We start from the raw sequence: 55,427 nt of genomic DNA on the forward strand, positions 1-55,427 counted from the left end.
CGCGCGGCTTCGAGGCGGTGGCGTCGCGGCTGAGCGTCGCCGACAGCTCGATCCTGCACATCTACTCGCAGCTCTATGACGAGGACGCGCTCGCGGACCTCCGGACGATGGTCGAGCAGGACATCGAGAGCGAGATCGAGAGCGCCTTCCAGTCGCTCGCGCCGGAGACCGACGAGGCGGCGCGCATCGCGCTCGCCGAGCAGATGGCGCCCGGCCTGGCGCAGCACCTCGTCGACTACCCCTGGCTCAACGACCCGACCTCGCGGCTCTCGAAGAGCGAGGGCGTCACGCAGGCGACGTTCGTGGAGGCCGTGGTCGAGCTGTACAACGAGGCGCAGCTCGAGGTGCTCGGCCGCGCGAGCGTCCTCGCCCGCGCGCTGCTCGCGGAGCGCGGCATCGTGCTGCCCGAGCCGCGGCTGCCGGGCGCCGTGCCTGACCCCTCCTGAGCCCGCCCGCAGTACCCCCTTGACCCTGTGGTGACCACACGGTGCCTACTGGATCGTGCGCACCGAGATGCGGTGCGCATCCGACCCGAGGAGCACATCCGTGAACCCCATCGCCGATCTCATCCGAGGCTTCCAGGAGCTCGTGGCCCAGGTGCCCGAGGTCGTGCAGCCGCTCATCGTCCTGCTCGCGGGCATGGTGCCGTTCATCGAGGGCGAGGGCGGCGCGCCCATCGGCGTCATCGGTGGCATCCACCCGATCGTCGCCGGCATGGCCGCCGCCGTCGGCAACTTCCTGGCGGTCCTCGTCGTCGTGCTCGTCACCTCCCGCACGCGTGAGGCGGTCGTGAGCCGCCGCGCGGTGGCCGCGGGCGGCGCCGCGATGGACGACGAGACCGCGCCGGCCGGCGCCGAGGCGCAGCCCGCGAAGCCGGAGTCGAAGGGCAAGCAGCGGTTCAAGCGCTGGCTCGTGCGCTTCGGCGTGCCCGGCGCGAGCCTGCTCGGCCCGCTCGCGATCCCGACCCACTTCACGGCCGCCACGCTCGTCGGCTCGGGCGTGCCGCGCGGCTGGGTGCTGCTGTGGCAGGGCATCGCGATCGTGCTGTGGACGACGCTGACGACCTCGATCCTGTGGTTCGCGGTGCAGGCGGTGCTCTCGTGACCGCCGAGCTCGGGCGCGCGCAGGCCGAGCCGACGCTCGCCGAGGACGTCATGCTGCTGCTGTTCCAGCCCCGCGCGGGGGCGCGCGGCACCGGCGTGATCGCGGCCGAGGGCGTGCTCTTCTACGTCATGGCAGGCGCCGTGCTCTCGGAGCTCGGCCTCGGCGGCCACGCGCGCGCCGCCGAGGGCCGCGGCGACCGCGTGGAGGCGACGGATGCGGTGCCCGCCGATCCGCTGCTGCGACAGATGTGGGACCACCTGGTCGAGAAGCCGCGCGGCGTGCAGGCGGTGCTGGCAGGGCTCGGGCCGCACCTGCGCGAGCCGGTGCTCGAGCGGCTCGTCGACCGCGGTGACATCGAGCGCGGCACCCGCAAGGCGCTGGGGCTGTTCGAGACGACGGTGCTCGAGGGCGACGGCGGACCGCGTCGGGCCGCCCTCATGGCGGAGGTGCGGGCGGTGCTCGTGGACGGCGCCGAGCCGTCGCCCCGCACGGCCGCGCTCGCGGCGCTGCTGTTCGCGAGCGGCGCCATGCCGCAGCTGCACGGCGAGATCCCGTGGACGTCGCCGGTGATCGCGCGCGCGACCGCGCTGCAGCAGGGCGACTGGGGCGCGGGCGCGGCGGCCTCGGCGGTGACCCGCGCGATGACCGCGATCGTCACGAACAACGTGGTGATCGCCGCGTCGGTGCTGCCGAACCGCTGACTTCCCTCCGTTCCGGCCGTCCGTTCCGGCTTTGCAGGCTCAGCGGCGAGCGGGCGCGACTATCCCGTCCCATCGCCGCTGAGCCTGCGATGCCGGACGACGGCAGGCGTGCTGGCGCCCTCGCCCCTCGCACCTGGTCTCGACCGGGCCATTGGTCGGGCATCGACCTCACGTCGATGCCCGACCAACGAGCCGGTTGAGACCAGGCGGGGCGCGCGGCGGCGGGGCGGGCGGCGGTACCGTGGCGCGGTGACCGAGACGCCCCGCACTCCCCCGGCCCCCGCATCCGGCCGCGACGTCGTGCTCGCACTCGTCGCCGACGTCGCCTCGGTGCTGCTGTTCGCCGCCGTCGGCCTCGCGAGCCACAACGAGGGCGTCGTGACGCCGTGGGGCGTCGGGCAGGTGGCGCTGCCGTTCCTCGTGGCGCTCGCGCTCGGCTGGGCGTTCACGCTCGCGTGGCGGGCGCCGCTCGCCGCGATCCGCACCGGCGTGCCGGTCTGGCTCGTGACGGTGCTCGGCGGGATGCTCGGCCGCTTCCTGCTGGGGCAGGGCACCGCGGTGCCGTTCGTCATCGTCGCGACGATCACGCTGCTGGTGCTGCTCGTCGGCTGGCGGCTGATCTCGGGCTTCGTGCGCGGGCGCCGGCGGCCGTCCACGAGCGCCACCGCCTGATCCCCGCCCGCCCCTGGCGCGCATCCGCTCCGAGGGGCAGGATGCGAGCGGGCGACGAGGAGGCACCATGGGCGAGCTGCACGCCAACATGCACGTCACGCTCGACGGCGTGATCACCGCGAACGGCGGCCCGACGGCGCAGGACGGGTGGTTCCGCTACGCCGGCTGGGAGAACCCGTACGGGGATGCGGACTCGGGCGAGGTGCTCATGGCCGACGTCGAGCGCGCCGACGCGCTGCTGCTCGGCCGGGTCACGTACGACATCTTCCGCGGCTACTGGCCGGGCAGGACCGACCGCATCGGCACCGCATTCGACGCCGCGCCGAAGTACGTCGTCTCGCGCGGCGACGCGGAGCTGTCGTGGGAGGGGACGACGCTGCTGCAGGACGCGGCGGCGGTCGCGGATGCGCGGGCCCGCCATCGCGAGATCCAGACGTGGGGCAGCGGCGCGCTGCTGCAGACGCTGCTGCGCGAGGGGCTCGTCGACCAGCTGAACCTGTGGGTGGCGCCGGTGGTGCTCGGCGAAGGGGCGCACCTGTTCCCGACCGGGACGCCCGCCGAGACGTTCGCGCTGGCGGAGGCGCCGCGGGCCTTCCCCGGCGGCTCGCTGCTGCTGCGGTACCGCGCGCTGCGCACCCCGCCGCCGACCGTGCCCGAGGACGCGCCGATCCCGCGCTGAGACCGCCGGGCCTCCGACCCCGCGCGACCGGCGGAGCGGCTCGGCTGGCAATCTGCCCGGGCCCGGGCGCGGCGCGACCCGGCAGGCGTACAGTCGCGACCGTGAGCGACCTCGGTGCGGACGGCGATGCGACGCTCGCCAGCGCGTCGCAGCGTCTGGCGGGGTCGCAGGCGCGTGCGATCATCGGCTCGCTGCAGGCCCACCTGCGTTCGGCGTACCTCGACGAGGGGCGGCTGCGGGAGCTGCTGGTGCGGCTGCACGAGGACGGCCTCCTGCCGGTCGACATCGCGACGCTCGTCGGCATGACGACGGCCGACGTGCAGACCGTGCTGCACGGCGGGTCGCTCACTCCGATGCAGGGCTGACGCCCTCGAACGGCGTCATCGGCGGCCGTGCCAGGCGCCGTCACCGCTGCCGCAGAGCCCCGACGAGGCCGACTGCCAGGCGGCGCGCGTAGCGTCGCGCCGTGGACGACGAACGGGAGCTGCGCGGGGCGCCGCGACGCGCGGCGGTCGTGCACCACCCGATCAAGGCGCCGCGGCGCAAGCTCGAGCCGATCGTGCGCGAGGCGGAGGAGCGGCACGGATGGGCGCCGACGCGCTGGTTCGAGACCGCCGCCGACGACTCGGGCGCCGCCGCCGCGGTCGCCGCGGCCGACGCCGAGCCGGAGGTCGTGCTCGTGGCGGGCGGCGACGGCACGCTGCGCGTGGTCGCGTCGACCATCCGCGAGCGCCGCATCCCGATCGCCCTCCTGCCCTCCGGCACGGGCAACCTGCTCGCCCGCAACCTCGGGCTGCCGCTCACGGACCTGCGCCGCAGCGTCGAGACCGCGCTCGCCGGCGTCGACCGGCCCATCGACCTCGCCATCGCGCGGCTCGAGCGCGGCGACGGCAGCCGCACGACGCATCCGTTCCTGGTCATGGCGGGCATCGGGCTCGACGCGAGCATGGCCGCGAACACCGACGCCGCGCTCAAGCGGATGGTGGGCTGGGCCGCGTACGTCGACCCGATCGCGCGCTCGATCATCGGCGACGAGCAGCTGTTCCTGCACTACCGCATCGACGACGGCCGGGCGCGGTCGGTGCGGGCGCACACCGTCATCGTCGGCAACTGCGGCATGCTCACGGCCAACCTGCTGCTGCTGCCCGACGCGGTCGTCGACGACGGCCTGCTCGACGTGGCGCTGTTCCGGCCGAGGTCGGCGGCGGCGTGGGCGCGGATCGGGTCGCGGCTCACGCTCGGCGGTCCGCTGCGGACGACCCGTGCGGGGCGGTGGCTGCTGCGCGCGGTGCCGGCGCCGGGCGGGCTGCACTTCGCGCAGGCGCGGCGGTTCGACGTGCGCTTCCGGCAGGGGCAGACCATCCAGCTCGACGGCGACGACTTCGGCCGCGTGGTCGCGGCGCGGATCACGGTGGAGCCCGGCGGCGTGCTGCTGCGGATGCCCGCGCCGGCCTGATCGCGGCCGGGTGATCCGGCCGCGCGCCTCGATAGGCTCGACGAACCCGTCGATCTGGAGGACGCCCCGTGCCCGCAGCCGCTCTCGCCCACGCCGACGACCTCGCAGGCTTCATCGCCGCATCCCCCTCGAGCTACCACGCGGCCGCCGAGGTGGCCCGCCGCCTGGAGGACGCCGGCTTCGAGCGCCGCGACGAGGCCGAGGCCTGGTCGACCGGCGCCGGCAAGCACCTCGTGGTGCGCGAGGGCGCCGTGATCGCGTGGGTCGTGCCCGCCGGCGCGACGGCCACCAGCCCCGTCCGCATCTTCGGGGCCCACACCGACTCCCCCGGCTTCAAGCTCAAGCCGCAGCCGAGCACCGGCGCGCACGGCTGGCTGCAGGCGGGCGTCGAGATCTACGGCGGGCCGCTGCTCAACTCGTGGCTCGACCGCGAGCTGCGCCTCGCGGGCCGGCTCGTGCTCGACGACGGCAGCGTCGTGCTCGCCGACTCGGGCCCGCTGCTGCGCCTGCCGCAGCTCGCCATCCACCTCGACCGCGAGGCCAACGACCACCTCGCGCTCGACAAGCAGCGCCAGACGCAGCCGGTGTGGGGGCTCGGCGCGGCAGACTCCGCCGACCTGCTCGCCGAGGTCGCCGGCACCGCCGGCGTCGACGCGGGCCGCATCCGCGGCTGGGACCTCGTCACGGCGGATGCGGCGCGCGGCGCCGTCTTCGGCAAGGACGACGCGTTCTTCGCCGCCGGTCGACTCGACGACCTCGCAAGCGTGCACGCGGGTGTCGTCGCGCTCATCGCAGCCGCCGCCGACGAGACCGCCGCCGACCACATCCCCGTGCTCGCCGCCTTCGACCACGAGGAGATCGGATCGGCGACGCGCTCGGGCGCGGCCGGCCCGTTCCTCGAGGAGGTGCTCGAGCGCATCGGTCTCGGCCTCGGCGCGAGCCGCGAGGAGCGGATGCGCGCGCTCGCCGCGTCGTGGTGCGTCTCGAGCGACGTGGGCCACTCGGTGCACCCGAACTACGCCGAGAAGCACGACCCGGTCGTGCAGCCGGTGCTCGGCTCCGGCCCGATCCTCAAGGTGAACGCGAACCAGCGGTACACGACCGACGGCGTCGGCTCGGCCGCGTGGCTCGGCTGGTGCGACGCGGCCGGCGTCACGAGCCAGTCGTTCGTGTCGAACAACACGGTGCCGTGCGGCTCGACGATCGGCCCGATCACGGCCACCCGCATCGGCATCCGCACGGTCGACGTGGGCATCCCGATCCTCTCGATGCACTCCGCGCGCGAGCTGGCCGGCACGAGCGACCTGCTCGACCTGGCGCACGTGGCGGAGGCCTTCTTCCGCGGGTGAGCGGGCCGGCTGCCGCGGTCGCGCTGCTGCGCTCGCTGCCGCTCGGCACGCGGGTGGTGGTGCGGTTCCGGCTGCACGGCGACGCGCACAAGGCGTCGGATGCGCTGGGCGACCTCGTGGGCGTGGATGCGGATGCGTGCGTCGTGCGCACCCGCGCCGGCGACGTGACCGTCGCGCTCGCCGACGTGCTGCTCGCGAAGCGGGTGCCGCCGCCTCCGGCGCCGCGGCCGCGCTGAGCGGGGCCGGGCTGGTCGGGCCGCGGTCGCAGGATGCGGTGCCCGGCTCGCGCTCGGCTTGCGTGGCTAGCGTGGGGCTCCCAGCACCTTCGAGGAGGAGCGCACCATGACGAACGAGACCTTCGACGCCGACGGCCGACGCCGCGACCCCGCGGCCGACCCCGCGCTGCACGACGACGCGCGCATCGCCGACCGCACGGGCGACGCCCACCGAGCCGACGGCACCGCACCCACCGCGCGCCTCGACGGCGACCGCACGCCGACCGAGCGCGTCGACCGCACGGAGACGGCCGCCACCGACCGCCGCGGGACGACCGCCGACGGCGTCGAGCCCACGCGCATCCACCTCGACCCGACGCTCGACCAGCACCAGCGGCAGGGCCTCTCGGGCGGCACGTGGATCGCGCTCATCCTCGGCACGATCATCCTGATCCTGCTGCTGATCTTCATCCTGCAGAACAACGTGTCGGCCGACTTCGCCTACCTCGGCTTCGAGTTCAGTCTGCCGCTGGGTGTCGCGATGCTGTTCGCGGCGATCGCGGGCGTGCTCATCACGGCGCTGCTCGGCTCGGTGCGGCTGTTCAAGCTGAGCCGCCGCGTGCGCCGGCTGGAGAAGGAGCGGGTGGCCATCCGCCAGGCGATCCGCTAACGCCCCGGCGGCGGCGCCGACCGGCGTCGCCGCACGGGAGCACGCCCGCTCGGTAGAATCCATCGTGCTCCCCCACCCGCAGGACCCCTCTTCCGTCGCGCCCGCGCACCCCGACGCGGCCGCCGTGGACGCATCCGAGGCCACCGCAACAGCGCCCGCGACGCTCTCCGAGGACGACGTCGCCACGACGCTCCGCGTGCTCGCGACCCTCGACCGGATGGACAAGCAGGACCCGCGCTACGTCGCCGTCCGCCGCGCGACCGCGAACATGTTCCGCGAGGTGAAGCAAGCCGGCCGCCGCGAGAAGCGCGCACGCATCGCCGCCGCCGACCGCGCCGTCGTCGCCGCGACCGCCACCGGGGCGCCCGACCGCATCGACGACGAGACCCGCGGCATCCCGCTCGCCACCCGCACCGCGACGCCGACGGCCGGCACGCTCCTCAAGGCGCGCGGCTGCTACATCTGCAAGCAGCAGTACACGGTGGTCGACGCGTTCTACCACCAGCTCTGCCCCGAGTGCGCGGCGATGAGCCACGCGAAGCGCGATGCGCGCACCGACCTCACCGGCAAGCGCGCGCTGCTCACGGGCGGCCGGGCGAAGATCGGCATGCACATCGCGCTGCGGCTGCTGCGCGACGGCGCCCACACGACCATCACGACGCGCTTCCCGCGCGATGCGGTGCGCCGCTTCTCGTCGCTGCCGGATGCGCCGGAGTGGATCGACCGCCTCAAGGTCGTCGGCATCGACCTGCGCGACCCGGCGCAGGTGATCGGCCTCGCCGAGGAAGTCGCCGCCGCCGGTCCGCTCGACATCCTCATCAACAACGCCGCACAGACCGTGCGCCGCTCCCCCGGCGCCTACCAGCCGCTCGTGCAGGCCGAGCTCGCGCCGCTGCCGGCGTCGTCGACGGGCGGCGGACCGCTGCCCGAGCTCGTGACCTTCGGCCACACGAACGACGCGCATCCGCTGGCCCTCGCCGCCTCGGTGGCGAACCACCCGATCCTCGCCAGCGCCGCCCGCGACGCCGACGCGCTCGACGCGCAGCGGCTCGCGTCGGAGGCGATGGCGGCCGGCTCGTCGTCGCTCGAGCGACTCGCGGCCGGCACCGCGATCGACGCCGGCGGGCTCGTGCCCGACGAGGAGCACGTGAACTCGTGGACCCAGCACGTCGACCAGGTCGAGCCGATCGAGATGCTCGAGGTGCAGCTGGCGAACATGACGGCGCCGTTCCTGCTGGTGTCGAAGCTGCGGCCGGCGATGGCGGCGTCGGATGCGCGGCGCACCTACGTGGTGAACGTGTCGGCGATGGAGGGCGTCTTCGGCCGCGGCTACAAGGGCCCCGGCCACCCGCACACGAACATGGCGAAGGCGGCGCTCAACATGCTCACGCGCACGAGCGCGCGCGAGATGTTCGAGGCCGACCGCATCCTCATGACCGCCGTCGACACCGGCTGGATCACGGATGAGCGCCCCCACTTCACGAAGGTGCGGCTGGCGGAGGAGGGCTTCCACGCGCCGCTGGACCTCGTCGACGGAGCGGCCCGCGTGTACGACCCGATCGTGCGCGGCGAGGCTGGCGAGGACCTGTTCGGGGTGTTCCTGAAGGACTACTCGGTCGGGTCCTGGTGAACAGTAGTACCGCCGGCTCTAGCGGTAGCTGCGCCGCCCTCTCACCGCTATTGTCCAATCATGAGCAATCCTGCAGAAGAGCTCCTCAACGTCTTTGATCACTGGTCTCAAGCGCGCTCAGTCGATCCCCGCTCCTCCCTGAAGGCCATCCGCGGCCTTGATCGGGAGGACCAAGTCGACATGCACTTGCGAGCTTTTCGAGCAGTGTCCGAGATTCCGCAGGCCCTCGACGACATGGCCGCAATCGGTCATGAGGGAAAGATCGAGCACTTCCGCCCGCTGGTACCGATTTGGATGAAGCTCGTCATCGCCCAAGATCTAACTTGGAGCGCGGCTGTGCCCCACGCGCACATGCTTCCCTCCGAGCCGATTGGCCAGCTCCGCAGCCTGAGCGCCATCCTCTCGCTCCGCTCGATCCTCGATAGTGAGTCCGCGCTGCCAGACATGGTCGTCGAGCTTCGCAGCCGCAGCAGCGACCTGCGAAGTGTTCTTGACCAGGATGAGTCGCTTCCCGAATTTGTCGCCACTGGACTTCGGCACCTGCTCGACCAGTTCGATGACCTACTCGCCGGAGACCCCACACGCAAGGACGTTGAAGGGCTGTGGAAAGCTACCACCGCTGCCGCTTTCAGCGCGCAGGCGGGCTCGAAAGACCCCACGAAATGGCAAGCTGCGATCTCGCGCTTCGCTGGCGAGGTGACGCTGCAAGCGAGCGCATCGCTGGTAGCCAACGCCCCAGCACTCCTGCTTCAGCTTGCTACTGGAGTGTGAACCGCCTCAACATTCGGCTGAGATTCAAAAAGCCGTCTCGCCTTGGACCTCTTCGTCTGGCACGCCGGCGAAGCCCTCTGTTCGCTCGCCTTCGTCACTCGCATCCGTCTCCACGTTCTCGAGCGACTTAAACGGTGAACTGGCGGGACGCGGCCACAGCGAGCACGCTCGCGAAAGCAGTTCCTCAGATCTGGCCCGGATTCCTGTCGAGCCCCAATAGCCCTCGACTTCCTGCCATTCAAAGTGATTTGCTAGCTCCCTGGTGAGCGGGTATGCTGAATTTTGATACAGTGCGGACTTTTCGGGCATTAGCAACACCCCGAGCCGAGAGTTCTCATCAGGCGTCACAACAGTGAGGTTGCCGATCGTGTGCAGGAGATCGCGGTGGACCTCTTCGAGCGAATCTCCGATCTCTGCGAGTGAGGCGCTCCAGCTCGCTACCTGCGCCTGCGGCAGCACGTGCTCTATGGAGCGGTCCGTCAGCTCATAATTGAGCTGCGACGACGGGTCGAGAAAATGATCGAGTCGCTCCAACACGAGCATCCTCTGCGCCACCTTCTGATTGTGGTAAAAGTCGACTCGAGGACCGATGGCCATGATTACCGAATCATTTGGCCAGTTCTCCGGTTGCGCGCCGAGCGCTGTGGCAACTCGGGACTCGAGAGTCCCATCGGCACCGATCGCCCTGCCGATCGCGGTGGCGAACTGAGTAGTGAGGTTTTGCGGCGATTTGTCGGCCAGGAATCGGCGCACGAGATAGCTCTCGACGTGAGCAAGCGCGGCCAGGACCTGCTGTCGATCGGCCCTGCCGGCGTCGAGTTCGACGAGGATGTAGAGGAGTATCGCGTACGGGGTAACGTTGCCAGCACGGAGTACCCGCTGGACAGCGCTTCGCAGCTCAAGATCCGAGATCAACTCGGGCCTTAAGAGCCGTCCGAACACCTGCGCACGAGAGCGAAGCTGGTCAAGATAATTCTCAACCGCCGCCGCATCATTGCCCGCAGTGGAAAGTTGACGCTGGATTTCCTCGTAGGTTTTGCTCTGAAGGATCGTCTTTCCTCTGCTGACGATGTCAGCCCAAAGGAGCAGATTCTGACTCTTCTCATCCTCGACGAGATCCGAGATCTGCTTCCACTTCTGCTGAACTCGAGACTCCTCATCTCGGCCAACCATGAAGATTAGATTCTTCACCAGCTGGAGCTGCGACAGCCCCAACCCCTTCGCGTTCAACGAGGCGAAAATGGCGTTCGCATCGTCATTGTTGTCGACCCGAATCTCAATGAACTTTAGGCGAGTGGTGATCACGGCCTCAAGCAAGCCCAGGTCAATTGGGAAGAGGTCCGCGTATGTCTCCAGCTGCGGCGTACCTGGGTTAACACGGGAACGCGCATACTCCGCGTGGAAGTACCGGTATGCGTTGAGCACAGGGTACCGCCGACGACCATCCAAGCCAATTTGGGTTGCACTCACTGGCTGTCCGGTCTTATTCTTCAGAATTGCCTCGAGCGCGATCGCGTCGGCGTCCAGAGACGATAGGCGAAGTGGGCTTGCCGACGATCGTTGGTTCAACAGGTAGTCGTAAGACAGCCGCTCCCATTCCGCCTCTCGCTCGGTCAAGTCCGCCGCGCCAGCCACCACTCGATCGCGGAGAACAGCGAGCATCAGGACGATTGTGGTCAACCGCTGCTGACCATCGATCACCGCGACGCGCTGAGGCCGAGCCTCAGGCCCTGGCTTGAGAACCAGCGTGCCCATGTAGTGGCGTGGCAGATGTTCGACCCGATCGGCGAAGTCGTCTCCGATGCGTCGCTCCCAGTTCGGAAGCGCGAGTCGGTATTGCTCCAGCAAGTCCAACCAAAGGACGTCCAGCTGCTCCTTGCCCCAGGAATACGGTCGTTGGAATGACGGGATCTGGTACTCGATGGGAGACCCCAGAAGCTTCTCGATTACGGCGTTGAAGGGTTGCATGGACGGTCTCCGTTGAGTCTGAAGTTGCGCTTCGCTCAGCTTACGCACTGGAGCCTCGACGAAGAGGAGTTTCATCGATACCCCCGCCCCCGTCACACACCGTCACATTCCCCCGCGCTATCTGATCCCCCGGCACACTGGACGGGCGCGCGGTGCCGGGGCCGTCGCATCCCCCAAGCCAGCGCGCGCTCCCACGCGCGTACCCGGAACCGGCCGCTCCCCCGGCGGTCGGCCCGAGTTCCCTGCCCCCAGGAGCGCCCCAGTGATCTCCATCGAGCACGTCAGCCGCCGCTTCGGCGACGGCCCGGATGCGGTCGTCGCCCTCGACGACGTCTCCATCCAGGTCGCGCGCGGCCAGATCTTCGGCGTCGTCGGCCAGTCCGGCGCCGGCAAGTCGACGCTGCTGCGCACCGTCAACGCCCTCGAGCGCCCCGACTCCGGCCGTGTCGTCGTCGACGGCGTCGAGGTCACCGCTCTCACCGGCCAAGCGCTGCGCACCGAGCGCCACCGCATCGGCATGGTGTTCCAGCACTTCAACCTCGTCGGCAACCGCACCGTCGCGCAGAACGTCGAGCTCGCCCTCGAGGCGACCGGCACGGCCAAGAAGGACCGCCGCCCCAAGGCGCTCGAGATGCTCGATCTCGTCGGCCTCGCGCACAAGGCCGACGACAAGCCGGCCCAGCTCTCCGGCGGCCAGCGTCAGCGCGTCGGCATCGCCCGCGCCCTCGCCTCCGGCCCCGACGTGCTGCTCTCCGACGAGGCCACGAGCGCCCTCGACCCCGAGACCACGCGCCAGATCCTCGACCTCATCCAGCGCCTCAGCCGCGAGCTCGGCCTCACGGTGCTGCTCATCACGCACGAGATGGACGTCGTCAAGCGCATCTGCGACGCCGCCGCCCTCATGGAGGACGGCCGCGTCATCGAGCAGGGCACGCTCGAGCAGCTCATCACCACGCCGCACAGCCGCGTCGCCGCCGAGCTCTTCCCCGTGGGCGAGGCGCACGGCATCCCCGGCCACCGCATCGTCGACGTCACCTACGCCGGCCTCAGCGCCGACCGCCCCGTCATCGCGCAGCTCTCGCGCGACTTCGGCCTCGACGTGAGCATCCTCGGCGCCGCCCTCGAGACCATCGGCGGCGTGCAGGCCGGCCGCACGCGCCTCGCGATCCCCGGCGACGAGACCACCTCCCGCCGCGTCATCGACCGGCTCGGCGACCACGGCGTCACCGCGTGGGAGGTCGACCCGGCCACCACCGGCACCATCGCCACGAGCGCGAGCGCGAGCACGAGCGCGAGCACGAGCACGACGAAGGCGGAGGTCCCCGCATGATCGACGTCACGAGCCCCACCTTCTGGCCGCAGCTCATCCAGGTGCTCCTCGAGGGCACGTGGGAGACGCTCTACATGGTCGGCATCGCGATGGTCATCACGACGATCGTGGGCCTGCCGCTCGGCATCGTGCTCGTCGGCACCGAGCGCGGCCGCTTCCTCGAGGCGCCGTTCGGCAGCCGGAGGCTGGGGCAGGCGATCAACGCGGTGCTCGGCTTCGTCGTGAACCTCGGCCGCTCGGTGCCGTTCATCGTGCTGATGATCGCGCTCATCCCGTTCACGCGCCTGCTGCTCGGCTCGTTCATCGGCACGGGCCCCGCGATCGTGCCGCTCACGATCGTGGCCATCCCGTTCTTCGTGCGCGTCGTCGAGATCGCCGTGCGCGAGGTCGACCCGGGCCTGTTCGAGGCGGCGGAGTCGCTGGGCGCGAGCCGCTGGCTGCTCGTGCGCCGCGTGCTGCTGCCGCAGGCGACCCCGGCGATCCTGCTGGGCGCCGCGACCACGGTCACCTCGATCATCAACTTCTCGGCGATGGTCGGCGTGGTCGGCGGCGGCGGCCTCGGCAACGTCGCCCTCACCTACGGCATGCAGCGCTACAGCTGGCTGCACATCGTCGGCGTCGTCATCATCCTCTTCGTGCTCGTGCAGCTCATCCAGTGGGCGTTCACGCTGCTCGCGAAGCGCGCCGGCATCGAGCCCGCCAAGCGCCGCCGCGTCGCGGCCGCCGAGACCGGCGTGGAGCCGGTCAAGGCCTGAGCGCGACCACCCAGCCGCGGCACCCGCCGCCCCACGAACCGCCCACGAGGCATCCCACCCCGCCCGCACCACCGCATCCCCCACCACCGCATCCCGAAGGATCACCAATGACCACCACCCTCCGCCGTCGCCTAACGGCCGTCCTCGCCGGCGCGACCGCCGTCGCCGCCCTCGCCGCCTGCTCGACGGGCAACGCCTCCGAGCCCGCAGCCTCGGACGGCGGCTCGCTCGGCACCGTCCGCGTCGGCGCGCTGCCCGTGCCCGCCGGCGACCTGCTCCGCTGGGTCGACGAGAACCTGGCCGAGGAGGCCGGCCTCGACATCGAGTTCGTCGAGTTCTCGGACTACAACACGCCCAACCCGGCGCTCACCGACGGCTCGACCGACGCGAACCTCTTCCAGAACGCGACGTTCATGGAGACCTACAACGAGCAGGCCGGCGGCTCGCTCGTCTCGGCCGGCGAGATCTACCTGCCCGCCGCCGCCTTCTACTCCGAGACGCTCACGAGCCTCGACGAGCTCGAGGACGGAGCGACGATCGCCATCCCGAACGACCCGACGAACGAGGGCCGCGCGCTGGGCCTCCTCGCGCAGGAGGGCCTCATCGAGATCGCCGAGGGCGCCACGACGCTCCAGGACATCACCGCGAACCCGTCGAACTTCCAGTTCACCGAGGTCGAGAACGCCACCCTGCCGCTCGCGCTGCCCGACAACGACGCGGTCTTCGTGACCGCCTCGTTCGCGCTGCCCGCCGGCCTCACCACCGACCAGCAGATCCTGGTCGAGGGCGACGACTCGAACTACTTCAACATCCTCGCCACGACGCCCGAGCTGCAGGACGACCCGCGCATCGCGGCGCTCACCGAGCTGCTCACGTCGCCCGAGACGAAGCAGTACATCCTCGACACGTGGGGCGGCCTCATCGTCCCCGTCGCCGACTGACGCCTGCGCACGCACGAGGGCCCGCATCCCCATCGGATGCGGGCCCTCCGCATGTGCGCGTGCCGGAGCACGCGGGCTACGGAGCGTCCGGACCGTCGCCCTCGACCTCGACGCCCTCCGGCATCGCGTACTGGTCGACGCCGGTGAGCTCGAGCGTCGACATGATGTCGAGCGCCCGCTGCACCTCCGGCGTCGAGAGGGCGGCCTCCGCCTCCGCCTGGGAGGCGTACGACGGTGCGTCGTAGCCGATCACGTCGCTCCTCAGGATGAGGGAGTGGCCGCGGTTCGCGTCGCCCGCGCCGACGAGCGCCGATGCGGCCGGTGCCCCCTGGCCGGGCTGCAGGCTCACGAACGCGCGGTACGGGCCGTCCTCGTACCGCTCCCACCACGCCGTCGCGACGACGCCGTCCGCGATGGGTCGCTCGTCGACGACGCCGTGCTCGGTGCTCGCGACGCCGGTGTCGGACATGTAGCCGTCGTAGTAGCCCAGGACCTCCCCCGTCGGCGCCGTGAAGCGCACCGCGTTGTCCCACTGCTGCCGGCCGTCGTGGTTGACGACGAGGCCGCTGCGGTCCTCGACCGTCCAGCCGGCGGGGATGCGGATGCGCATGGTGCCGTTCTGCGTCTCGAACGACTGCTCCTCAGGGGTCGCGGTCGGGGTCGCCGTCGGGGTCGATGCCGGCGCCGCGGTGGGTGTGCCGCTCGGCGCGGCCGAGGCGGTCGTCGCCGGAGCGCTCTCGACGTCGTCGCCGGCGCCGCCCGCCGCACAGGCGGCGAGCAGGCAGGAGACGGCGACGACGGCGAGCAGGAGCACGGAGCGGCGCTGGACGCGGTACTGGATGCGGTGCATGGATGCCTCGATCTCGGTCGGGGTCGGCGTCAGGGCAGGGTTCGGCCGTCGAGGCCCGTGTAGCGGACGCTCGCGATGACGTCGAGCGCGGCCGCGGCAGGCGCCGTCCGCAGGAAGGCGACGGCCTCGGCCTCGGACGCGAAGGCGCTGCGGAACCCTGGCGCGCCGGAGAGTTCGGCGACGACGGTGGAGCAACCCTCGCCCGGCCACGCGACGTGCTGGATCATGCCTGCCGGGAAGCCGTGCGCGGCCTGCTGCTGCACCGTGACGATCGCGACGTGCGGCACGAAGCCGCCACGCGCATCCCGCTGCCAGAACGACTGCGCCACCATCGAGCCCGCGATGGGTCGGGCGTCGACGACGCCGAACTCGCCGGGGTGCGCCCCGGGGATCGGGCCGACGCTCATGCTCTCGAGGAACCGGACCGCGGCGCCGTCGCCGCGCAGGTCGACCAGGTTGATCCAGGTGGGCCCGTCGAACGAGGCGACGTCGAGGCGGCTGCGGTCGGTGCCGGTCCAGCCGGCGGGCACCGTGAAGCTCGCGGAGCCGTTCTGCGTGGTGAACCCGCCGGAGGCGACGGGGTGCTCGACGAACGGCGGAGCCACGGGCTCGCTCGGCTCCTCGGACGCCGGCGGCGTGCTCGGCGCGGGCGCGGGCGCCGGAGCCGGCGCGGGCGCCGAGGGCCGCGCCGGCGCACGAGTGCCCTCGCCGGTGCCGACCGCGACGGCCGGCTCGGTCGCCCGCGACGCGTCGGGCTGGTCGCGGTCGGATGCGTCGCGCGTCGGCTCCGGCGCAGCGACCTCGGGTGCCGCCGGCGCCGCCGCGCGAGGCGAGCTCGCGGGTTCGGTCGCCGTCTCCGCGCTGCCGGCCGACGCGCAGGCCGCGAGCCCGCCCGCGACCGTCACGATCATCGCCATCGCCGCAAGCCTGCGGCCCGACGGTGCGCGCATGGCGCTCCCCCTCACCGCGGAGCCCTCCCCCGCACACCCCGACATGTCCAGGATGCGCCGACGGTCACGCGCGCCGGATCACGATCCGATCACGGCCCGCCGCCGCCCGGTCACTGCCCCGGGGCGTAGAACACCGCGTAGCCCGGGGAGATCCCCGCGGGCGCGACAGGCGGCGGGAACGCGAGAGAGCCTCGATCCGGCAGCGGCCCCAGCCGCTGCTCGCCCTCACCACGGCCGCAGCCGACCAGCCCACCGGCGAACTCGATGGTCCCGGTGCGACGGCAGTGCAGCTCGACCATCGTCGGCCCCTCGATCGCCCGCCCGAGCGCGGCCTCGGTGGGCACGGCACCCGGATCGGTCACGACCGCGGTGCCCCAGCTGAGCTCCGGATCCCACGAGGCGTACCACTGCTGCTCGATGCGCGGCGCGACGCCCGGCTCGATCGGCACCCCGGGGACGAGGATCACGGGGGGCTGCTCCCAGTCGAAGCTCGTATCGAAGCCCGAGCCGACCGCGCACGGGTACTCCACCCCGTCGACCCGCACCACCCAGTGGAGCTCGCGGCACGCGAAGGTCACGTCGACCGTCGGCCCGGCGAGCGACGACCCGACGAGCGGCTCGTCGACCCGCCACTCCGGTTCGCCCTGGTAGGGGTTGTCGGGTGCGGGCGCGGGCGCAGGGATGACGGGCGGCGCGGTCTGCGCGGCCGGCGTGGTCGGCGGCTCGCTGGTCGCCGTCTGCTCGGGGATCGTCGGGCTGGGCTCGGGCGTGGACGTGGCCCGCGCGGTCGTCGAGGGCGCCTCGCTCGTGCGGACGTCGAGCGCCCCGGGCGTGCACGCGGCGAGGCCGAGCGCGATCGCGGCGACGAGTGCCGTGCGCGCGACCGGCCCGATCGCCCTGCGAGCGCTCATCGCTGGATCACCAGCCTGATCGCGCCGCTCGAGCGGTCGTCGGGGCCGACCTCCACCGTCGGGATGAGCTGATCCGGCCCGAACGGGATGCCCCACGCGCCCACCTCCGTCACGAACCTCCCGTCGACCGCGGTGCCGCAGCCCTCGGTGACGTCCACGCCCCCGACGCGCAGCGTGGACGGTCGGGACCAGCAGTCGACGTACACGGTCGCGGTGCCGCCGACGCCGATGCCTGCCGGGGCCTCGCCGCGCTGCACCTGCCGGATCACGCCGGTGAAGTCGGCAGTCCCGCGGATCTCGGGATCGTCGAAGTCGCGGTAGAGCGCGCGGCCGAGGTCGAGCATGACCGTCCCCTCCTGGAGCCGTGCGCAGTCGAGCCACGGGGTGTCGCCGACGAGCACCTGCCCCGACCCCTCGCAGAGCACGTAGACGTCGACGTAGCCTTCGATCTGCTTCGGGTCGGGACCTCCTGCGGCGCCGGCGTCGCCACCCTCACCGAGCGGCACGGACGCCGTGACGTGCGCCTCCCCGGCCGCGATCCCCTCGAAGCCGGGCGGCGGCGTCGGCTCGGCCGGTGCCGTCTCGGTCGGCGTGGGCGCGGGCACAGCGGTCTCGCTCGGCACGGGCTCCGACGTCGCGGAGGTGGTCGGCGCTGGCGGTGCGGCCATGTCGCGCTCGGGAGCGAGGCCCGCGAGCGCCTGCCCGCCGATGACGCCGGCGACCGCCACGACCGCGGCAGCCACGGCACCGCCCGCGATGGCGCGGTTGCGGCGCCGCTCGCGCACGCGCTCGCGCACGGCCATCGTCGAGAGGCCGCGCCGCATCCGCTCCTCGAAGTCGGCGCTCATCCGCGGGCCCTCGGGCAGCTCGTCGCTCATGCGGGCAGCTCCTCGGCCGCGGTCTCGAGGTGGCCGCGCAGGCGCTGCTTCGCGCGGCTGATGCGGGTCTTCGCGGCGCCGTACGTCATGCCCAGGGCGCGCGCCGCATCCGGCAGCGGCACGTCCTCGAGCATCACGAGCGAGACGAGCGCGGCGTCCTTGTCGCTCAGCTCGCGCATCGCGGCCGCGACGGCCGAGCCGGCGTCGAGCCGCTCGAACCGATCGCCCGCGACGACCGCGGGGTCCGGGGCGTCTTCGCCGCGCGGGATGTGCGCGATGAGCCGCTCGTTGCGGCGGATGCTGCGGCGGGCGTTGCGCGCGCAGTTCGTGGCGGTGACGAGCAGCCACGGCAGCACGGAGTCGTCGACGATGCGCACGCGGGCGCGCTTGCGCCACGCCTCCGCGAACACGGCCGCGGTGACGTCCTCGGTGTCCTGGCGGTGCTGCATCATCCTCCACGCGTGGCGCCAGACGCGGTCGCCATGGCGGTCGAAGATCGCCGCGAAGGCCACGCCATCCCCCCGCACGACGGCACGCCAGAGGTGCTCGTCGGTCTGCGAGAGGTCCACAGCCAGGATTGTCCGGCACCGCCCGACGGGTCACAGCCCGGCACGCCAGATTCCCGGAGGATCGCTCAGGTGCGCTCGGGCCGCTCCGGATCGCCCGTCACGGCACCTGCAGCAGCCCGCGCCCCTCGAAGCCGGCGGGCACCCGCAGGTCGGCGAGCGCCGACCGCAGCGGGACGCCGTCGAACCAGACCGGCTCGTCCTCGACGCATCCGATCGCGGTGCCGCCGAGCGAGACCTCGCCGGGCGTGATGCACCAGACGACGACGTCGACGAGCTGATCGGCGGGCGCACCGCCGACGAGCGCATCCACCTGCTCCGCGGCGAGCGGCGTGCCGGACGGTGTGCGCTGCACGACGAGGGATGCGTGCACGGCCGGCTCCGCGTAGGCGCGCGCCCAGGCGGCGGGCACGCCGAGCTCGAGGTGGCCGATCGTCGCGTCGCACGTGGTCGGCGCGAAGCTCGTGAAGTCGCCGTCGGGTGCGGCCGGGTCGATCCAGAAGCGCGCACCGGGCGCGCACACGACCGCGAGGTCGTAGAGCGCGCCTTCGGCGGGCTCTGGGCCGCCGGTCGCGACCTCGGACGGGCCCGACGGCACCGTCGGAGTGGGTGTCGGCGTCGGGGGCGGTGGGCTCGGGATGGGTGTGTACGGCGGCTGGGGCGGGGAGGCCGCGGGCCGGGCGGGCGGCGGCTCCCAGCCGCCGTCGGCCGTGGCCGCGGGTCGGGGCGCCTCGGGCAGCGCGGCGGTCTCCGGCTGCGGCGCGCGCACCGTCGGCACCACCGCGGGCGGCGGCGCCGTCGCGCCCGAGCTCGGGCCGGGGACGGGCCCGGGGTCGGTGGCGGGGATGGCGCACGACGAGAGCGCGACCGACACGGCGGCGACGAGCACAAGCCGACGGATGCGCTGCGCGCGAGTGCGGGCGCGGCCGATCGCTGCGGGTCTGTCGGGGGCGTGCATCGGATGCTCCCCTCTGCGCGCGGCGCGTCGGTGAGCCGAGGATCCCACCGGATCCCGGTTCCGCACCAGAGGCGCGCTCGGTGCCGCGGGTCACGATCCGATCACGGCGCGAGGGTCGGGTGCGGCGCGCCCGAGCGGTCGACGCCCGACGGTCGGGACACGCACGCACCGGGGTACATGATGGACGCGTGGCATCGGGGGATCGCGGATCGGACGCAGCGTCGACCGCGACGACCGCCCCGGTGGGCGCCGTCCGTCAGCTGGCCGCGTCGGTGCCCATCCGCACGGCCGCGAGCGGCGCGCAGATCGCCATCCCCATCCTCGCCGTCGCGGTCACGGGCGACATCGCGCTCGGCGCCCTGCTCGTCGCGCTCGCGCTCGTGCCGGGCATCGTGGCCGCGCCGCTCGTGGGCGCCGTGCTCGACCGCTCGCACCGGCCGCGCGCGTGGATGCTCGCCGCGGCCGCCGGCACCGCCGCCGCCTACCTCGTCGCCGCGGCGCTGGATCCGGTGCCCGTGCCGCTCGTGGCCGTCGCGCTCGCGGCGAGCGGGCTGCTGACGCCGTTCGGCTTCGGCGGGCTCTCGAGCTTCCTCGCCGCCGACGCCGGCTCCGGCGAGGCCGCGCGCCGGGCCTACGCGCTCGACGCGCTGAGCTACAACGTCTCGGGCGTCGCGGGCCCGGCCGTCGTCGCGGTGCTCGCACCGCTCGTCGGCCCGCGCTGGGCGCTCGTCGCGATGGCGGCGATGGCGCTCGCCTCGCTCGTGGCCTACCCGCTGCTGCCGATGCGGGCGCGCGAGACGGAGCCGAAGCCGCTGCTGCGCTCGATGGCGTCGGGCTTCGTCGCGCTCGCGACGCACCGTCCGCTCGCCGTCGTCACCGCATCCGGCACCCTCGCCGAGCTCGGCCGCGGCTTCCTGCCGATCGCGGCGCTCGGCATCGCGATCGGCGCCGTCGGCGACGCGACCGCCGGCGCGACGATCGTCACCGCCTTCGCCGTGGGCGCGCTCGTCGGCGCCGTGCTCGAGCCGCTGCGGCGGCGCGCGATGCGCCCGCACGTGACGATGCTCGTCGGCTTCGCGCTCACGGGCCTCGCGACGCTCGCCGCATCGCTCGGCGTCGGGCTGTGGTGGACGATCGCGCTCGTGGCGCTCTCGGGGCTGTGCACCGCCGCGCCGACGGCCGCGATGCTGCTGCTGCGGCGGCTCGAGAGCCCGGATGACGTGGTCGCGCAGGTCTTCACGGTCGGCTCCGCGCTGCGGACGGCCGCGAGCGCCGCGGGCACCGCGATCGCCGGCGCGATGGCGGGCGTCGACCCGCTCGTGCTGCTGTCGATCTCGGGCGCGATCTGGGTGGTGAGCGGAGCGACGATGCTCGCGTTCCCGCGGCGGGCGCCCGCGGCGGCGTAGGCACGCGCCGCCCGCCCCGACCCTCCGAGCAGCACGCCCGGTCCGCGCGCGCACGCGCCAGCCGATCCGCCGCACGGCGGAGGCCACCGCCGCATCCGCCCGCCCGATCCTCCGCAGGCGGTCCGGGTCGCCGCCCGCCGCGGCGAGGTGCACCGAACCGTCCTGCCGCCGACCCCTTCGGGGCCGAACCGTGCACCACATCCGGAGCACGTGCACCGATCGGCCCACTCGACGCCGCCCTCAGGGCCGATCCGTGCACGTGCTCCCGAGCAGGTGCACCCAACGGCCCCGACCCTCCGAACCGGAGGATCGATCCGCGCGGGCGCCCGCCCACCCGATCCGCCGCACGGCGGAGGCGACCGCCGCATCCGCCCGCCTAGCCTGGGAGCATGGCCGTCCGCTCCCGCCCCGACGCGCGCTCGCTGCGCGTCGACGCGATCGTCGCCGCGGCCCTCGCGTTCAGCGGCTGCGTCATGGTGGCGCTCTCGCACACCGCCGGCATCGTCGTGAACCCCGACGCCTCCATCTGGGTCGCGCTGCTCGGCTCGGTGCTGCTCGCCGCGCCCCTCGTGCTGCGGCGCCTGCACCCCGTGCTCGTCGCGATCGTGCAGTCGGCGGTGTACATCACCTTCGGCGAGCTCGGCGCGATCGAGTTCTACGCCTCGCAGATCGCGCTGTTCCTCGGCTTCTACTCGATCGGCGCCTGGGAGGCGAACCGCCCTCGGGCGCGATGGGTGCGGCTCGTGCTCGTCGTCATCATGGCCGCGTGGCTCGCGAGCAGCGCCGTGCGCGGCTTCCTCGACCCCGAGACGGGCGAGCGGGGCGTCGCGGCGTTCTTCGGGATGCTCGGCATCCAGGTGGCGATCAACGCGATGTTCTTCGGCGGCGCGTGGATTTTCGGCGACCGCGCGTGGGCGAGCGCCATCGAGCGCGAGGACCTCGACCGCGCGAACGCCGAGATCCGCGCCCAGCAGGCGCAGCTCGCCGAGCAGGCCGTGGCACTCGAGCGGATGCGCATCGCGCGCGAGCTGCACGACGTCGTCGCGCACCACGTCTCGGCGATGGGCGTACAGGCGGGTGCGGCGCGGCGCGTGCTCGACCGCGACCGCGACGCGGCGAGGGATGCGCTGCAGCACGTCGAGCGCTCGGCCCGCGAGGCCATCGGCGAGCTGCGCTCGCTCGTGCTGACGCTGCGCTCCGAGGACGACGGCACCGGCGCCGCGCCCGACCTCGACGCGATCGAAGGGCTCGTCGTCGCCGCCCGCGAGGCGGGGCAGGAGGCGCGGCTCGCGACGCTCGGCGAGCGCCCGCCGCTCTCGCCCGCGGTCGAGCTGACCGCCTACCGCGTCGTGCAGGAGGCCCTCACGAACGCGCGCAAGCACGCGGGCGCCGCCGCCACCATCGACGTGCGGCTGCGGTTCGCGCCCGACTCGCTCGAGGTCGAGGTCGCCGACGACGGGCACGGCAGCCCGCACGCGTCGCGCGTCGGGCTCGGCAGCGGCATGGGCCTGATCGGGATGCGCGAGCGCGTCACGGCGATCGGTGGCGAGCTGGAGGCGGGCCCGAAGTCGCGCGGCGGATTCCTCGTGCGCGCGTCGCTGCCCGTCGTCCCGACGGTGCGGTCGGTGCCGTCGGCGCCGTCGCCTCCGGCGGGCGAGGCCGGCGCGGCGGCACCCGCATCCGCACCCGCCGCGTCCGCTGCCTCCGCGTCCGACGGATCTCAACGGCTCCACGTGCAGCACGTGCCCGGATCCGGGGGTGTGGTGCGCGCAGAGCCGTTGAGGCAGACGCCCGACGCCGACGCTGCGACGGCGCCCGACCCAGCCAGCCCCACCGACCCCTCCGAGGCCCGCGCATGACGCGCATCCTGCTCGTCGACGACCAGGCGCTCGTGCGCGCCGGCTTCCAGACGATCCTCACCTCCGAGCCCGGCTTCGAGGTGGTGGGCCAGGCGCCCGACGGCGCCGCGGGCGTGCGGATGGCGGCCGAGCTGCAGCCCGACGTGATCTGCATGGACGTGCAGATGCCCGTGATGGACGGGCTCGAAGCGACGCGCGCCATCTGCGCCGGCTCGTCGCACGCCTCGGTGCTCATGCTGACGACCTTCGACCGCGACGACTTCCTCTTCGAGGCGCTCTCGGCCGGCGCCTCCGGCTTCCTGCTGAAGACCGCCGAGCCGGAGCAGCTCATCGACGCCGTGCACGCGCTCGCGCGCGGGGATGCGCTGCTCTCGCCCGAGGTGACGCGCCGCGTCATCGAGCGCTTCGCCGCGCCCTCGACGCCGGCGCCCTCCCCCGCCGCGCCGCAGCTCGAGCTGCTCACGGAGCGCGAGCACGAGACGTTGCTGCGGCTCGCGCGCGGCCGCTCCAACGCCGAGATCGCCGCCGAGCTGTTCGTCGGCGAGGCGACCGTGAAGACGCACGTCTCGAACGTGCTCATGAAGCTCGGCATCCGCGACCGCATCCACGCCGTCATCTGGGCGTACGAGCACGGGGTCGTCGCGCCGCGCGTCTGACCCCGCCCGCGCCGGATCTCAACCGGCTCAGTGGTTCGCCGAACGGATGACCCGTTCGGTCGACCACTGAACCGGTTGAGACCAAGGGGTTGACGTGAGACGCCACCAGGAGGAGTGTGTAAGCAGTTGCTTACGCGATGCGGGAGGAGGCGGAGATGCCGATCGCGACCGATCCGCTCAGCCGGATCTTCTTCGCCCTCGCCGACCCGACGCGGCGCGCGATCCTCGACCGGCTCGCCGCCGGATCCGCGACCGTCGGGCACCTCGCCGAGCCGTTCGCCGTCAGCCGCCCCGCCATCTCGCAGCACCTCGGCGTGCTCGAGGACGCCGGCCTCATCGAGCGCACCCGCACCGGCCAGTGGCGCACCTGCGCGCTGCGACCGGAGGGCATGACGGATGCGGAGGCGTGGGTCGCCGAGCACCGCGCCCTCTGGCAGTCGCGGTTCGACCGGCTCGACGACGTGCTGCGCACCCTAGGCGACGGTGCTGCGCCCACCCCCACCGACCCCGCGGGCGCCCCGCCCGCATCCGCCGACGCATCCGGCGCCGGCCAGACCGAGGAGGACCGATGACCGAGAAGCAGTTCACCATCGTCCGCGAGCTCGACGCGCCCCGCGAGACCGTGTGGCGCGCCTGGACCGACCCCGCGATCGCCGCGCAGTGGTGGCACCCGCACGGGCTCGTCACGCCCCGCGACTCCGTGCACGTCGACCTCCGCGAGGGCGGCTCGTACGCGTACACGATGGTCGAGGAGGCCACCGGCGACTCGTGGCCGACCGGCGGCACCTACCTCGAGGTGCGCGAGCCGGAGCGCCTCCGCTTCACGTGGGGGAACCCGGGCGACGCGGAGGGCGAGGCGCCCGTGCTCACCGTCGAACTGCGCGAGCTCGAGGGCGGCCGCACCGAGATGATCTTCCACGTCCTCGGCATCGACGAGGACCGCGCGAGCGAGCAGAGCGTCTTCCAGGGCTGGACCGAGGCCTTCGAGGAGCTCGACGACGCGCTGGTCGCGGCGCGATGACCGTCATCGTCGAGCAGATCGTCTCGGCCGACGGCTTCGCCGCCGCGCCCGACGGCGGCATCGGCTTCATGGGCGTCGCGAACGCGAACGCCAACGACGAGGCGCAGCTGCGGATGCTCGAGGACGTGGACGCGATCGTGCTCGGCCGCACCACCTACGGGATGTTCGCCGACTACTGGCCGCACGCCGACCCGGCCGACGAGCCGGTGGCGCAGCCGATCGCGCGGCTGCCGAAGCTCGTCGTCTCCGCGACGCTGGAGCGCGCCCCGTGGGGCGACGGCGAGATCGAGGTGCTGCGCCCGGATCCGGATGCGGTCGCCGCCGTGCGCGCGCTCGAGGCGCGCTTCCCCACCGTCATCGTGTGGGGCAGCCTCACGCTCACCGACGCGCTGTTCGCGGCCGGCGCCGTCGACCGGCTGCGGCTGCGCGCCGTGCCGGCGCTGCTCGGCGAGGGCCGCCGCATCGCGCCCGAGGCACTCGGCAGCGGCGAGCCCGGCTATCGCGAGCTGCGGCACACGAGCACCGAGGCCCTCGCCTCCGGCCACGTCGTCACCGAATACGCCCTCACCTGACCTCCGCCTCCTGGTTTCAACCGGCTCAGTGGTCCGCCGAGGGGATAGTGCCCTCGGTCGACCACAGAGCCGGTTGAGATCGAAGCGAGCGCGCGTCAGCGGAGCAGCGAGAGCAGCTCGAGGGGCTCGGTGCCGGTGGCCTCGACGATGCGGCCGCTCCGGATGCGCAGCATCGAGAACTCGGCGACGTTCACGCGCCGCCGCGTGGCCGCGATGCCGCGGAACTCCCCCACGTGCGTGCCGCCGCCGCGCAGGTGCGCCGCGATCCGGTCGTCCTCGGCGACGAGCTGGATGCGCTTCCACTGCCAGTCGGGGAACCCGTGGAAGAGCTCGGCGAGGTCGCCGACCCACGCCGCCGCACCGCCCGGCAGGTGCGCCCGCCGCACCCCCGGATCCAGGAAGCCGCGGATGCGCTCGAGGTCGTGGCTGTTGCACGCCTCGAGGTAGTCGGCGTGCCATGCATGCATCTCCCACGGCTCCATCCCTCCATCCTCCCCGCTGGCGCCGGTGCGGACGCCGCCGTCCACAGATCTCGACCAGGAGGGCGAGGCTCCGCCGCGAGGGGGAGGCGAAGTCGAGCCGCCAGGGGGAGGCCGGGCCGGCACCCTCCGCCGTAGCGTCGGAGCATGCTCTCCCTCCACGCGATCTCCCGCTCCTTCGGCGGCCACCGCGCCCTCTCGGACGTCACCTTCGACGTCACCGCCGGCCGCATGACCGGCTTCGTGGGCGCCAACGGCGCCGGCAAGACCACCGCCATGCGCATCATCCTCGGCGTGCTCGCGCCCGACGGCGGCGAGGTGCGCTGGGACGGCCGCCCCATCACCGCCGACGACCGCGCCCAGTTCGGCTACATGCCCGAGGAGCGCGGCCTCTACCCGAAGATGCAGGTCAAGGAGCAGCTCGTCTACCTCGCTCGCCTCCACGGCATGGATGCGCGCACGGCCGCCGCCCGCGCCGACGACCTGCTCGAGCGCCTCGGCCTCGGCGAGCGCGGCGGCGACACCCTCGAGTCGCTGAGCCTCGGCAACCAGCAGCGCGCCCAGATCGCGGCGGCCCTGGTGCACGACCCGACGGCGCTCGTGCTCGACGAGCCCTTCTCGGGCCTCGACCCGATGGCTGTCGAGGTCACCCTCGAGGTGCTGCGCGACGTCGCCCGCTCGGGCGCGCCCGTGCTGTTCTCGAGCCACCAGCTCGACGTGGTCGAGCGGCTCTGCGACGAGCTCGTCATCCTCGCGCACGGCCAGGTGCGGGCCGCGGGCACGCGCCAGGAGCTCCGCGAGCGCCACTCGAGCCCCGAGTGGGTGCTCGAGACCGACGACGCCGGCTTCGTCCGCGGCATCCCCGGGATCGAGGTGCTCGAGTTCGACGGCGGCCACGTGCGCTTCGCCGCCGACGACGCGGCGCACGCCGACCGCGTCCTCCGCGAGGCCATCGAGCGCGGCTCGGTGCGCAGCTTCGCCCCCTCCGTCCGTCCGCTGACCGAGATCTTCCAGGAGGTCGTCCGATGAGCACCGCCGCCCCCGCCCGTCCCGCATCCGCGCCCCGCGGGCGCACCCCGTTCGCGCAGGCCGTCGGCATCGTCGCCCAGCGCGAGGTGATGACGAAGCTCCGCTCGAAGGCCTTCCTCATCTCGACCCTGCTGCTGCTCGCCGCCGTCTTCGCGGGCGTGCTGCTCTCGTCGTACGGGCCGCAGCTGTTCGGCGACTCCGACACGCGCGTCGCCGCGACCGCGCAGACCGCCTCCGCGCTCGAGGGCGTCGAGGGCTACGAGGTGGAGGTGCTCGGCAGCGAGGATGCGGTGCGCGACGCCGTCGAGGCGGGCGACGCGGATGCGGGCGTCGTCCAGGGCGACGGCCCCTCGGGCCTCGTCGTGCTCGGCGACCGCGAGGCGCCCACCGACGTGCTGCAGGCGCTGAGCGTGCAGCCCGAGCTGCAGCTGCTCGACCCGAACGCGCCCGACCCGTTGCTGACCTACTTCATCGGCATCGCGTTCGGCATCGTGTTCTTCTCGTCGGCGATCACGTTCGGCCAGACGATCGCGCAGTCGGTGGTCGAGGAGAAGCAGTCGCGCATCGTCGAGATCATGCTCGCGACCGTGCCGGCGCGGGCGATCCTCGCGGGCAAGGTGCTCGGCAACTCGCTGCTCGCGTTCGGGCAGATCGCGCTCATCGCGGGCGTGGTGCTGCTGGGCGGGGCGGTGACCGGCTCGCAGCTGCTGCTCGACGGGCTCGGCATGCCGATCGTGTGGTTCGTGGCGCTGTTCACGGTGGGCTTCGTGATGCTCGCGGCCCTCTACTCGGCGGCGGCCGCGCTCGTCTCGCGGGCCGAGGACCTCGGCTCCGCGTCGAGCCCGATCATGATGCTGATCATGATCCCGTACATCCTCGTGATCGTCTTCAACAACAACCCGCTGGCCCTGCAGATCATGTCGTACGTGCCGTTCTCGGCGCCGGTGGCCGTGCCGATGCGGGTGTACCTCGGCACGATGGAGTGGTGGGAGCCGCTGCTCTCGCTCGCGATCCTCGTGGCCTCGACCGTCGCGGTCATCCTCTTCGCCGCCCTCGTCTACGAGCGCTCGCTGCTGAAGACCGGCGCGATGGTGAAGTGGCGGGATGCGCTGAAGCGGTAGCGCCGGAGGATTCGGCCGTGAGCGGGGCGCCGGGTGGACTATCCACTCGGCGCCCCGCTCAGCGCTGATTCCTCCGGGCTTGCGGCCGGGCGACCGGAGGAATCGGCTCCCTGCGGCCACATGGACGCATAGTGCGACCATGCGGTCGCTCAGCGCCGATTCCTCCGGACCCACCGCTGGTCGAGGAGCGCGCGCCGCAGGCGCCCGCTTCACGAGACCCCCGCGCGATGCGGTTCTCGTGACGGCTGCGTCCTGCGGACGCGGCCTCCTCGACCAGCGGCGCTCCGGGCGCGCCCACGCAGGTCGCGCTACCGTGGAGCGCATGGGGACCATCTGCAGCAGCGCCGCGATCACCGCGGGCTGCACCGGGATGCCGGCTCGCCGGCTGCGCCGCCGCTGACGGCGCGCTGCTCCCGGACCATCTGAACGCTTCGCAGCTCGCCGCACGTCGATCGCCGGTGCGGCTCGTTCAGGCTGCCCCGGCTCTGCGGACCGGAGCCACCCCATGTCCCGACGGACACGACCCCGTGCGCACCTGCGCGCATCCCGAACCCCTGCCCACGCCATCCCGGCGCGGGCGCCCGGGCGCCACGAGCTCGGCCAGAGCTTCCTCGTCGACCGGCGCGCGATCGCCGACGTCGTCGCGCTCGTCGGCGCCACCCGCGGCCCGATCCTCGAGATCGGCCCGGGCGACGGCGCGCTGACCCTGCCGATCGCCCGCCTCGGCCGGCCGCTGCGCGGGCTCGAGGCCGACGCCCGCCGCGCGGCGCGCCTCGACGCGCGCACGCCGCCCGCGGTGCGCATCGAGCACGCCGACGCGCTCGCGCACCGCTTCGACGCGCGCCCGCACGTCGTCGTCTCGAACCTCCCCTTCCACATCACGACCGCCCTGCTGCGGCGCCTGCTGGCCGCGCCCGGGTGGACGGATGCGGTGCTCATCGCCCAGTGGGAGGTCGCCAGGCGCCGCGCGGGCGTCGGCGGCGGCTCGCAGCTCACGGCGCAGGCGGCGCCGTGGTTCGCGTTCGAGCTCGGCAGGCGCATCCCGCGCTCGGCGTTCCGGCCGATGCCGCAGGTCGACGCGGGGCTGTTCGCCGTGCGGCGCCGGGAGCGGCCACTCGTCGAGGCGGCGGATCGGCGGGCCTACGAGACGCTCGTGGCGCGCTCCTTCTCGGCACCCGGCGCGGGCCTCGCCCGCATCCTGCCCGCGGCCGGCGCACTGCCCGCGCAGGCGGCGAAGCGCTGGCTGCGCGAGCGCGGGCACCCGCCGCATGCGCTGCCGCGCGACCTCTCCCCCGACGACTGGGCGGCGCTGTGGCACCGGCACCGCGAGGTGCGGTGAGCGCTCCGGGCCTCCGCTGGTCGAGGAGCGCGCCGCCGCCTCCCCCGCTGGGCGAGGAGCGCGACGCCGTAGGCGGCACGCGTCTCGAGACCATCGCCGCGGCTCGTCGGGTGGTCTCGAGACGGCAGCGTCCTGCGGGCGCGGCCTCCTCGACCAGCGGAGAGCGGCGCGGCCTCCTCGATCAGCGGGAGGGTGCGGCCTCTCGACCCGCGTGAGCGATGCACTTGCGCACCGCACGGTTGTGTGGTTCATTACTTGAGTAATGAACCCACGGAGCGGGTGCGCACCTGCTCCCGGATGTGCGCACATCCGAACCCCACATCACCCCTAGGAGGCAGCGTGCTCGACGACAGCAAGCCGCTCTTCGTCGCTCTCGCAGAGCAGATCGAGGACGGCATCCTCGACGGCACCTACGCCGAGGACGCCCCGGTCCCGTCGACGAACGAGCTCGCCGCATTCCTCCGCATCAACCCCGCGACGGCGGGCAAGGGCCTCGGCCTGCTCGTCGACGCCGGGGTGCTCGTGAAGAGGAGAGGGATCGGCATGTTCGTCGCCCCCGGCGCCCCCGCGGCGCTCCGCGAGCGCCGCCGCAGCGCGTTCGCAGCCCAGTTCATCGCACCACTGCTCCGCGAGGCAGACCAGCTCGGGATCACCCCCGACGACCTCGCCGGCATGATCAGGAAGGAGGCGGACCGATGACCGCCATCGCCACCACCGGCCTCAGCAAGCACTTCGGCGACGTGCGCGCCGTCGACGACGTCGACATCGCGCTCGCGGAGCTCCGCATCCACGGCCTCCTCGGCCGCAACGGCGCCGGCAAGACCACGCTCATGCAGCTGCTCACCGGGCAGGTGTTCGCCACCCGCGGCACCATGCGGGTGCTCGGCGCCGAACCGGTCGAGAACGCCGACGTGCTCTCGCAGACGTGCTTCATCCAGGAGAGCCAGAAGTACCCCGACACGTTCCGCGCGATCGACGTGCTGCGGATCGCGGCCGGCGCCTACCCGAACTGGGACCAGGAGTACGCCGACCAGCTGGTCGAGGAGTTCCGGCTCCCCGTGAAGCGCACCATCAAGAAGCTCTCGCGCGGCCAGCTCTCGGCCATCGGCATCGTCGTCGGCCTCGCCTCGCGGGCGCCGCTGACGTTCTTCGACGAGCCCTACCTCGGCCTCGACGCCGTCGCCCGTCGCATGTTCTACGACCGCCTGCTCGCCGACTTCGCCGAGCACCCCCGCACCGTCGTGCTCTCGACGCACCACATCGACGAGGTCTCGAACCTCCTCGAGCACGTCGTCATCCTCGACGAGGGGCAGGTGCTGCTCGACGCCGACACCGACGAGCTGCAGGACGCCGCCCTCACCGTGTCGGGCCGCGCCACCGACGTCGACGCGTTCCTCGCCGGCCGCGAGGTGCTCGAGCGCACCGTTCTCGGCACGCTCGCCACCGCGACGGTCCCGGGAGGTCCGGATGCGAAGCGCGCCGCGCTCGACGCCGGCCTCGACGTGAGCCCCGTCTCGCTGCAGGCGCTCTTCGTGCACCTCACCACCGCCAACGCCTCGTCCCGCGCGACCGACGTCGCGACCGTCTGAAGGAGACCGTCATGCGCATCCGCAACGTCGTCCAGCTCCACACCGTCAACCGCATGCAGTTCTTCGGCTGGCCGCTCGTCTTCATGACCCTCTCGCTCGCGCTCGTGCTCGTGATCGGCGGGCTCGTGCTCGGCGTCGGCGGGCCCGACGCCCGCGAGGGCATGCACAACGGCATGCAGTGGAACGGCGCCATCTTCGCCGTGCTCGGCCCGCTCATCGGCTTCGGCTTCACCGCGATGGGGCAGTACTTCCCGCTCGCGCTCGGGCTCGGGCTCACCCGCCGGGAGTTCGCCGTCGGCACCTCGCTCGTGTTCGTCGGCTACGCCGCGTTCTTCGCGACCGTCTTCACGATCGGCAAGGCGATCGAGTCGGCCACCGGCGGCTTCGGCCTCGGCATCCGCTTCTTCGACACCTACTACACGGGCGTCGGCGCGTGGTGGCAGACCGCCATCCAGAGCTTCCTCGTCATCCTCGCGGTGATGCTCGTGGGTGCTGCCATCACGACAGCGTTCCACCGCTGGGGCCAGAGCTTCCTCTGGGCGTTCTGGCTCACGCTCGCGGTGATCGTCGTCGCGATCGCCGGCGGCCTCATCCTGTCGGAGCCGTTCCGCGAGCTCGTCGGCCAGCTCGGCCAGCTCCCGTGGATCGCGTGGATGGGCGTCGTCGCCGGCTTCGGCGCGATCGGCGCCGCGGTCTGGCTCACGCTCGTCCGGCGGGCGCAGGCCCGCTGACCCTCGGCGCGGCCACTCTCGCGACCCGACCTGCACCGAACGGCCCCTCCGGCACCGCTGGAGGGGCCGTCCGGTGCACGTGCGGCGTCGCCGCTCAGCCCTTGGCGGCCTCGTAGCGGTCGAGGGCCTCCTGCCGCTCGGCCGCGTGGTCGAGGATGCGCTCCGGGTAGTCGTGCGCGTAGCCGTCGTCGGCCTTCCACGGCTCGTGCACGCGCTTGCCCTCGAGGTGGCGCAGCTCCGGCACCCAGCGGCGCACGTAGTCGCCCGTCGGATCGAACCTCTGCCCCTGCAGCACGGGGTTGAAGACCCGGAAGTACGGCGACGCATCCGTGCCGGTGCCGGCCGTCCACTGCCAGCCGTGGTTGTTCGAGGCGATGTCGCCGTCCGCGAGCCGGTCGAGGAAGTGCTGCGCCCCGTGCCCCCACCAGACGTGCAGGTCCTTCGTGAGGAAGCTCGCCGCCAGCATCCGCACCCGGTTGTGCATCCAGCCCTCGGCGCGCAGCTGCCGCATGCCCGCGTCGACCATCGGGAACCCCGTGCGGCCCTCCTGCCAGGCCACGAACGACGCCCCCGGCTCGTCGTAGGGGATGCGCGCGAGTGCGTCGGTGAAGTCGTGCCACGCGGAGCGGGGGTGGTGGAAGACGACGTCGGCGTAGAACTCCCTCCACGCCAGCTCGGTCTGGTAGCGCTTCAGCGACCGCTGGGCGGCCTTCGAGCGCTTCGGCGCGACGCGGTCGAGGTCGGCGAGCAGCGTGCGCGGGTGCACGGCGCCGAGCTTCAGCGCGATCGACATGCGCGAGGTGCCGTCGAGGTCGGGGCGGTCGCGGGATGCGTCGTAGTCGTCGATCGGCCCGTCGAGGAACTCGTGCCAGCGCTCGAGCGCCGGCTCCTCGGCCGACCACGCCAGGTTCGCCTCGACCTCCGGCGCATCCGGGATCGCCTCGCCCTCGACGCGGCGCACCCAGCGGTGCTGCGACGGCAGCTCGGCCGGCGCCCGCCAGCCGTGCTCGAGCCAGGCGCGCGAGAACGGCGTGAAGACGCGGAACGGCCCGCCGTCGCCCTTCCGCACGCGACCGGGCGAGACGGCGTAGGGGGTGCCGGTGGCGACGAGCGGCACGTCGAGCGAGCGCTCGACGCGGCGGTCGCGGGCGCGACCGAACGGGGTGGTCTCGCCCGAGACGTGCACGGCCTCCGCCCCCGCCTCGGCGACGAGCGCGGGGATGACCTCCTCCGGCTTCCCGCGGCGCACGACGAGCGCGCCGTCGGTCGCGCGATGGAGCGCCTCGAGGGCGGTGAGCATCGCGGCGGTGCGGGCGTCGCCGGCGCGCTCGAGCGCCGGATCGAGCACGAAGGCCGGCAGCACCTCCCCCGCCTCTGCGGCGGCGACGAGCGCGGGATGGTCGCGCACCCGCAGGTCGCGGCGGAACCAGACGAGCTGCGCGGGCATGCCGCGACGATACGCGCGCCGGCTGGGCGCGCGACCCGCGCGTCCGCCCTCCCGCTCATCCCGCCTCGCGCTCGACACCGATCGGTCGCTCCCGCTCGGGTGCCAGGATGGTGGCGTGCAGCAGCTCCACGACTCCGACCGCCGCGGCTTCGCCTCCGACAACTACTCCGGGGTCCACCCCGCCGTGCTCGAGGCGCTCACGACCGCGAACGGCGGCCACCAGACCGCGTACGGGGCGGACGACTACACCGCGCGCCTCCAGGAGGTCGTGCGCCGGCACTTCGGCGACCAGGCCGAGGCGTTCCCCGTCTTCAACGGCACGGGCGCCAACGTGCTCTCGCTGCAGTCGCTGCTGCCGCGCTGGGGCGGCGTCGTCGCCGCGGCCACCGCGCACATCAACGTCGACGAGGGCGGCGCACCCGAGCGCGTCGGCGGCATGAAGCTGCTCACGGTGCCCACGCCCGACGGCAAGCTCACCCCCGAGCTCATCGACCTGCAGGCGCACGGCTTCGGCGACGAGCACCGCGCCCAGCCGCTCGCCGTCTCGATCACGCAGTCGACCGAGCTCGGCACGCTCTACACGGCCGACGAGATCCGCGCGATCGCCGACCACGCGCACGGCCTCGGCATGCTCGTGCACCTCGACGGCGCGCGCATCTCGAACGCGGCCGTCGCCCTCGGCACCGAGCTGCGCGACTTCACGACGGATGCGGGCGTCGACATCGTCTCGCTCGGCGGCACGAAGAACGGCGCCATGGGCGCGGAGGCCGTGGTGACACTCTCGGAGCGGGCCGGCGAGGGACTCGTCTACCTCCGCAAGCTCAACATGCAGCTCGCGTCGAAGATGCGGTTCATCTCGGCGCAGCTCGTGGCGCTCTACGAGGGCGACCTGTGGCGCGAGAACGCGGCGCACGCGAACGCGATGGCGACGCGCCTGCGCGCGGCGGTCGAGGGCCTCCCCGGCGTCTCGTTCGCCTACCCGACGCAGGCGAACGGCGTCTTCGCGAGCCTGCCCACCGGCGTCGCCGACCGCGTGCGCGAGCGCTTCTTCTTCTACGACTGGGATGCGGCGGGCCGCGAGGTGCGCTGGATGTGCACGTGGGACACGGCCGAGGCCGACGTCGACGCGTTCGCCGCCGCGGTGCGCGAGGCCGTGGAGGCATCCACCGCCTGACACGGCGACATGCGAGGAGGGGCGGACCGGTGGTCCGCCCCTCCTGCTGTGCTCGACCTACTGCTTGGCCTCGCCCTGCACGCGGTCCTTCGCGTGCTGGGCGTCGCTCTGCACGTGGTCCTTGGCGCTCTGCGCGTCGTCCTTCACCTGGGCCGCGGCATCCTTCGCCTCGTCCTGCACGTGCGCGGCGGCCTCCTGCGCGGCGCCCTTGACCGACTCCGCGGCCTCCTTCGCCGGCTCCTTGAGGTGCTCCGCCGCCTCCTTGGCGACGTCCTTCGCCTCGTCGACGATCGGTTGCGCGCTCTCGCGCACCTTCGCCGCCGCCTCCTGCTCCCTGCTGCTGGAGGGGATGAGCGAGGCGACGAGCGCGCCGACGCCGAAGGCGATGAGGCCCATCGCGAGCGGGTTGCCCTTCGCGTACCGCACCGTGCGGTCGGACGCGTCGTGCACGCCCTCGCCGACCCGGCGGCCGGCGTCGCGCACGCCCTCCTTCGCGGAGTGCGCTGCGTGGTGCACCGCGTCGCCGGCATCGCCGACGGCGCCGGAGTCGCGCGGGTCGTCGGAGCCGAACAGCGACTCCTTGACGTCGTGCAGCTTCGACTTCACGCGCGTCGCCTGGCGATCGGCGATGCTGCTCGGCGACACCTTCTCGGCGAGCGCGTCGACATCGCCGCTCACCCGCTCGCGGGTCCGATCGATGTCGGCGCGGATCTCCTCAGGGGTCTGGTCGGTCATCGTCCTGCCTCCTTCGTGTGCAGCGCGTCGGGGATCTGCTTGACGGAATCCACCGTCTCGGGCATGGGCTCGACGCGCCTGAGCTCCTTGCGACCGACGACGAAGAGGATGGCTCCCACCACGATCCAGAGGATCGCGACGATCAGCGCGCCGAGCCCGAGGTTGTCGAGCCCGTCGCCGATCCACCACATGAGTGCCATCGAGATGAAGAGGATGGCGAGGCCGGCCGCGTAGCCGGCGCCGCCGAGCATCCCCGCGCCCTTGCCGGCACGGGTCGCCTCCTGCTTGGCCTCGGCCTTGGCGAGCGCGATCTCCTTGCGCATGAGGGCCGAGATGTCGCGCATGAGGTCGCCGACGATGTCGCCGAGCGACTGACCGGCGGCGCGGCGCTCGGCGTCGTTCGACGCCGCGGCGACCGCCGGGTCCTCGTGCGCGTGGCGCGGCACGTCGGGGCCGGTCACGGGTATCGCTCCCCCCGGACCTCGTCGGAGGCGGGGTCGGAGTGGCCGATGCCGGCCGGGCCGGGCTGCGCGGTGCCGGTGGCGGTGACGCGCGGCGAGCCGGTGCCGGTGGTCGAGCCGGTACCCGTGCCCTGGGGCGAGTGCCCCGTCTGGGCGGGCACGTCGCCGTCGACGATCACGCCGCGCGTGGCACCGCCGTCGCCGCCGGTCGTACCGACGGCCGGCATGCGGCCGCCGAACTCCGGACCGGTCGTGCTGGCCGAGCCGCCGCTCGTGCCGCCGCTGCTCGCGCGGGCCTCGCTGACCATGCCGCGGGCGAGGCGTCCGACGAGCAGGCCGGCGACGCCGGCGATCGCGATGAAGGTGCCCGGGCGTCGGCGCGCGAACGTCTTGACCTCCTCGAGGAGGTCGGCGGGCTCGCGGTTCGAGAGCCAGCTCGCGGCGCCCTCCGCGCGGTCGGCGACCTCGCGGACGATCTGGGCGGCGAGGCCGCTCTCGGGGGCGTTGCCGTCGGCCATGCCGCGGAGGTCGCTGCCGAAGGTGCTCACGCCGTCGGCGAGGCGGCGCTGCTGCGTGCCCGCCTGGTCGCGCACCTCGTGCATGGTCTGGTCGAGCAGCTGGCGCGCCTGCTGCTTCGCCTCGCCGACGACGTGGGCCGCATCCTGCTTCGCGGTGCCCGCGACGCGGCGACCCGCGTCGGTCGCGCTCTCCTTCAGGTTGGCGGCCTCCTCCTTGGCGGTGCCGCCCAAACTGGCGGCCTCCTCCTTGGCGGTGTCCTTCACGCCTCCGGTGGAGCCGGAGCCGCTCGAGCCGGAGCCCGACGAGCCGTAGCCCGCGTTCGCCGAGGTCGTCGAGCCGGTCGCCGAGCCGACGCCCGTGCCGTAGCCGCTCGAGCCCGTCGCCGACGAGCCTGCCGCGGTCGAGGCAGTGCCCGCGCCGCCGATCGGGTCGGCGACCGGGACGCCGGGCGTGCGCCCGCCGCCTGCTCCCGACGAGCCGGCGAGGCCGGTGCCGGAGGTGCTCGAGGTCAGGCTCGAGTCGGTGCCGAGCGCGTCGCTCGCGCTGGCCGCCGTCTCGTCGTACGAGGGGGCCGCGGAGGCCGCCGGCTGGTCGTCGGCCGGGCTGTGCCCGGGCCGGCGGCTCGCCTCGTGGGGCTGGTACGCGTCTGTCATGAGTCGTTCCCATCCTCAGGACGCGGGGGTCCGTCCGCCGCGTCGGGTCGTGCCGTTTGTCCCCCGAACTGTGTACCCCGAACCTGATGGCGGGCGGTGGGTTCGCCGGATGCGTTCACAGGCTCGGAGGAGTAGACGCGCGCGCCCCGTGGGAGGTCGGTGGCAGGCTGGCGCCATGGCATCGAGCATCGGCACTCGCGGCGGCTCGGCGGATCGTCCCGCGGTCTTCTTCCGCGACGCGGCGGAGTTCCGCGCGTGGCTCGAGGCGCACCACGCGGACGAGTCGGAGCTGTGGATGGGCCTGCGCGCCAAGCACGTCGAGCCGCGCGGGATCACGTGGGCCGAGGCGGTGCCGGAGGCGCTCTGCTTCGGCTGGATCGACTCCGTCTCCCAGCGCATCGACGACGACGCGCGGCGACAGCGGTGGACGCCGCGCAAGGCCCGCTCGATCTGGTCGGCGGTGAACATCGCGCACGTCGAGCGGCTCACGGCGGAGGGGCGGATGCACCCGGCGGGCATCGCGGCGTTCGAGGCGCGGCGGCCGGAGGACGCCGGGCTCTACACGCACGAGCAGCCGCACGACGTCGCGCTGCCGCCGGAGCTGCAGGCCATCCTCGACGCCTCGCCGGCCGCGACGGCGTTCCTCGCGGAGGCGACGCCCGGGTACCGCAAGCAGGCGACGGTGTGGATCCTCGGCGCGAAGCGGGAGGCGACGCGCGTCTCGCGCACGGAGCAGCTGCGCGACGACTCGGCGGCGGGGCTGCAGGTGCCGCCGTTCCGGCCGGGCGCGACGCCGAAGTGGGTGGCGCGGGCGGCCGCGGCCGCGGCCCGCACCGCTGGTTGAGCCGCTCCGCCGCCGCAGGCGGCTGAGCGAGTCGAAACCACAGGATGGCGAGCAGCTCGCCGCGCGGATGGTCTCGAGACGCGTGCCGCCTGCGGCGGCGCGCTCCTCGACCAGCGGGGTGGCCAGCGGAGAGGCGGCGGAGGGCTACCCGCGCGGGCCGCGCCGCTGCAGGTACGCCGCGAGGTTCGCGAGCGACGAGCCGAGGCCCTCCTCGTGGTCCTCCTGCGCGATGCCGGGCGGCACATCCGTCGCCTCGACGCTCACGCGCGTGCCCGCCGCGACCGGCTCGAGCCGCCACGTCATCGTCATCGCGCCGCGGAAGCGCTCGAGCGCCGTCTCGAAGCGGATGCGCTGCACGACCTTCCGCCCGGGGATGAGCTCGAGCAGCTCGACGCGCGAGACGTCGGCGTCGTCGGTGGTCTTCGTGTCCTCCGGCGCCTCGAAGCGGAGCACGATCCGGTAGCCGCCGCCCTCGCGCCCGTCGAAGTCCTCGATCGTGCCGCTCGAGCCCTCCGGCGGCAGCCACTGGGCGAGGGCCGCCGGGTCGACGAGCGCGTCGTAGACCACATCCGGCGGCCCCTGCACGACGGTGTCGGCCCGGTCGACGCGGTGGCCGTCGGGGTGCGGCGTGCCGCGGGCGGCACCGCGCGCGACCGCGCCCACGATCGCCTCGAGCGCGCGGCCGAGGTCGTCGAAGCCGAGCCCCGCGTCGACGGGCGCGGCGCCCGCATCCGTCTCGCCGCCCACGCCCGCGACGCCCGACGACCGCACGGCCGGCACGTGCACGAAGCCGCCCGGCACGTCGAGCCCCGCGACGAGGTACGCGACGTGGTTGCACAGGAACCGGCCCGCGTCGTCGCTCGCCTCGGCGGGCACGCCGGCGTCCTCGATCGCGGCGACGAGCGCCTCGACGTCGAGGCCCGAGGCGCGGCGCTCCGGTCCGTCCGGGTCGATCGGCTCGTGCCGCGGCTGGGCGCCGGCGTTGTCGGGGATGCGCGCGTCGTCCTCGTTCACCCCCCAGCGCTCGGGGGTCACCGCGGTGCGGCCGCCCGCCTCGCCGACCGCCACGACCGCATCCGGCCGGTGCTCGGCGACGAGCGCGGCGAGCGCGCGGTCGGCCTCGCCGAACGCGACCGGCAGCACGCCCACCACGATCTCGACGCCCGGCTGCGGGCGCTCGGCGCGGGCGCCCTCGAGCCGCCGCACGGCCTCGAGGCTGGCGTTCTCGGCGTCGCCGCCGAAGGGCTCGAAGGCGGTGACGAGGATGCGCATGCCCCCATCCTCCCCCCCGGCGCCCGAGCGGTCACCCCCGGGGCCGAGCCGGGCGCCGCCGGGTCGCGCCAGGAGGCAGGATGGGGGGATGACCACTGCAGGGCTCGACGTCGGCGGCACGAAGGTCGCGGGTGTCGCGCTTGCGCGGCGGGACGGCGACGGCGCGGCCCGCGAGGGCGCCGACCGCATCCTCGCCCGCATCCACCGGCCGCACGCGATCGCCGGGCCCGACTCGCTCGTCGACGCCCTCGAGGGCGCGGTTCGCGACCTCGACGCGCAGCTCGCCGCGGTCGGCGAGCCGCCGATCGAAGCGGTCGGGCTCGCGATCGCCGCCTGGCTCACCCGCGATCGCGAGGTCGTGACGTGGGCCGCGCACCTCGGCGTGCGCGACTTCGCCCTGCGCGCGGCGCTCTCGGCGCGGCTCGGGATGCCCGTGACCATCGACAACGACGCGAACGGCTACCTCGTCGGCGAGGCGGAGCTCGGCGCCGCCCGCGGCGCGCACTCGTCGATCCTCATCGCGCTCGGCACGGGCGTCGGCGGCGCGTATGTCGCCGACGACCGGCCGCTCATCGGCGCGCACGGCCTCGCGGGCGAACTGGGCCACGTGACGGTCGACGAGCACGGCCCGATCTGCTCCTGCACGGCGCGCGGCTGCATCGAGTCGTACGCGGGCGGCAACGCCCTCGCGCGCGACGCCGCCTCGGTCGAGGCTGCGGTCGCGCTGGCCCCCGACGGCCGGCCCACCGCCGAGCACCTGGCGGCGGCGGCCCGCGCGGGCGATGCCGCCGCGCTCGCGCTCATGGAGCGGGCCGGATGGGCGGTCGCCGCCGGGCTGCGCCGCCTCCTGCCCGCCTTCGACCCGGAGGTCGTGGTGCTCGGCGGTCGCGTGCTGCTCGAGTGCACCGACCTGCTGCTCCCGGTGATCGAGCGCGAGCTCGCCGCGCATGCGCCGCTGCAGGGCGTGCCGCAGCCGCGTCGGCTCGTGCTCGCCGAGCTCGGCGGGCTCTCAGCCGCGGTCGGCGGCGCGGTGCTGGCCGAGCGCGCGGGACGCGCGGAGGCGGCGCGATGACCCGCCCGGTGACCGTCGTCACGGGCGGCGGCCGCGGCATCGGCGCCGCCACATGCCTGCGGCTCGCGGCCGACGGCCACGACCTCGTCGTCGGCTACCGCGCCGACCGGGCGGCGGCGGAGGCGGTGGTCGCGCAGGCGACGGCGCTCGGCGCACGGGCGGTCGCCCAGCAGGTCGACGTCGTCGACGAGGCCTCGGTGGATGCGCTCCTCGACGCGGCCGCTCCGCTCGGCACGCTCACGGGCGTGGTGGCGAACGCGGGCGCGGCGCGCGCGGTCGGCCGGCTCGCCGACGCGGCCTTCGACGACCTCCGCGCCGACCTCGACGTCAACCTGCTCGGCGTGGTCACCACCTGCCGCGCGGCGGTGCGGCGGCTCGGCCGGGGCGGTGCGATCGTCGCCGTCTCGTCGGTCGCGGCGCGGCTCGGCTCCCCCGGCACCTACGTGCACTACGCGGCGGCGAAGGCGGGCGTCGAGGCGCTCGTCGTCGGCCTCGCCCGCGAGGTCGCGGCCGACGGCATCCGCGTGAACGCGGTCGCGCCCGGCACGATCTGGACCGGCTTCCACCAGGACCCGGAGCGGCCCGCGAAGGTCGCGGCGACCGTGCCGATGGGGCGCGCCGGCCAGCCGGAGGAGGTCGCCGCGGCGATCGCGTGGCTGCTCGGCCCCGACGCCTCGTACGCGACCGGCAGCGTGCTCGAGGTCACCGGCGGGCTCTGAGCGCGCCGACCCGGACCGCGCGGCGCCGGACCGCCGGGTCGGACCGCGAGGGGTCTGACTGCGCCGGCAGCGGCCGACTCAGACGACGCCGGCGTCGCGCGCGATCACCGCGGCGCGCATCCGCGACCGCGCGTCGAGCTTCGCGAGGATGCGCGAGACGTGCGACTTCGCGGTCGGCTCGGTGATGCCGAACCGCTCGGCGAGCTGCGCGTTCGAGAGCCCCTCGCCGAGCCCGGCCAGCACCTCGCGCTCGCGCGCGGTGAGCTGCGCCAGACGTGCCGCCGCCTCGGCGCGCTCGGCCTCCGCCGGCCCGGCCGGCCCTGCCGTCACGGCCCGGAGCCGATCGAGCACCCGCCGCGTCACCTCGGGCGCGAGCACGCTGTCGCCCGCGGCGACGCGGCGCACGCCGGCGACGATCTCGCCCGGCTCGGCGGTCTTCAGCAGGTAGCCGGATGCGCCTGCCGCGAGCGCGCCGTCGACATGCTCGTCCACGTCGTACGTCGTGAGCATGAGCACGGCGACCCCCTCGGCCACGACGGCCGTCGCCGCCTCGATGCCGTCGACGCGCGGCATCCGCACGTCCATGAGCACGACGTCGGGGCGCAGCGCCCGTGCCTGGAGGATCGCGGCACGGCCGTCGGCGGCCTCGCCCACCACCTCGATGCCGGCATCGGCGCCGAGCACCGCCGCGACGCCGGCCCGCACCGCCGCGTGGTCGTCGGCGACGACCACGCGCACGGCGCCGCGCGCATCCACGCCGCCCTCGCCCTCGTGGGCCCGCAGGCCCGCCTCGCCGCTCACGCCGCGGCTCCCGCCGCGGCCGCACCGCGCCGCGCGGCGCCGGCCGGCTCGTCGAACGAATCCCCGGCCGCCGCCGACGGCACCCGCGCCCGCACGAGCCAGCGGTCGTCGTCGACCGGTCCGGCCTCCCCCTCGCCGCCCGCGAGCGTCCACCGCTCGCGCATGAGCGGGATGCCGAGGCCGTTGCCGCCCGCCTCGACGGCCCGCACCGCCATCGCGTTCTCGACGCGCAGCTCGACGCCTCGCTCGCCGAGGTCGTCGACGCGCAGCCGCACCGGCGCGCCCGGCGCGTGCCGCGCGGCGTTCGCGATCGCCTCCCGGGCGATGCGGGCGAGCGCGTGCGACGCCGTGCTCTCGAGCGCCCCCGCATCGACCGCGACGCGCGCGACGAGGTCGACGCCGAAGCGCTCGGCGTCGGCGGCGAGCGCTTCCAGGTCCTCGATGCGCGCCGCCACGCGCGTGCCGGCCGCGTCCCGGTCGTCGCCGAGCACGTCGATGAGCTGCCGCAGCTCGGTGAGCGCCTCGATGCTCGAGCGGCGCACCGCCGCGATCGACCGGGCGGTCGCCGCATCCGGGTGCTCGCGCACCTCGAGCGCGCCGGTCTGCAGCGCGATCGCCGAGAGCCTTGCCGCGAGCTCGTCGTGCAGCTCGCGAGCCATCGCCGAGCGCTCCTGGCGCAGCGCCCCGGCGCGCGCCGCCTCGCCGGCGGCCGCGACCGCCGCGACGCGCTCGCGCTCGGCGCCGAGCAGCTCGTCGCGCTGCCGCACCGACGTGCCCCACAGCGCGGGCGTGCCGAGCAGCATCGCGAGCATCGCCGCCAGCTGCACCGCATCGGCGGGCGTGCCGGGGCGAGCGAGCAGCAGCAGCGCCAGCGCGAGCGCGCCCGCCGCCACGAGCACCGCACGGCGGGCGCGCACGGCCGGGTGCAGCATCGCGGCGTAGACCGCGTCGAGCAGCGCGAGCAGGGGCACGAGCGGCAGCGCGCCGCTCACCCACGCGGCGTCGACGAGCAGGAGCGCGCCGAGCAGCCCGATCGCGAGCAGCGGCGCTCGGCGCTTCAGGAGCGTGGCGAGCGCCGCGGCGACCACGACCGCCCACGGTGCCCAGGGCTCGCCGAGCGGCAAGGTCGGATCGGGCGCCGGGGTGCCGCCGCCGATCGTGAGCCCGCCGCCGACCACGAGCAGCAGCGCCGCGACGGCGACGTCGCCCGCGGTCGAGCTGTAGCGGATGCGCGGCAGCACCCAGGCGTCGAGGGGTGCGGGGGCGGCCATGCCTCCATCCCAGCACGCGCCGCGGCGTCGCGGCTCCTCCGAAGGATGGAGGCGCGGCATGCTCCGCTGCATCCTCCGCCCGACGCGCCCGCCGCTGCCCGCCGCGAGCCTCGATCCATGGACCTCCCCACGATCGGCATGCTCGCGCTGCTCGCCCTCGCCGACTCCACGAGCTTCGGCACCCTGCTCATCCCCGTCTGGCTGCTCCTCGCCTCCTCGCGCCCGCGGCCTGGCCGGATGCTCGTCTACCTCGGCACCGTCGCGGGGAGCTACCTCGTGCTCGGCGCGCTGCTCTCGCTCGGCGCGCGGCTGCTGCTCGACGACCTGCGGGCGTGGATCGCCTCGCCGGTCGGCGGCGGCGTGCTCGTGGTGGTGGGGATCGTGCTGCTCGTCGGGGCGATCGTCTCGGGCGGCGGCGGGGGCGATGGCGCCCCGAGCGGTCGTCTCGTGCGGTGGCGGGAACGGGCGGTCGGCTCGGAGGCCGGCTCGCTGCGGCCGCTCATGGCGCTCGCCGTCGCGGCGACGCTGCTCGAGATCGCGACCCTGCTGCCCTACCTGGTGGCCATCGGCATCCTCGACGCCGCCGAGCTGCCGGTGCCGCTGCACGGCGCGGCGCTCGTGGGCTACTGCCTCGTCATGGTGCTGCCGGCGCTCGCGCTGCTCGTCGTGCGGCTCGTCGCGCACCGCGCAGTCGAGCCGCTGCTGCAGCGCGTCAACGCGTGGCTCACGAAGCAGGCGGGCGAGCTGACGGCGTGGATCGCCGGCCTCGTGGGCGTGCTCCTCATCAACCTCGGATCCGGCCCGATCGGCGGCATCGGCGGCCTCGTCGACGCGGTGACCGACGGCGTCGGCTCGCTGTTCAGGCTCGGCTGAGGCGCGGCGCTCGACCGCCGCCATCCGCATCCGAGCGGCGCCGCCCGCATCCGACTCGCGCCTCTGCTTCCCCGAGTGGCGCCTCCTGCTTCCGAGCGGCGACGTCCGCATCCGAGTGGCGACATCCGGTCGGCAGTGGCGTCGAATGACCGCCGTCCGCCGCCACTCAGGTGCGAACGGCGCCCATCCGCAGCGGAACGGCGCCGCTCAAGTGCCAATGGCGCCAGTCAAGAGCAAGCCGGCGCCGCTCGGCGACTCCGCGCACCGGGCAGTACGTCCGATGGGTCTCTTCGTGCGATCAGTGGTCAGGATCTGCTGCAAGGAGCGACCACTCCCGACCGATCGCGACCACTGACCGCAGGACGTGACCACTCACGAGCACGACGCGACCACTCACGAGCGGGCAGTGACCGCTCCCGCGGCGGCGAGCGACGCGCGAGCGACCACCGACCCAGCGTGCTCTCCGCGCGCACGACGGAGCCCCGCCGCCGGGCGCGATGCCTGGCGACGGGGCTGTCGGATGCGCGGGGTCGCGCAGGAGGCGGAGGGCTCAGCCCTGCGCGCGACGCGGGCCGCGGCGCTGACCGCCGCCGCCCTGGCCACGGCCGGCGTCGCCGCCCTGCATGGAGCCGCCGCCGGTCGACGACCACGCCACCGACGAGCCGCCGCGCGGCTGCTGGCCGCCCTGGCCGCGCCCGCCCTGCGAGCCCTGGCCGCCACGGCGGCCGCCCTGCGCGCCGCCCTGACCGCGGCTGCCGCGGCCGCCACCGGCACCGGAACCGGCACCCGCACCGGCCTTCACCTCGGGGCGACCCGAGCGGTCGCGGCGGGGACGGTCGTCGCGCTCGCGCGACTGGCCGCCGTGCGCGGCCGACGCCGCGGCGCCGCCGCGGGCGTCGCGCGCCGCGCGCTTGCGCTGCGCGTTGGCGCCGGTCGAGCGGCCGCCGCCGCCCTGCTGCTGGATCTCGTTGCCCGAGCCGGGGCCGCCGGGCACCGGGGCCACGTGCGGCGCGTACGGGCCGACGAGCGCGTCGACCGCATCCGACGAGGCCGTGACCTGCTGCGGCTGCACCGTGATGGCGGCCTTCTTCAGCAGGAGCATCGTGTCCTTGCGCTGCGCGGGCAGCATGACCGTGGCGACGTCGCCCTCCGAGCCGGCGCGCGCGGTGCGGCCGGAGCGGTGCAGGTACGCCTTGTGCTCCATGGGCGGGTCGACGTGCACGACGAGCTCGACGTGGTCGACGTGCACGCCACGGGCGGCGACGTCGGTGGCGACGAGCACCTTCACCGAGCCATCGCTGAACGCGGCGAGGTTCCGGTCGCGGGCGTTCTGCGACAGGTTGCCGTGCAGGTCGACGGCGGGGATGCCGGAGGCCGTGAGGTGCTTCGCGAGCTTCTTCGCCTGGTGCTTCGTTCGGGTGAAGAGGATGCGGCGGCCCATGCCCGACGCGAGGCGGCGCACGAGCAGGTTCTTGTCGTCGGGCGAGACCTCGAACAGGTGGTGCGTCATGGCGGCGACGGGCGAGTGCGCCTCGTCGACCGAGTGCAGCACCTGGTCGTGCAGGAACTTGGCGACGAGCTTGTCCACGCCGTTGTCGAGCGTGGCCGAGAACAGCATCCGCTGCCCGCTCTGCGGGGTCTTCGAGAGGATGCGCGTCACGACCGGCAGGAAGCCGAGGTCGGCCATGTGGTCGGCCTCGTCGATGACGGTGATCTCGATGGCCTCGAGCGAGGCGATGCCCTGCTGCATGAGGTCCTCGAGGCGGCCGGGGCAGGCGACGACGATGTCGACGCCGCCGCGGAGGGCCGCCTCCTGCGGGCGCTGCGAGACGCCGCCGAAGATGGTGGTGACGGTGAGGCCGGCGGCCTTGGCGAGCGGCGTGACGGTCGCGGCGATCTGCGTCGCGAGCTCGCGCGTGGGGGCGAGGACGAGGCCGAGCGGCAGGCCCTTGCGGCGGCGGCCGCCGGCGAGCTCGCCGGCGAGGCGCGCGACCAGCGGGATCGCGAAGGCGAGGGTCTTGCCCGAGCCGGTCTTGCCGCGGCCGAGCACATCGCGGCCGGCGAGCGTGTCGGGGAGGGTGTCGACCTGGATCGGGAACGGGCTCGTGCGGTCCATGCCGGCGAGTGCTGTGACGAGCTTCGGCGGGACGCCGAGCTCGGCGAACGTGGGAACGGTGGTCTGCATGCTGTCTTCTCTGTCTGCATCGCGCCGCGCGGCATCCATCCGGCACTCGTGGTTGCTCCGAGTGCTCCGGACCCCACCACGAGTGCCGGGTGCCCGGACGGGTGGGAGTGGATGCGGCGACGCAGGTTCGGCGAGCGCGGCGGTGGCCGCGATCGTTCGCCGCGGAAGGTTCATCGACGCCCGGATCCAGGCCCGCGTGACGGGCGGAGGGAGGCGGAGAGAGGAGCGTTCTACGACGCAGGCGAGCGAGGATCGCTCGCGCAGTGCCTCCATCGTACCAGGGCGCACCGCCGCGCGTGCGGCCGGCACCCGCGTCCGGCCCGCACCGAGGCCCCGCCCACCGCACGCGGAGGTCGCGGCCACACGCCGCGACTACTGTCCCCACATGCCTCGCGACCTGCTCCACGACGACGCCCCCTCGCTCCTCACCCGCGGCTACGGCTTCGGCCGGCGCATCTGGCGCCGCGTCGGCGCCGGCGCGCGCTCGGCGCCCATGCGGCTGCTCGGCGACGACGCGATGCTCGTGCGCGGCGAGGAGGGCGTGCGGGCCTTCTACGACGACCGGCTCATCGCCCGCCACGGCGCGATGCCCGGCATCGTGCAGGAGACGCTCTTCGGCCACGGCTCCGTCCACAGCCTCGACGGCGCCGAGCACCGCCACCGCAAGGCGACCTTCGTCGACGTCGCGTACGAGGACGAGCAGGTGGCGCGGCTGCTGCCGCTGCTCGAGGGCGAGTGGCGTGCCGAGCGCGAGGCGTGGCTCGAGGGCGGCACGCGCTCGGCGTACGACGCGGCCGTCGGCGCGCTCGGCCGCGCCATCATGCGCTGGGCCGGGCTGCCCGGCACGCCCGACGCGAAGACGCGCTGGTCGGCGCGGCTCGCGCAGATCGTCGACGGCTTCGGCGTGCCCTACTCCCCCGAGTACCTGCTCGCGACCGCGAACCGCCTCTGGTCCGACCGGCACGCGGCGCGGCTCGTCGAGGCGGTGCGCGCGGGCGAGCTGGATGCGCGCGCCGGTACCGCGCTCCACGAGTGGTCGTGGCACCGCGACCGCGCCGGCAACCTCCTGCCCGCGCGCCTCGCGGGCGTCGAGCTGCAGAACAGCATCCGGCCGATGATCGCGGTGGCGCGCTTCGTCGCGTTCGCGGCGAAGGCGCTGCACGAGCACCCGGAGTGGCGCACGAGGATCGCGCAGGAGGTCGCGTCGCGCGGCTCCCTGGTGGACGGCCCGCTCGCGGTCGCGTTCGCGCAGGAGGTGCGCCGCACGTCGCCGTTCGTGCCGATGCTGCCGGGCCGCGCGATCGCCGACGTCGAGCTCGACGGCCAGCGGGTGCCGGAGGGCGGCCGGGTCGTGCTCGACATCCTCGGCACGAACACCGACGACGCCTCGTGGGACCGGCCGCACGAGTTCGACCCCGAGCGCTTCCTCGGCGTCGACTTCGAGCAGATCGCCGCCTTCATCCCGCACGGCGGCGCCGACGTCGCGACCGGCCACCGCTGCCCTGGCGAGAAGCTCGCAGTCGCGGGCCTCGCGGCCGCCGTCGCGGCGATGAGCGACCCGCGGCTCGAGATCTCGTCGGCCGGCCTCGACGTCGACCGCCGCCGGCTGCCGACGAAGCCGGCTTCGGGCGGGCGGGTGCACCGCGCGGGGCAGGCGCCCTCCGGCTGCCCGTTCCACCGCTGACGCGCCCGCGGATCCGGCGGGGCCGCGGCTAGCGCGCGGTCAGCTCCGCCTCGAGCCCCTCGAGCGTGCGGCCGCGCGTCTCGGGCACGCGCCGCACGATGAACGCGAGCGCGACCGCGCCGACGCAGGCGAAGAGCCAGAACGTGCCGCTCATGCCGACCGCGGCGAGCAGCGAGGGGAAGGCGAGCGCGAGCGAGCCGTTGACGAGCCAGTGCAGCAGCACGGCCACGCCGATCCCGAGCCCGCGCATCCGCAGCGGGAACACCTCCGAGAGGTAGACCCAGGTCGCGACGTTGAGGAACGTCTGCATCGCGCCGACGAACAGCACGACGAGCGCGAGGATCACGAACGGCCGCGCCGGGTCGCCCACCGCGAGCACCGAGGAGGCGATGCCGATGAGCACGTGGCACGCGGTGGTGAGCGAGAAGCCGAGGATGAGCGTGGTGCGGCGGTCGACGCGGTCCATCATCGCGAGCGCCACGAGGCCGCCGACGACGGCGATGACGCCCGGCGCGACGTTGGCGATGAGCGCCGCCTGCTCCGAGAAGCCGGACTCCACGAGCACGCTCTGGCCGTAGTACATGATCGCGTTGATGCCGGTGAGCTGCTGGGCGACGGCGACGCCGATGCCGGCGACGAGGATGCGGCGCAGCGGCCGGTCGGCGAGCACGTCGACGAGCCGGAGGCGCGCGCGGCCGCGGTCGTCGGCGGCCGCGACCGAGCGCTCGATGCGCGCGAGCTCCGCCGCGGCCCGCTCGGCAGGCCGCACCTGGCGCAGCACGGCGAGGGCGTCGTCGCGGCGGCCGCGCGCGACGAGCCAGCGCGGCGACTCGGGCATCCGCAGCATGCCGACGAAGAGCGCGACGGCGGGCAGCGCGCAGACGGCGACCATGATGCGCCAGACGCCGTCGAGGTGGCCGAGGGTCACGCCGAGGATCGCGTTGACGACGAACGCGGCGAGCTGGCCGACGACGATGGCCACCTCGTTGCGGCCGGAGATGGAGCCGCGGATCTCGTGCGGCGCGAGCTCGGCGAGGTAGACGGGCACGACCGTGGAGGCGCCGCCGACCGCGAGGCCGAGCAGGACGCGCCCGACGACGAGCACGCCGAGGCCGGGCGCCGCGACGAGCACGACCGCGCCGACGAAGAAGAGCACCGCGAGCGCCACGAGCACCGTGCGGCGGCCGTGCCGGTCGGAGAGCCGGCCGCCGAGCAGCGCGCCGATCGCGGCGGCGAACACGAGCGAGCTCGTGGCCACGCCCTGGCCGAGCGCGTCGAGCCCCAGCTCCTCGCTCATGGGCCGCAGCGAGCCGTTGACGACGCCCGTGTCGTAGCCGAACAGCAGGCCGCCGAGGCACGCCACGACCGAGACGACGCCCAGCCGCGCGCCCCACGGGCCCGCCGTCAGCGCCGGCAGCGGCGCCTCGCGCTCCGCGAGGTGCTTGCCCGCGCCATGCGCCACCGCCACGATCGACCTCCGCCTCCCGGCGCCCGCCGCGGGCGCACCCGATCGATCATGCCGTGCGCCGCGTGCCGCGGGCGCGCCGCGCCCGCGCTCAGACCCGCTCGGCGATGAACGCCCGGAGGTGCTCCACGACGAAGGCGTGGTCGTCCAGCTGCGGCAGCCCCGAGACGCCGACCGCGCCGACGACGCCGACGCCGCGGACCGCGATCGGCAGCACGCCGCCGTTGCCGGCGACCTCCCGCGGGTCGAGCCGGCTGTCGGCCTCGAACGTCCAGCCCCTCGCGCGGAACTGCTCCCCGACGCCGAGCGAGGAGCGCTGGTAGTGGAGCGTCGCGCGAGTCTTCCGCTCCAGCCACGCGTCGTTGTCGGGCGTCGCGCCCGTGAGGGCGGCGTGGAAGACGCGCTGCCCCGCGACGACGATGCCGATCACGATCGGGAGGCCCGCGTCGGTCGCCGCGTCCCTGAGCCGCGAGCCGAGCGCCCAGGCGTCGTCGCGGTCGAAGGCCGGCAGCACGAGCTCGCGCTCCTCCTCCTCGACCTGCGCGAGCAGCTCCGGGGTTCCGAGCGCGGGCATGGCCGCCACGCTCACGCCTCCGACGAGGCCGACCAGATGTTCAGCCCGCCGTCCTTCGCATGCTGGTCGATCTCGGCCAGCTCGTCGTCGGTGAGCTCCGGCGAGCGGAGGCACGCGACGATGTCGTCGAGCTGCTCGGTGCGGCTCGCACCGATGAGCACCGAGCTGATCCGGGCGTCGCGCAGCACCCAGGCGAGCGCGAGCTGCGCGAGCGTCTGGCCCCGCCGCTGCGCGATGTCGTGCAGGGCGCGCACGCGGGCGAGGTTCTCGTCGCTGAGCATGTGGTCGCGCAGCGTCTTGCCCTGCGTCGCGCGCGAGCCCTCGGGCACGCCGTGCAGGTACTTGTCGGTCAGGAGGCCCTGCGCGAGCGCCGAGAAGGCGATCACGCCGACGCCTTCCCGCTCGACCGTGTCGAGCAGCGACGGCGAGCCGTCCTCGACCCAGCGGTTGAGCAGCGAGTAGGACGGCTGGTGGATGAGCAGCGGCGTGCCGAGGCGGCGCAGCTCGGCCGCGATCTCGGCGGTGCGCTCCGCGGAGTACGACGAGATGCCGGCGTAGCGGGCTCGGCCGGATCGCACGGCGGCGTCGAGCGCGGCCGCGGTCTCCTCGATCGGCGTGGCCGGGTCGTAGCGGTGGCTGTAGAAGATGTCGACGTGGTCGAGGCGGAGGCTCTCGAGCGAGATGTCGAGGCTGTCGAGGAGGTTCTTGCGGCCGCCGCCGGTGCCGTTGGGGCCGGGCACGAAGGGGTAGCCGGCCTTCGTCGAGATCACGAGCTCGTTGCGCAGCCCCGCGAAGTCCTCCGCGAGGATGCGGCCGACGTTCTTCTCGGTCGAGCCGGCGGGCGGCCCGTAGCCGTTCGCCAGGTCGAAGTGGGTGATGCCGAGGTCGAACGCGTGGCGCAGCAGCGCGCGCTGCGTGGCGATGGGGGTGTCGTCGCCGAAGTTGTGCCACGTGCCGAGCGAGACGGCGGGCAGGTGGAGCCCGCTCGCGCCGACGCGGCGGTGCTGCATGCGCTCGTAGCGGTCGTCGGCGGGCGCGTAGACGGGCTGGATGTGGGCGGTCATGCGACTCCTCGGTCGGTGGCGACGGCGCGGCCGTCCCCGGTCAGGGCTGCGAGCAGCGGCAGCTGCTCCGGGTCGTCGAGCGCGGAGCCGACCGCGACGACGTCGGCGCCGGCGGCCAGGTACTCGGCGGCGTTGCGGGCGTGCATGCCGCCCGTCGCCACGATGCGGACCTCGGGGAACGGGCCGCGCATCGCCTGGAACCAGCCGGTGCCGAGCACGGAGGCGGGGAACGCCTTCACCGTCGTGAGGCCTGCGTCGAGCGCGGCCTGCACGTCGGAGCCGGTGGCCACGCCCGGCAGGTGCGGCACGCCCGCGTCGGCGCTCGCGCGCACGAGCCGCAGGTCGAGCCCGGGCGCGACGGTGAACGCCGCACCCAGCTCGATCGCGCGCTCGAGGCGCGCGGTGCTGGTGACGGTGCCCGCGCCGACGGCGCGGCCCGCCTCGCGACCGGCGGCGACCGCCGCGGCGAGCGATGCCTCCGCCCCCGCATCCTGGATCGGCACCTCGACGCAGTCGATGCCCACCGACCACGCCCGCCTCGCGAGCGCCACCGTCCGCTCGGGGTCGTAGCCCCGCAGGATCGCCATCACCGGGGCGCCCGCGAACGCCTCCTCGAACCAGTCGCTCATGGTCTCCATCCCACGTCCGTCGAGATCCGCTCGGTCGCGGCCGCGAGCCGCGGCAGCAGCGCCTCGAGCGCATCCAGGTCTGCCAGCGCGCGCAGCGCCGTGATCGACACCGCCCCGATGACCGAGCCGCGCGCATCGCGCACCGGCATCGCCACGCAGTCGATGAAGGGCTCGAACTCGCCGTCGTCGACGGCCCAGCCGCGCTCGCGGATGCCCGCCAGGTCGGCATCGAACGCCTCGCGCGAGGTGATCGTCGTGTCGGTGAAGCGCTCGTACTCGTAGCCGGCCAGCATGCGGTCGACGGTCGCGGTGTCCTGCCACGCGAGGATCGCCTTGCTCACGCCCGAGGTGTGGAGCCGCACCGGCTGGCCGACCTGCGAGTGCATGCGCACGGGCCCGGCCGACTCGATCTTGTCGGCGTAGACGATCTGCGCGCCGTCGAGCACCGCCAGATGGATCGTGTGGCCGCACTCCCGCCCGAGCTCGGCGATCGTCGGGCGCGCGATGTCGCGCAGGTCGAACTGCTCGGCGGCGAGGCTCGCGAGTCCCGCGAGCCGGTACCCGATGCCGTACGTGCCGTCGGGCCGACGCCGGGTGAGGCCGGCCTCGGTGAGCGTCTGCAGGATGCGGAGCGCCGTCGACCGGTGCACGTCGAGCAGCGCCGCGATCTCGCTCTGCGTGCGAGGTCGCACGCTGACGTGCTCGAGGACGAGGGCGGCGCGGTGGATGCTCTGCGACATGGGGTCAGGATCCCACCGCGTCGGGGGCGGGCTGCGACGGGGCGAAGTCGAACGTGCTCGCGAGCGCCCGGGCGGCGACCGCGTGGCCGGCGGCCAGCCTGGCCTCCGCGTCGGCGCCGTCGAGCAGCGCGCCGAGGTAGCCGGCCGTGAACGCGTCGCCCGCGCCGACGACCTCGACGACCTCCACCCGCTGCGCGGGCACGAAGGCAGACTCCCCGGCGTGCACCTCGGTCGCGCCCAGGCCGCCGTCCTTCACGACGAGGGCCCCGCGTGGCGCGAGGAGCGCGCCGAGCCGCTCGGGGTCGCCCTCGCCCCACAGCGCCTCCGCCTCGTCGCGTCCCACGAACACGAGGTCGGCGCGTCGGGCGAGGTCGGCGAGCACCGGCGCTGCCTCCGCGGCTGACCACAGCCCCGGGCGGTGGTTGACGTCGAACGACACGAGCGCGCCGTGGGCTCGTGCCTCCGCCATCGTGGCGACGAGCAGCGCTCGGCAGGAGGCGGAGATCGCTGCGGTGATGCCGGACAGGTGCACGACGGCGGCCTCCGGAAGCCGCATGCGCGCGATCTCCCGCACGTCCATCCGGGACGCGGCGGAGCCGCCGCGGTAGTAGTGGACGACGGTGGCGTCGTCGCCCGGGTCCTTGAAGTAGACGCCCGTGGGAGCCGCCGCATCCAGCTCGACGCCAGCGACGTCGACCCCGTGGACGACGAGCTCGTCGAGCACGCGCCGCCCGAGCGGGTCGTCGCCGAGCCGGCTCACCCACGCGGCCCGGCGTCCCGCATCGGCCAGGTAGAGCGCGACCGTCGACTCGGCGCCGCCGATGTGGATGGCGAAGCGCTCGGCGGTGCGCAGCGGCTCGGCCTCCACGGGGGTCACGAGCGCCATCGTCTCCCCGAGGCAGACGACGAGATCGCGGTCAGGGGGCGTCGGCAGTGGAGCGCGCACGAGCGGCGGACCGTCCCTTCAGGATGCGGAGGAGGTGCGGCGCGACGAGCGCGAGCACGCTGAGCGCGATGAGCACGGAGGCGATGGGGCTCCCGAGGACCGCGAAGGGTCCGTCGATGAGGAGCGCGCGGCGCAGGTTGCTCTCGGCGAGCGGGCCGAGGATGAGCCCGAGCACGAGCGGACCGGCGGGGAAGCCCCACCGGCGCATCCCGAGCCCGACGACGCCCATGACGAGCATGACGATGACGTCGAAGACGCTGTTTTGCACGGCGAAGGTGCCCACCATGCAGAAGGTGATGATGACGACCGCGAGCGTGTTCAGCGGCAGCTTCAGGAGGTTCACGACGCCCTGCATGCGCACGAGGCTCAGCCCGAGCGCCGCGACCGTCGCGACGACCATGATCGTGGCGATCGAGAACACGAGGTCGGGGTTCTGCACGAACAGGGCCGGCCCGGGCGTGAGGCCCCAGACGATCATCGAGCCGAGCATGGCGGCCATCACCGAGTCGCCGGGCACGCCGATCGCGAGGGTGGTCGTCACCGACCCGCCCATCGTCGCGGTGCTCGCGGTGTCCGGCGCCGCGACGCCCTCCAGCGAGCCCTTGCCGAACCGCTCGGGGTGCTTCGACGCGCGGCGCGCCTGGTCCCAGGCGATGATGCCCGCTATGTCGCCGCCCGCCGCGGGCACGACGCCCACGACCGCGCCGACGCCGGCGCCGATGCCGGCGGGCTTCACGAGGCTGCGCCGCTCGGCGCGGTCCGGCCACCATCGGCCCAGCTGCTCGATCGGCTTCGCGGCGCGCCCGCTGCGGGCCTCCACGATCTGGTTGAACACCTCGGCGAGGCCGAACACGCCGACGATCACCGCGATGAACGGCACGCCGGAGCTCAGCTCCGGGATCCCCAGCGTGAACCGCTGCTCGCCGCTGATGGGGTCGCGGCCGACCGCGCCCAGCAGGAGCCCGAGGGCGCCCGCGGCGAGGCCCTTGACGATGCGGCCGCCGGAGACGCCGACCATCATCGTCATCCCGAACGCGACGAGGGCGAACATCTCGATCGGCCCGAAGCGGAGCGCGATGCCGGCGATGGGCTGCGCCAGGAAGATGAGGATGAGGATGCCGGCGAGCGACCCGACGGCGGAGACGAGCGCCGAGCTCGTGAGCGCGACGCCTGCGCGGCCGGCCTTGGCCATCGGATAGCCGTCGAAGGTGGTCGCGATCGACGCGGGCGTGCCCGGCGTGTTGATGAGGATCGCCGGGACGCGGTCGCCGAACTGCGCCGCGACGTAGATCGACAGCAGCACCGCCAGGCCCTGCAGCGGCTCGAGCGTGAGCGTGAAGCCCGCCGCGAGGGCGACGGCCATCGTCGCCGTGATGCCGGGGACGGCGCCGACGAGCGTGCCGAGCAGGGTGCCGATGACGAGGCAGAGCAGGATCGTCGGGTCGAGGAGGGCGCCGATGCCCTCGAGCACGGGGGTCACAGCGGCACCCGCAGCAGCAGGCCGAACACGCCGTAGAGGACGGCGGTCACGATCGCGGGCACGAGCACCAGCTGGCGCCAGCCGCGGCCGCCGAGCACCGCCATGATGGCCGCGACGAGCGCGAGGGTGACGACCGCGAAGTGCACGTACTGCCACGCGATGCCGTAGGCGACGACGAGGCCGAGGATGGCCGCGAGCTGCAGCACGCCGGTGCGGCGGAGCGGCTCGACGTCGACGGCGGGCGGGCGGAGCAGCCCGGAGACGACCGAGGCGGCGCCGAGCACCGCGAGGCACCCGCCGACGACCGTCGGCCACCAGCGGCCGCCGAAGTCGCCGCCGGCGTGGAGGTCGGCCAGCTGCTGCGCCGCGACGATCGCGCCGACGCCGAGCGCCACGACCCCGAGGCCGATCGCCGTCTCGGCCGCGCGGGTCGCGCGGCGCGGTTCCGCCTCAGGGTGCCCGACCGCCTCCTCCGCGGCCTCCCGCACGGTCTGCTCCGCCACGGCGCTCATCCGGCCAGGAGGGCGCCGAAGCGCTCGTGCTCGGCGAGCACGAACTCGGTCGCCTCCGCCGCGTCGCGGTACTGCGGGATGTTGCCGGCGTCCTCGACGAACGAGACGTAGGCCTCTGACTCGACGGCCTCCGAGATCGCAGCCTCGAGCGTCGCCTTCACGTCGTCGGCGAGGCCGGTCGGGGCGGCGATCGCGGCCCAGCTGCCGATGACGACGTCCTGGCCCTGCTCGGTCGCGGTCGGCACGTCGGGCAGCACCGGGGCACGCTCCTCCATGAAGACGGCGAGCACGCGGAGGCGGCCGTCGTCGTGCGCGGGCGCGACCTCGGCGACGCTCGCGACGACGGCGTCGACCTGGCCGCCGATCGCGGCGGTGACCGCCGGGGCGCCGCCGTCGAAGGGCACGCCCTGGAACTCGACGCCCGCCTCGGCGCCGAGCGCCTTCGCGCCGGTCTCCCAGATGGATCCGGCGCCCGCGTTCGACACGGTGATGCTGCCGGGGGCCTCCTCCGCCGCGGCGAGGAGGTCGTCGAGGGTCTCGTAGGGGCTGCTCGCCGGCACCGCGATCGTGCCGGGCTGCGCGTTGACCTGGCCGAGGAAGTCGTAGTCGGCAGGGTCGATCTCGTAGTCCAGGTGGCCGAGCATGCTCACCTCGACCGGGAGCACGGCGATCGCGTGGCCGTCGGCGGAGAGGCCGGCGAGGTGCTGCATGCCGACCGAGCCGGCGCCGCCAGGGCGGTTCTCGACGACGATCGAGGTGTCCAGGATCGACTCCATCTCGCTCGCGAGCGTGCGGGCGGTGAGATCGGTCGCGCCACCCGCCTGCGTGGGGGTGAACATCGTGATCGTGCCGGTCGGGAACGCGGCGTCGGCGTCCGCGCCGCCGCCGTCGCGGCTGACGCAGCCGCTCAGGACGAGGGCTGCAGCGGCGCCGAGCGCTGCGACGGCGAGTACGGGGCGGGTGCGTGTGCGGGACATCGTTGTCCTTCCGATCTGTGTTGCATAGTGTGCAACAGTCGTGCGTCTTTCGCACACACTACAGGATGCGGCGATCGTCGTGCAGCGCGAGGGATGCACGGCGCGGCCCCAGGATCCGTGAGCGTTCCTCGCGGAACCGCTGTCCGATCCGCTAGCCTGCGAACAGAGGGGCCG

58 protein-coding genes (1 of these 58 running past the window's edge) are annotated in these 55,427 nt (G+C 74.1%); 33 read left to right on the forward strand and 25 right to left on the reverse strand.

What is annotated here, in order from left to right; translation table 11 throughout:
- The 12 genes from IEW90_RS13030 to IEW90_RS13085 form a co-directional block, all read left to right on the forward strand.
- Positions 1-446 carry the 3' portion of a MerR family transcriptional regulator gene (locus IEW90_RS13030; RefSeq protein ID WP_188718702.1) on the forward strand. It extends 337 nt beyond the left edge of the window, so 446 of the gene's 783 nt are visible here — the last part of the coding sequence; its start codon lies beyond the left edge, outside the window; its stop codon occupies positions 444-446.
- Between the two features lie 100 nt (positions 447-546).
- Positions 547-1,104: a small multidrug efflux protein gene (locus IEW90_RS13035; RefSeq protein ID WP_229679671.1), complete on the forward strand. Its 558-nt coding sequence runs from the start codon at positions 547-549 to the stop codon at positions 1,102-1,104.
- Positions 1,101-1,805: a GOLPH3/VPS74 family protein gene (locus IEW90_RS13040; RefSeq protein WP_229679672.1), complete on the forward strand. Its 705-nt coding sequence runs from the start codon at positions 1,101-1,103 to the stop codon at positions 1,803-1,805. Before IEW90_RS13035 ends, IEW90_RS13040 begins: the two co-directional genes overlap by 4 nt.
- Positions 1,806-2,054: 249 nt before the next feature.
- Positions 2,055-2,477, forward strand: a complete 423-nt coding sequence (locus IEW90_RS13045) for a DUF3054 domain-containing protein (RefSeq protein WP_188718703.1) — start codon at positions 2,055-2,057, stop codon at positions 2,475-2,477.
- A gap of 67 nt (positions 2,478-2,544) precedes the next feature.
- Positions 2,545-3,156, forward strand: coding sequence for a dihydrofolate reductase family protein (locus tag IEW90_RS13050; protein WP_188718704.1), 612 nt, complete (start codon positions 2,545-2,547; stop codon positions 3,154-3,156).
- A gap of 101 nt (positions 3,157-3,257) precedes the next feature.
- Complete coding sequence (locus IEW90_RS13055) at positions 3,258-3,521, forward strand: hypothetical protein (protein ID WP_188718705.1); 264 nt, start codon at positions 3,258-3,260, stop codon at positions 3,519-3,521.
- Between the two features lie 101 nt (positions 3,522-3,622).
- On the forward strand, positions 3,623-4,612 hold the full coding sequence (locus IEW90_RS13060) for a diacylglycerol/lipid kinase family protein (RefSeq protein WP_229679673.1): 990 nt from the start codon (positions 3,623-3,625) through the stop codon (positions 4,610-4,612).
- A 68-nt stretch (positions 4,613-4,680) separates the two neighbouring features.
- Positions 4,681-5,961 (forward strand): M18 family aminopeptidase, encoded by a 1,281-nt coding sequence (locus tag IEW90_RS13065; protein ID WP_188718706.1) that lies wholly within the window; start codon positions 4,681-4,683, stop codon positions 5,959-5,961.
- Positions 5,958-6,197 carry a putative acetyltransferase gene (locus tag IEW90_RS13070; RefSeq protein ID WP_188718707.1) on the forward strand — a complete coding sequence of 80 codons (240 nt, stop codon included), beginning with the start codon at positions 5,958-5,960 and terminating at the stop codon, positions 6,195-6,197. The genes IEW90_RS13065 and IEW90_RS13070 overlap by 4 nt, the downstream gene beginning before the upstream one ends.
- A 106-nt stretch (positions 6,198-6,303) precedes the next feature.
- Positions 6,304-6,846 (forward strand): LapA family protein, encoded by a 543-nt coding sequence (locus tag IEW90_RS13075; RefSeq protein WP_188718708.1) that lies wholly within the window; start codon positions 6,304-6,306, stop codon positions 6,844-6,846.
- Between the two features lie 124 nt (positions 6,847-6,970).
- Positions 6,971-8,476 (forward strand): SDR family NAD(P)-dependent oxidoreductase, encoded by a 1,506-nt coding sequence (locus IEW90_RS13080; RefSeq protein WP_229679705.1) that lies wholly within the window; start codon positions 6,971-6,973, stop codon positions 8,474-8,476.
- A 60-nt stretch (positions 8,477-8,536) separates the two neighbouring features.
- Positions 8,537-9,247 carry a hypothetical protein gene (locus IEW90_RS13085; RefSeq protein WP_188718709.1) on the forward strand — a complete coding sequence of 237 codons (711 nt, stop codon included), beginning with the start codon at positions 8,537-8,539 and terminating at the stop codon, positions 9,245-9,247.
- Positions 9,248-9,271: 24 nt separating this feature from the next.
- On the opposite strand, the gene IEW90_RS13090 is transcribed toward IEW90_RS13085, so the two are convergent.
- Complete coding sequence (locus IEW90_RS13090; RefSeq protein WP_188718710.1) at positions 9,272-11,215, reverse strand: DUF262 domain-containing protein; 1,944 nt, start codon at positions 11,213-11,215, stop codon at positions 9,272-9,274.
- Positions 11,216-11,477: 262 nt separating this feature from the next.
- Here IEW90_RS13090 and IEW90_RS13095 point away from each other — a divergent pair, with 262 nt between their 5' ends.
- The 3 genes from IEW90_RS13095 (at position 11,478) to IEW90_RS13105 (ending at position 14,241) form a co-directional block, all read left to right on the forward strand.
- Complete coding sequence (locus IEW90_RS13095; RefSeq protein WP_188718711.1) at positions 11,478-12,545, forward strand: methionine ABC transporter ATP-binding protein; 1,068 nt, start codon at positions 11,478-11,480, stop codon at positions 12,543-12,545.
- Entirely contained in the window at positions 12,542-13,300 is a 759-nt protein-coding gene (locus tag IEW90_RS13100) for a methionine ABC transporter permease (protein WP_188718712.1), read from the forward strand. The genes IEW90_RS13095 and IEW90_RS13100 overlap by 4 nt, the downstream gene beginning before the upstream one ends.
- Positions 13,301-13,407: 107 nt before the next feature.
- Positions 13,408-14,241 carry a MetQ/NlpA family ABC transporter substrate-binding protein gene (locus IEW90_RS13105; protein ID WP_188718713.1) on the forward strand — a complete coding sequence of 278 codons (834 nt, stop codon included), beginning with the start codon at positions 13,408-13,410 and terminating at the stop codon, positions 14,239-14,241.
- Positions 14,242-14,317: 76 nt separating this feature from the next.
- On the opposite strand, the gene IEW90_RS13110 is transcribed toward IEW90_RS13105, so the two are convergent.
- From IEW90_RS13110 to IEW90_RS13135, 6 genes are all read right to left on the reverse strand, one after another.
- Entirely contained in the window at positions 14,318-15,091 is a 774-nt protein-coding gene (locus tag IEW90_RS13110; protein ID WP_188718714.1) for a hypothetical protein, read from the reverse strand.
- Positions 15,092-15,120: 29 nt separating this feature from the next.
- A complete protein-coding gene (locus IEW90_RS13115; RefSeq protein WP_188718715.1) occupies positions 15,121-16,041 on the reverse strand; it encodes a hypothetical protein in 921 nt (306 codons plus the stop codon).
- A gap of 110 nt (positions 16,042-16,151) precedes the next feature.
- The gene (locus tag IEW90_RS13120) at positions 16,152-16,952 is read right to left on the reverse strand and encodes a hypothetical protein (protein ID WP_188718716.1); all 801 of its coding nucleotides are present in this window, start codon (positions 16,950-16,952) and stop codon (positions 16,152-16,154) included.
- Positions 16,949-17,830: a hypothetical protein gene (locus IEW90_RS13125; protein WP_188718717.1), complete on the reverse strand. Its 882-nt coding sequence runs from the start codon at positions 17,828-17,830 to the stop codon at positions 16,949-16,951. The genes IEW90_RS13120 and IEW90_RS13125 overlap by 4 nt, the downstream gene beginning before the upstream one ends.
- Complete coding sequence (locus IEW90_RS13130; RefSeq protein ID WP_188718718.1) at positions 17,827-18,399, reverse strand: RNA polymerase sigma factor; 573 nt, start codon at positions 18,397-18,399, stop codon at positions 17,827-17,829. The genes IEW90_RS13125 and IEW90_RS13130 overlap by 4 nt, the downstream gene beginning before the upstream one ends.
- 97 nt (positions 18,400-18,496) lie before the next feature.
- Positions 18,497-19,354 carry a hypothetical protein gene (locus IEW90_RS13135; RefSeq protein ID WP_188718719.1) on the reverse strand — a complete coding sequence of 286 codons (858 nt, stop codon included), beginning with the start codon at positions 19,352-19,354 and terminating at the stop codon, positions 18,497-18,499.
- A gap of 188 nt (positions 19,355-19,542) precedes the next feature.
- Between IEW90_RS13135 and IEW90_RS13140 the strand changes: the two genes are divergently transcribed.
- From IEW90_RS13140 to IEW90_RS13165, 6 genes are all read left to right on the forward strand, one after another.
- On the forward strand, positions 19,543-20,760 hold the full coding sequence (locus IEW90_RS13140) for an MFS transporter (RefSeq protein WP_188718720.1): 1,218 nt from the start codon (positions 19,543-19,545) through the stop codon (positions 20,758-20,760).
- A gap of 389 nt (positions 20,761-21,149) precedes the next feature.
- Positions 21,150-22,619, forward strand: coding sequence for a sensor histidine kinase (locus IEW90_RS13145; RefSeq protein WP_188718721.1), 1,470 nt, complete (start codon positions 21,150-21,152; stop codon positions 22,617-22,619).
- On the forward strand, positions 22,616-23,275 hold the full coding sequence (locus IEW90_RS13150) for a response regulator (protein WP_188718722.1): 660 nt from the start codon (positions 22,616-22,618) through the stop codon (positions 23,273-23,275). The genes IEW90_RS13145 and IEW90_RS13150 overlap by 4 nt, the downstream gene beginning before the upstream one ends.
- Positions 23,276-23,430: 155 nt before the next feature.
- Entirely contained in the window at positions 23,431-23,847 is a 417-nt protein-coding gene (locus IEW90_RS13155; RefSeq protein WP_188718723.1) for an ArsR/SmtB family transcription factor, read from the forward strand.
- Positions 23,844-24,296 (forward strand): SRPBCC family protein, encoded by a 453-nt coding sequence (locus IEW90_RS13160; protein ID WP_188718724.1) that lies wholly within the window; start codon positions 23,844-23,846, stop codon positions 24,294-24,296. The genes IEW90_RS13155 and IEW90_RS13160 overlap by 4 nt, the downstream gene beginning before the upstream one ends.
- Entirely contained in the window at positions 24,293-24,868 is a 576-nt protein-coding gene (locus IEW90_RS13165; protein WP_188718725.1) for a dihydrofolate reductase family protein, read from the forward strand. The genes IEW90_RS13160 and IEW90_RS13165 overlap by 4 nt, the downstream gene beginning before the upstream one ends.
- A 95-nt stretch (positions 24,869-24,963) precedes the next feature.
- On the opposite strand, the gene IEW90_RS13170 is transcribed toward IEW90_RS13165, so the two are convergent.
- Complete coding sequence (locus IEW90_RS13170) at positions 24,964-25,350, reverse strand: ester cyclase (RefSeq protein WP_188718726.1); 387 nt, start codon at positions 25,348-25,350, stop codon at positions 24,964-24,966.
- A gap of 144 nt (positions 25,351-25,494) precedes the next feature.
- Here IEW90_RS13170 and IEW90_RS13175 point away from each other — a divergent pair, with 144 nt between their 5' ends.
- The 6 genes from IEW90_RS13175 (at position 25,495) to IEW90_RS13200 (ending at position 31,156) form a co-directional block, all read left to right on the forward strand.
- Positions 25,495-26,376, forward strand: a complete 882-nt coding sequence (locus IEW90_RS13175; RefSeq protein WP_188718727.1) for an ABC transporter ATP-binding protein — start codon at positions 25,495-25,497, stop codon at positions 26,374-26,376.
- Positions 26,373-27,497 carry an ABC transporter permease gene (locus tag IEW90_RS13180; protein WP_188718728.1) on the forward strand — a complete coding sequence of 375 codons (1,125 nt, stop codon included), beginning with the start codon at positions 26,373-26,375 and terminating at the stop codon, positions 27,495-27,497. The genes IEW90_RS13175 and IEW90_RS13180 overlap by 4 nt, the downstream gene beginning before the upstream one ends.
- 505 nt (positions 27,498-28,002) lie before the next feature.
- Complete coding sequence (gene erm / locus IEW90_RS13185; protein WP_229679674.1) at positions 28,003-28,836, forward strand: 23S ribosomal RNA methyltransferase Erm; 834 nt, start codon at positions 28,003-28,005, stop codon at positions 28,834-28,836.
- A 339-nt stretch (positions 28,837-29,175) separates the two neighbouring features.
- Positions 29,176-29,535, forward strand: coding sequence for a GntR family transcriptional regulator (locus IEW90_RS13190; RefSeq protein WP_188718729.1), 360 nt, complete (start codon positions 29,176-29,178; stop codon positions 29,533-29,535).
- Positions 29,532-30,425, forward strand: coding sequence for an ABC transporter ATP-binding protein (locus IEW90_RS13195; RefSeq protein ID WP_188718730.1), 894 nt, complete (start codon positions 29,532-29,534; stop codon positions 30,423-30,425). The genes IEW90_RS13190 and IEW90_RS13195 overlap by 4 nt, the downstream gene beginning before the upstream one ends.
- 11 nt (positions 30,426-30,436) lie before the next feature.
- Positions 30,437-31,156 carry a hypothetical protein gene (locus IEW90_RS13200; RefSeq protein ID WP_188718731.1) on the forward strand — a complete coding sequence of 240 codons (720 nt, stop codon included), beginning with the start codon at positions 30,437-30,439 and terminating at the stop codon, positions 31,154-31,156.
- Positions 31,157-31,250: 94 nt separating this feature from the next.
- Here the strand turns inward: IEW90_RS13200 and IEW90_RS13205 are convergent, their stop codons facing one another.
- Positions 31,251-32,603 (reverse strand): cryptochrome/photolyase family protein, encoded by a 1,353-nt coding sequence (locus IEW90_RS13205; protein WP_188718732.1) that lies wholly within the window; start codon positions 32,601-32,603, stop codon positions 31,251-31,253.
- A gap of 115 nt (positions 32,604-32,718) precedes the next feature.
- Between IEW90_RS13205 and IEW90_RS13210 the strand changes: the two genes are divergently transcribed.
- Positions 32,719-33,777 (forward strand): threonine aldolase family protein, encoded by a 1,059-nt coding sequence (locus IEW90_RS13210; protein WP_229679675.1) that lies wholly within the window; start codon positions 32,719-32,721, stop codon positions 33,775-33,777.
- A 57-nt stretch (positions 33,778-33,834) separates the two neighbouring features.
- Here IEW90_RS13210 and IEW90_RS13215 read toward each other — a convergent pair whose 3' ends face one another.
- Genes IEW90_RS13215 through IEW90_RS13225 form a run of 3 tightly spaced genes read right to left on the reverse strand, consistent with a single transcriptional unit; the run spans position 33,835 to position 36,145 of the window.
- Entirely contained in the window at positions 33,835-34,512 is a 678-nt protein-coding gene (locus IEW90_RS13215) for a DUF3618 domain-containing protein (RefSeq protein ID WP_188718734.1), read from the reverse strand.
- Positions 34,509-34,973, reverse strand: coding sequence for a phage holin family protein (locus tag IEW90_RS13220; RefSeq protein ID WP_308421882.1), 465 nt, complete (start codon positions 34,971-34,973; stop codon positions 34,509-34,511). Before IEW90_RS13220 ends, IEW90_RS13215 begins: the two co-directional genes overlap by 4 nt.
- Positions 34,970-36,145 carry an ATP synthase subunit B family protein gene (locus IEW90_RS13225; protein ID WP_188718735.1) on the reverse strand — a complete coding sequence of 392 codons (1,176 nt, stop codon included), beginning with the start codon at positions 36,143-36,145 and terminating at the stop codon, positions 34,970-34,972. The genes IEW90_RS13220 and IEW90_RS13225 overlap by 4 nt, the downstream gene beginning before the upstream one ends.
- A gap of 175 nt (positions 36,146-36,320) precedes the next feature.
- On the opposite strand from IEW90_RS13225, the gene IEW90_RS13230 reads away from it, so the two are divergent.
- A complete protein-coding gene (locus IEW90_RS13230; RefSeq protein WP_188718736.1) occupies positions 36,321-36,989 on the forward strand; it encodes a YdeI/OmpD-associated family protein in 669 nt (222 codons plus the stop codon).
- A 144-nt stretch (positions 36,990-37,133) separates the two neighbouring features.
- Here the strand turns inward: IEW90_RS13230 and IEW90_RS13890 are convergent, their stop codons facing one another.
- Positions 37,134-38,261 carry a pyroglutamyl-peptidase I family protein gene (locus IEW90_RS13890; RefSeq protein WP_229679676.1) on the reverse strand — a complete coding sequence of 376 codons (1,128 nt, stop codon included), beginning with the start codon at positions 38,259-38,261 and terminating at the stop codon, positions 37,134-37,136.
- A gap of 88 nt (positions 38,262-38,349) precedes the next feature.
- Here IEW90_RS13890 and IEW90_RS13245 point away from each other — a divergent pair, with 88 nt between their 5' ends.
- On the forward strand, positions 38,350-39,333 hold the full coding sequence (locus IEW90_RS13245; protein ID WP_188718737.1) for an ROK family protein: 984 nt from the start codon (positions 38,350-38,352) through the stop codon (positions 39,331-39,333).
- The gene (locus tag IEW90_RS13250) at positions 39,330-40,052 is read left to right on the forward strand and encodes an SDR family NAD(P)-dependent oxidoreductase (protein WP_188718738.1); all 723 of its coding nucleotides are present in this window, start codon (positions 39,330-39,332) and stop codon (positions 40,050-40,052) included. The genes IEW90_RS13245 and IEW90_RS13250 overlap by 4 nt, the downstream gene beginning before the upstream one ends.
- A gap of 78 nt (positions 40,053-40,130) precedes the next feature.
- Here IEW90_RS13250 and IEW90_RS13255 read toward each other — a convergent pair whose 3' ends face one another.
- Positions 40,131-40,853, reverse strand: coding sequence for a response regulator (locus tag IEW90_RS13255; protein ID WP_308421883.1), 723 nt, complete (start codon positions 40,851-40,853; stop codon positions 40,131-40,133).
- Positions 40,850-42,124, reverse strand: coding sequence for a sensor histidine kinase (locus IEW90_RS13260; RefSeq protein ID WP_188718739.1), 1,275 nt, complete (start codon positions 42,122-42,124; stop codon positions 40,850-40,852). Before IEW90_RS13260 ends, IEW90_RS13255 begins: the two co-directional genes overlap by 4 nt.
- Before the next feature lie 117 nt (positions 42,125-42,241).
- Between IEW90_RS13260 and IEW90_RS13265 the strand changes: the two genes are divergently transcribed.
- The gene (locus tag IEW90_RS13265; protein ID WP_188718740.1) at positions 42,242-42,997 is read left to right on the forward strand and encodes a GAP family protein; all 756 of its coding nucleotides are present in this window, start codon (positions 42,242-42,244) and stop codon (positions 42,995-42,997) included.
- Between the two features lie 550 nt (positions 42,998-43,547).
- Here IEW90_RS13265 and IEW90_RS13270 read toward each other — a convergent pair.
- The gene (locus IEW90_RS13270; RefSeq protein WP_188718741.1) at positions 43,548-45,182 is read right to left on the reverse strand and encodes a DEAD/DEAH box helicase; all 1,635 of its coding nucleotides are present in this window, start codon (positions 45,180-45,182) and stop codon (positions 43,548-43,550) included.
- 385 nt (positions 45,183-45,567) lie between these two features.
- Between IEW90_RS13270 and IEW90_RS13275 the strand changes: the two genes are divergently transcribed.
- Positions 45,568-46,866, forward strand: a complete 1,299-nt coding sequence (locus IEW90_RS13275) for a cytochrome P450 (RefSeq protein WP_188718742.1) — start codon at positions 45,568-45,570, stop codon at positions 46,864-46,866.
- A gap of 28 nt (positions 46,867-46,894) precedes the next feature.
- Here IEW90_RS13275 and IEW90_RS13280 read toward each other — a convergent pair whose 3' ends face one another.
- The 9 genes from IEW90_RS13280 to IEW90_RS13320 form a co-directional block, all read right to left on the reverse strand.
- Positions 46,895-48,334, reverse strand: a complete 1,440-nt coding sequence (locus IEW90_RS13280) for a sugar porter family MFS transporter (RefSeq protein WP_229679677.1) — start codon at positions 48,332-48,334, stop codon at positions 46,895-46,897.
- Positions 48,335-48,422: 88 nt separating this feature from the next.
- Complete coding sequence (locus tag IEW90_RS13285) at positions 48,423-48,905, reverse strand: heme-degrading domain-containing protein (RefSeq protein WP_188718743.1); 483 nt, start codon at positions 48,903-48,905, stop codon at positions 48,423-48,425.
- A gap of 11 nt (positions 48,906-48,916) precedes the next feature.
- Complete coding sequence (mgrA, locus tag IEW90_RS13290; protein WP_188718744.1) at positions 48,917-49,969, reverse strand: L-glyceraldehyde 3-phosphate reductase; 1,053 nt, start codon at positions 49,967-49,969, stop codon at positions 48,917-48,919.
- Positions 49,966-50,598: a bifunctional 4-hydroxy-2-oxoglutarate aldolase/2-dehydro-3-deoxy-phosphogluconate aldolase gene (locus IEW90_RS13295; RefSeq protein ID WP_188718745.1), complete on the reverse strand. Its 633-nt coding sequence runs from the start codon at positions 50,596-50,598 to the stop codon at positions 49,966-49,968. Before IEW90_RS13295 ends, mgrA begins: the two co-directional genes overlap by 4 nt.
- On the reverse strand, positions 50,595-51,338 hold the full coding sequence (locus IEW90_RS13300; protein ID WP_188718746.1) for an IclR family transcriptional regulator: 744 nt from the start codon (positions 51,336-51,338) through the stop codon (positions 50,595-50,597). Before IEW90_RS13300 ends, IEW90_RS13295 begins: the two co-directional genes overlap by 4 nt.
- Positions 51,339-51,342: 4 nt before the next feature.
- On the reverse strand, positions 51,343-52,284 hold the full coding sequence (locus tag IEW90_RS13305; protein ID WP_268236838.1) for a sugar kinase: 942 nt from the start codon (positions 52,282-52,284) through the stop codon (positions 51,343-51,345).
- Positions 52,256-53,764, reverse strand: coding sequence for a tripartite tricarboxylate transporter permease (locus tag IEW90_RS13310; RefSeq protein ID WP_188718748.1), 1,509 nt, complete (start codon positions 53,762-53,764; stop codon positions 52,256-52,258). Before IEW90_RS13310 ends, IEW90_RS13305 begins: the two co-directional genes overlap by 29 nt.
- Positions 53,761-54,267 carry a tripartite tricarboxylate transporter TctB family protein gene (locus tag IEW90_RS13315; protein ID WP_229679678.1) on the reverse strand — a complete coding sequence of 169 codons (507 nt, stop codon included), beginning with the start codon at positions 54,265-54,267 and terminating at the stop codon, positions 53,761-53,763. Before IEW90_RS13315 ends, IEW90_RS13310 begins: the two co-directional genes overlap by 4 nt.
- A 5-nt stretch (positions 54,268-54,272) precedes the next feature.
- Complete coding sequence (locus IEW90_RS13320; protein ID WP_188718750.1) at positions 54,273-55,253, reverse strand: tripartite tricarboxylate transporter substrate binding protein; 981 nt, start codon at positions 55,251-55,253, stop codon at positions 54,273-54,275.
- Positions 55,254-55,427 lie beyond the last annotated feature (174 nt).

It is taken from the genome of Agrococcus terreus (assembly GCF_014645235.1).
Lineage (GTDB): Bacteria > Actinomycetota > Actinomycetes > Actinomycetales > Microbacteriaceae > Agrococcus > Agrococcus terreus.

Bases quoted from the DNA above. Each gene is read 5' to 3' on its own strand.
- IEW90_RS13300 (WP_188718746.1), bottom strand. From the start codon at position 51,338: ATGTCGCAGAGCATCCACCGCGCCGCCCTCGTCCTCGAGCACGTCAGC.
- IEW90_RS13165 (WP_188718725.1), top strand. From the start codon at position 24,293: ATGACCGTCATCGTCGAGCAGATCGTCTCGGCCGACGGCTTCGCCGCC.
- IEW90_RS13225 (WP_188718735.1), bottom strand. From the start codon at position 36,145: ATGACAGACGCGTACCAGCCCCACGAGGCGAGCCGCCGGCCCGGGCAC.
- IEW90_RS13285 (WP_188718743.1), bottom strand. From the start codon at position 48,905: ATGCCCGCGCTCGGAACCCCGGAGCTGCTCGCGCAGGTCGAGGAGGAG.
- IEW90_RS13175 (WP_188718727.1), top strand. From the start codon at position 25,495: ATGCTCTCCCTCCACGCGATCTCCCGCTCCTTCGGCGGCCACCGCGCC.
- IEW90_RS13050 (WP_188718704.1), top strand. From the start codon at position 2,545: ATGGGCGAGCTGCACGCCAACATGCACGTCACGCTCGACGGCGTGATC.
- IEW90_RS13320 (WP_188718750.1), bottom strand. From the start codon at position 55,253: ATGTCCCGCACACGCACCCGCCCCGTACTCGCCGTCGCAGCGCTCGGC.
- IEW90_RS13275 (WP_188718742.1), top strand. From the start codon at position 45,568: ATGCCTCGCGACCTGCTCCACGACGACGCCCCCTCGCTCCTCACCCGC.
- IEW90_RS13075 (WP_188718708.1), top strand. From the start codon at position 6,304: ATGACGAACGAGACCTTCGACGCCGACGGCCGACGCCGCGACCCCGCG.
- erm (WP_229679674.1), top strand. From the start codon at position 28,003: ATGTCCCGACGGACACGACCCCGTGCGCACCTGCGCGCATCCCGAACC.
- IEW90_RS13160 (WP_188718724.1), top strand. From the start codon at position 23,844: ATGACCGAGAAGCAGTTCACCATCGTCCGCGAGCTCGACGCGCCCCGC.
- IEW90_RS13245 (WP_188718737.1), top strand. From the start codon at position 38,350: ATGACCACTGCAGGGCTCGACGTCGGCGGCACGAAGGTCGCGGGTGTC.
- IEW90_RS13295 (WP_188718745.1), bottom strand. From the start codon at position 50,598: ATGAGCGACTGGTTCGAGGAGGCGTTCGCGGGCGCCCCGGTGATGGCG.
- IEW90_RS13085 (WP_188718709.1), top strand. From the start codon at position 8,537: ATGAGCAATCCTGCAGAAGAGCTCCTCAACGTCTTTGATCACTGGTCT.
- IEW90_RS13205 (WP_188718732.1), bottom strand. From the start codon at position 32,603: ATGCCCGCGCAGCTCGTCTGGTTCCGCCGCGACCTGCGGGTGCGCGAC.
- IEW90_RS13215 (WP_188718734.1), bottom strand. From the start codon at position 34,512: ATGACCGACCAGACCCCTGAGGAGATCCGCGCCGACATCGATCGGACC.
- IEW90_RS13180 (WP_188718728.1), top strand. From the start codon at position 26,373: ATGAGCACCGCCGCCCCCGCCCGTCCCGCATCCGCGCCCCGCGGGCGC.
- IEW90_RS13170 (WP_188718726.1), bottom strand. From the start codon at position 25,350: ATGGAGCCGTGGGAGATGCATGCATGGCACGCCGACTACCTCGAGGCG.
- IEW90_RS13260 (WP_188718739.1), bottom strand. From the start codon at position 42,124: ATGGCCGCCCCCGCACCCCTCGACGCCTGGGTGCTGCCGCGCATCCGC.
- IEW90_RS13090 (WP_188718710.1), bottom strand. From the start codon at position 11,215: ATGCAACCCTTCAACGCCGTAATCGAGAAGCTTCTGGGGTCTCCCATC.
- IEW90_RS13105 (WP_188718713.1), top strand. From the start codon at position 13,408: ATGACCACCACCCTCCGCCGTCGCCTAACGGCCGTCCTCGCCGGCGCG.
- IEW90_RS13125 (WP_188718717.1), bottom strand. From the start codon at position 17,830: ATGAGCGACGAGCTGCCCGAGGGCCCGCGGATGAGCGCCGACTTCGAG.
- IEW90_RS13150 (WP_188718722.1), top strand. From the start codon at position 22,616: ATGACGCGCATCCTGCTCGTCGACGACCAGGCGCTCGTGCGCGCCGGC.
- IEW90_RS13100 (WP_188718712.1), top strand. From the start codon at position 12,542: ATGATCGACGTCACGAGCCCCACCTTCTGGCCGCAGCTCATCCAGGTG.
- IEW90_RS13120 (WP_188718716.1), bottom strand. From the start codon at position 16,952: ATGAGCGCTCGCAGGGCGATCGGGCCGGTCGCGCGCACGGCACTCGTC.
- IEW90_RS13270 (WP_188718741.1), bottom strand. From the start codon at position 45,182: ATGCAGACCACCGTTCCCACGTTCGCCGAGCTCGGCGTCCCGCCGAAG.
- IEW90_RS13110 (WP_188718714.1), bottom strand. From the start codon at position 15,091: ATGCACCGCATCCAGTACCGCGTCCAGCGCCGCTCCGTGCTCCTGCTC.
- IEW90_RS13115 (WP_188718715.1), bottom strand. From the start codon at position 16,041: ATGCGCGCACCGTCGGGCCGCAGGCTTGCGGCGATGGCGATGATCGTG.
- IEW90_RS13890 (WP_229679676.1), bottom strand. From the start codon at position 38,261: ATGCGCATCCTCGTCACCGCCTTCGAGCCCTTCGGCGGCGACGCCGAG.
- IEW90_RS13250 (WP_188718738.1), top strand. From the start codon at position 39,330: ATGACCCGCCCGGTGACCGTCGTCACGGGCGGCGGCCGCGGCATCGGC.
- IEW90_RS13145 (WP_188718721.1), top strand. From the start codon at position 21,150: ATGGCCGTCCGCTCCCGCCCCGACGCGCGCTCGCTGCGCGTCGACGCG.
- IEW90_RS13265 (WP_188718740.1), top strand. From the start codon at position 42,242: ATGGACCTCCCCACGATCGGCATGCTCGCGCTGCTCGCCCTCGCCGAC.
- mgrA (WP_188718744.1), bottom strand. From the start codon at position 49,969: ATGACCGCCCACATCCAGCCCGTCTACGCGCCCGCCGACGACCGCTAC.
- IEW90_RS13195 (WP_188718730.1), top strand. From the start codon at position 29,532: ATGACCGCCATCGCCACCACCGGCCTCAGCAAGCACTTCGGCGACGTG.
- IEW90_RS13230 (WP_188718736.1), top strand. From the start codon at position 36,321: ATGGCATCGAGCATCGGCACTCGCGGCGGCTCGGCGGATCGTCCCGCG.
- IEW90_RS13135 (WP_188718719.1), bottom strand. From the start codon at position 19,354: ATGCACGCCCCCGACAGACCCGCAGCGATCGGCCGCGCCCGCACTCGC.
- IEW90_RS13155 (WP_188718723.1), top strand. From the start codon at position 23,431: ATGCCGATCGCGACCGATCCGCTCAGCCGGATCTTCTTCGCCCTCGCC.
- IEW90_RS13200 (WP_188718731.1), top strand. From the start codon at position 30,437: ATGCGCATCCGCAACGTCGTCCAGCTCCACACCGTCAACCGCATGCAG.